This window comes from Myxococcales bacterium (assembly GCA_022563535.1).
Taxonomy (GTDB): domain Bacteria; phylum Myxococcota_A; class UBA9160; order UBA9160; family UBA4427; genus DUBZ01.
In genome coordinates this window covers 1-57,671 of the sequence record JADFNE010000026.1, presented here as the reverse complement: position 1 = coordinate 57,671, position 57,671 = coordinate 1, and the positions used below count along the sequence as shown (strand labels likewise).

Genomic DNA, 57,671 nt, shown 5'->3' with positions numbered 1-57,671 from the left:
GGCGAAAATCGTTGCCATGGTCGCGGGGGCTGGTGGGGTCGGCAAGGGGCGGCTGTGCCTGGCCATGGCTGTTTCCGGTGCAACGGGTACTGAGTTTGGACCATTCAAGCCGATAGGCCCTGGAACCTGGATCATCATCGGGAAAGAAGACGATCGAGAGGAGCTGCAGCGGCGACTCGACGAGACAGTGCGCAACTGGCCGGGAGAGAAGTTCAATGACGAGCAAATCCGCCTTCTCAAGCAGAATCTAATAATCCCTGAGATTCGACCGGGCCTGAAATTCGGGACCGAACTGGTAGAAGAACTCGAAGAGTTCTGCGACCGCCGCGACACCAAGACTGACGGCATCATATTCGACCCGTACTCTCGATTCTGCGACACCGCGTCCGGCTTCTCGATGAACAGTCAGGAAGGCGCTGCCGAGAGCCACAACTGGCTCGGACAGATCCAGCAGGCAACGAACTCAACTGTCGTAGCCGTGCATCACCTCAATCAGTCTGGACACCAAGACCTGCAAATCGGGCGTCAAATGAATCCGACCCAAATTACCGGAAACATGCAGATCACGGATTTTTCCAGACTCGTAATTCAGCTTGGCATCGACTCCAAATCCAATGCATCAAATGCTCGTGGGGGACGCATTATCAACGTCCAGGTAACAAAGTCCAACTACACGATGCTGCCTGATGAGCCTTGGAAGTTTGAGATTCTAGAAGGAGGAGCAATTGTACCGGCCACACTCGATAGAGAATCAGGTGCTGTTCGTGCGGTCGTGGAGATCATCGCTGCAAGCGAGGGCAAGGGGATTACCCGTGGCGATTTGATAGATGCAGCGAAATCTCAGCTTGGACTCTCCAGGCAATTTACTCAGCGTGCGATCACTGCTGCGCAGGCCGACGGTTCCATCGAGTACCGCGGGAACCGCAAAACAAAGGGCGATTTCAGGCTGTTCCTAGCTGAGTCAGGACCAAAGTCAGCGGTCGGGTCTGAAAAAGACTCAGGACCGGGCGGGATTAACCATGTGGAATAGAAGAGAAAATCGCGAATTCATTCACGACCGTAGGCTCTTACGACTGGTTCTATATAACGCCATGATTTCACTGAAGAATCATTGCCGACTATCAGGCCCCCTAAAGGGGAGACCTACCGGCGGTCCTGAATACCGCCTTGGTCTCCTGTCTCTCTGGAAACCCAAACTGACTCCGATCTTTGCGGGAGGTGGCGACAGCCGCACTACCTCCTGCCAAGCACAATCAACAAATCCCGCCGAAGTTCAGTCTTCTTCGGCCAGTTCCCTCCCAGCACAGCAAGCAGCAGCCCGTATCAACGGGAGCCCCAACCCGTACTGGCATATCAAGCGGTGAGGTAAATAAATGAACAATGGATTCGCAAAGGCTGTCTCAATTGCAGTTGGCATCGCGAAGCAAAAGCGTGTAAAGCTGGCAGAACTTCAGACCGCCGTTGACTCGGGTGATCTTGAGCGATTGATGTTGGCAGCGAAGAACTGCCTAAGGACAGAAGATGATCGAGAAGAATGTGATCGCATTGCTCCGAGTGAGCAGTGCCAGTCAAGCAGCTGAGGGCAAAGAGGGACTCCCTGTCCAACGAGATGACTGTCGGCGACTAGCCGAATTGCACGGCCTTACGATTGTCCAGACGGTGGAACTTGATGGCGTTTCGGGAACGGCAGTCCTCGCCGATCCACGATTCACAGCCCTTCTAAGTCGCCTGCGCGAACCTAGTATCGACGGGGTGGTACTCAGCGCCTTCGATCGCCTGTTTCGCCGGGGTCGATTCGGTGATTACGAGATTCTGGACTCCTTCATCGATTCGAAGACGACTTTATACACGCCCCAAGGCGTCTACAACCTACGCAATGATTCCGACGCACTTCTCAGCGTCATCAACACAGAAATCTCTGCTGCCGAGCGCAAGAACATCATCCGCCGAACAAGCGCAGGCCGAGAGCGAAAACGTAGAGAAAAAGGCTGGAAGGCTGAGGCCGGGAATGTGGGAGTGCCCCGCGGCGTCGAATTTGACCATAAAGAGAAGCAGTGGAAGTACATCTACCCGGAAGCCGACCGAGTCCGAAGGATATTTGAGATCTTCCTCTCTGGTGAAACCAACTTTGCAGAGATTGCTCGGCAGGTGGGCCTCAAGGGCTCCGATTCGGTCGCAAGTGTTCTTCGCCAGCCCCTCTATATGGGTGTCTACCGCGTAGATCGGCGTTGGCTGGGAGGCGGACGCTCGGTCCCCCGGGACCCCGAAGATTGCTATGAGCACACGGCTTTCGAGACACCTCTAGTCACCCCAGATGATTTTGAAAAGGTCCAGCAACGGCTGACTGAGATCCGGGGGGCTCGCCCGAAACTTCCTAAACTTGCAGACCGCCCCCTCGCTTACCAAGGGTTCCTGGACTGCGCAGAATGCGGAAAGCCAATCAATTCACAGTTCGACCATCGCCAAAACACTTGGGTCTATCGATGTAATTACCGTGACCTGGTGAACGGCAAACGGGAATATTGCTCGACTGGACAGATGACAAGGGACAAAGTCGAGGCCGCAGTTGGCGCAGTTTTGGAGCGTTGTCTCGGTGATCCAGAGACGCTCCTTCAACTGATCGAACAGGGACAACGATCCGAGAGCCAAGTAGCGAGCCCAGATGCTCGTGAGACCGAGCGTCAAATTGCTGAGCTTTCAAACCAGAGACGACGGGTCATGGACGCCTATCAAGCCGGTGCAATCGAGATCGCCGATCTCACGAAGCGAGTCTCTGGAATCGACGGTGAGATTGCAGCACTGAGATCCCTTCAGAATCGAACGGAGAGGCCACTAGAAATCGACACAGACGCAATCGAAGCTCTTGCGGATGTCTTTGTCTCATGGACAGAACTAAGCCGTAAGACGCAGCATGAGCTTCTGTCGAGCATGCAGATCCGAATCCGGTACACGAAGATCGGAACCACCCGAACTTCCACACCTGCAGTGAAATCAGTCACTCTTGGATTACTCGGCAATGCAGTCATCTACAAGAAGATGAAGAGGTTGGGGATCCAGTAGCGCGGGTCGAGAGGGCATCGGTCTATCCCCAACAAGCAGTCAAGTTGCAGGTGTGCGGCAATATCTCAGCACCATGGGAATGCTCCAGCGCCGTATTCGACAATTCGCGTGCCCGATTCGCGATCTGACCGCGCGAAACTGAAATTCAAGGCTCGGGTGGTCGATATAAAAGCTCGGCACGAGTCGAACGACGGGGAGCTGTATGGCGAAGCTGCAAAAAGCGCTTCCGAAAGAGGATTCACTACCGCTGTTGAGCGCAGGCATCGCGACGATTTGGCTCGTCGTGGGTCTGGTGGTTCAGTTCAACTACGGGCCCCTGCTGCGCGAATCTCGCGAAGCCCACTTCCAGGCCGCACGCATGGTCGCGCGCGACCCGACCATCGCGGTCAGCGATGACCAGATGAGGGTGGTGCGCGCCGTCAATCCCCATTTCGAGAACGACTCCCTGCTCGAATTCATGCGGAAGAAGTCGGATCGCAGCCAAGTCGAACTGGCGCAGTCTACCTTTGACGGCATTGTAGAAACCGCAATCTCTACCTTGAACCAGCATCCCTTTCGTCGGCTCGGGCTGATTCCCGCGGATGGAACCGCAGTTGGACTGACAGCGCACGTTCTCATTCACGATGGAATCTTGCACCTGATCGCCAGCGTGATCCTACTGATGCTGGTGGCCCCTTTGCTCGAGAAGCGCTGGGGACCCCTGCTTCTGGCCGTGAACACCTCGCTCATCGTGCTCGCGAGCGCGGGTGCCTACATGCTCTGCCATCCCGACAGCAATCGGGCGCTCGCCGGGGGATCGGCGCTGATCGCCGGGCTCGTGGCGGCAGTGTTGATTCGTCAAAAAGATGAACCCGTCGTTTTTCTGCAATGGCTCTCACCCTGGGTCAAGACGAATCTGAGCGCACCCGCGTGGGCACTCGGCGGCGTCTGGCTGGTGTACGAAGCTTCGCTCTGGGTGATCGGCCAGGGCGCGCTACCGCGTGGAATAGACAATGCAGTCGGATATTCAGCACACGCGGCCGGTGCAGTCATCGGTGGCGGGCTGGCACTGCTGATCGCTGCGCTGGGTCTCGAAAAGAGCGACGCGCCCGCTACCCAGGGCGCCTCCGGAAGCATGCCGCGCAAGGCCGCACACTTCGATCTCAAACGTGCCCTCGCGCTCAGGGCAAGCGGTGACACAGACCGCGCCTTCTTCATGCTCGAAGCTGAAGTAGAGCGCAGCGCCCGAAACCGAGACGTCGTGATGGCGTACTGGGACGTGGCGATCGAACTCCAGCAAACCAAGAAGGCGGCACCCGCCGTGGTGCGTCTGATCGAAGAGGAAATGCGCCGGGGTGCCGACGCGGTTGCGAGCCGGATCTGGGGACGGCTGAGGGAGCACGCGCCCGATGTTCTACTCGATGCCCCGACACTGATCCGCCTGATTCCGAGTCTCGGACGCGAGCAGGGTGAAGAGGCTGTCACCATCGCGCTGCGTCAGGCACTCAACGAAAATAATCGCGGCCTCACCCCGTCCCTCGCGGCCAAGGCCGCGCGGATTGCAGTTGAAGTCAACACGCTACTTGCCGCGGAGGCGGCCAAGCGCGCACTCTCTGCGAAGAATCTCGACGACAAGACGCGCGCGGAGATGAAGATGCTGGCCGAGGCCCTGGCGCCCAACCGGCCCGAAAGTGCCTACTCCCAAACCAGTGGTACGAAACCTCAGGCCAGTGCTTTCTTCGAAGAGACCGACAGAAGTGCTTTCGGCGAGGCCACTGATTTGAGTGAGATGGCCCGCGAAGATTTTCCCGATGGCGCAATCACCCAGGCCGTTCCGGACAGCGTTACCGCCGAAGGATTCGCGGTCGTGATCGAAGGCGTGGGGCGGAGCGTCATCGCGTTTTCGCGCATGCGTGCACTTGCCGTCGTCGCGGTACACGGTCTCGGCCCCAAGCCGGTCGTGTTGTTGGACATCCTGATTGACGGCGGTGGCGACGACCATCCCCTCACGCTGCTCCGAATGCGCTGTGATCGCTTCGATCCCCGCATCCTGGCCCCGGAAGCCACGTCCCAACAACTCGCGATGCGATCGATCGTGCAGAATCTCGCGGAGCAGGGGGTGCAAGTGCTCGCGGATATCACCGCGCAGACAACTGACGCCAAGCCGCTCTTCGAATCCATCGACGCTTACCACGACAAAGTGATCCGGCCGACCGCGCAACGGTTCGCCTGAGGCCCAGAGCATCGCGAATCCGCCTGAGCCAGAGCCGCGATTTGCGCATATACTCGCATCCAACTCGACGGACTAGCGTGCGGACCTCCGCACCGGACATGGAAGCGGACCCACGAAAATGAAGGTGATGGTTACAGGGGCGGCGGGCTTCATTGGCTCCAATCTCTGCGAGGCGCTGATCGCCCGTGGCGATGAAATCATCGCGGTCGACAACTTCAACGACTTCTACGATCCCGCGCGCAAGCGATCCAACGTTTCGGGATTTCAGGATCATTCGCAGTGCGTGTTTGCCGAGGCTGACATCACCGATGCCAAGGCGATGTCAAATCTGGTCGAAACCCACCGCCCGGATGCCATCGCGCATCTCGCGGCCTACGGCAATGTCCGCTACTCGATCGGACGCGCACCGCTCTATACCGCGGTCAATATCGTGGGGTCCGTCAATCTGCTCGAGGCGGCGCGCGAATTCGGCTGCAACCGCTTTGTGTTCGCCTCCACTTCGTCGGCCTACGGCAAAACCGAGCAGCTCCCGTTCATCGAAACGGATCCCTGCAACCACCCGCTCGCGCCCTACCCCGCTTCGAAGAAAGCGGTCGAGATTCTCGGTTACACCTACTACAACCTGCACGAAATGAACTTCACCGCAGTGCGTTTTTTCAGCGTCTACGGTCCGCGCGGTCGGCCGGACATGATGCCCTTCACGATCACAGACCGGGTTTATCGAGGCAAAGAAATCACCCTGTTCGATGCCGGCGAGATGAAGCGCGACTGGACCTACATCGACGACATCGTCGCGGGCGTCATTGGCGCCCTCGACACCCCCCTCGGATTCGAGATCATCAACCTGGGTCGCGGTGAACCGGTGCTGATGTCCGACTTCGTCACCATCGTTGAATCGCTGATCGGCAAGACGGCAATGTTGACAACCCCCGACGCTCCGGCAAGCGAACCCAAGATTACCTTTGCCAGCATCGAAAAGGCACAGCGACTGCTCGGCTATGCGCCTGCCACTCGGGTCGAAGACGGACTCGAAAAACTCTGGAAGTGGTATCGCGACGAGGTCGCGGACTAGGCGTTCAGGTATGAACTCAGCCGAGAGCGGGTGCGGGAGAACCAGTTCCGAACTCGACCGCGGCCCGTGAAGCGATCTCGGCGGTTCGCCCGGTGGATCAGCATGTCGGCGACCGAACGCCGGTCGAGTTGGGCCAGCAGGGTCATTGCCTCGCTGCACGGCGGGCAACCGTCCAGGTGGCGCATCGTGGCCACGTATTGGGAGTACGCGAGCCCCTCTCCGTCCCGGTGCAGGGCAATCAGGTCTTCGGCCTCCGGGTGACGATGCGATCCACCACAGGCTTCGCGCATCATCGCTTCCACGTTGGACCAATTGGCCACGACGATCGAGCAATCCTGACAAACTGGATAGTGCGCGCGAAAGTCACGCCATTCGTCGAGATGGGGCTCTACCAAAAACGCGGGCAGGTCGAGCTCGAGAGACTTGAGGCAACTCTTGACCCGCTCGTCGTCGTTTTCTCGCAAGCTGCGACCATGCTTGGTGCAGCGTTCCCTGAGATCCCAAATGCTCTCCCGCAGAAACCTCTTTACCATGCGCAACGGGATCTTCCGCTGGGCCGCAATTTGGTCAAAGCTGCGCCCCTCTCCAAATACATCGAATACGACTTGTGATCGCTGTTCCGGGAGTCGTTCGACCTCGATCCTGAACTGCTCGACCAGCGACGCCGTATCCGGGGCACTCTGCTCGTTCATCCGACTGCTCTCGCACCAGGGCAATTGACCGTCTTCAGTCCAGTCCGTCGTCGCGCGCAAGTGCTGACTCAGGGCGGCGAGGGTGGTACGCCGCAGTCGGAATTCGATTTCGTCGCTGGCAAACCACGGTGACTTGAGCAGCCGACCCAGTACGTCTTGCACGAAGTCACCCCAGCGATCGGCGAAGTCGTAGGCCCGATACTCGACCAACAATTGTGTCACCATGCGAGTGGTTTTGACCAATGCGATGGGCGAACCCGCTCGCAGGTCTTGAATCAAGTGATTGGCGAGAGGAATTGAGCCTCGGGAATGGGTCTGCACAGGCACAGGATATCAGTTTCGGCGCCCTTGATCTGTGAACTTCTCGATTGACGGCAAGATTCGCGGCCGAGGCAAAAGCCCGACAAGCAAAAACCTGAGAAGACCCGGTCCAACCTGCATTTGAGGGGAAAATCGCGCCACTTTCGTGATGTCTTGTTTCGTAAGTGTCGCTCGCGATCAAACGGGCAATTCCCTCAAATTCGCAGCTATCCTGTGCGAGCCGCTTGCTCGCGCGCTTGCCACGCAGGCTGCTTGGGGAAATCTCGTATTGAGGCGCTGGCTCAGATCGCGGAACAAAAAAACCTCTCCGACCCCGGGGATGCAGCCTGGCATCGAGCTTTTGGTGCTCGAGGGCACGGACACCGGGCAAAAGTTTACAGTGGACGCCAACGAGGTGATGATCGGTCGTCGGCTCGGCGATTCGGAGCTGCCCGGCGCAATCCTCTTGCACGACTCGAGCGTCTCGACCCGCCAGGCGGTCATCCGCCAGACAAACGGAAGTTTTGTCATCGAACATCTGAGCGAGGCCAGCAATCCGACCCTGGTCAACGGCTCTTCGATCCAATCGGCAATCCTTGTCGCTGGCTCGCAGATCCAGATTGGACGCATCTTGATGGACGTCCGCAATCGCGAAGGAACCGCACTCGCAGACTTCACTGAACGCTACGCCCCCGCCGTGCCCCTGAATCAACCCGGGAGCCATTTCGGCAGCGAGGCCGTGGAAATTCCGGCCAGCGAGATCCAGCTCGGCGGCGAGTTCTCGGTCGAAGGCAGCTTCATGGACATCGACATCGTGAATTCGATCGGCATGAAGGAAGACATCAGTGAACCCGAGCGAATCATCGTGAGCTTCGAGCGGTTTCGTTGCTTCATCACAAGAATCGTGAACGAATTCCAGGGCCACGTACTCAACAGCAATGGCGATGAACTCATCTGCTTCTTCGCGTCGAGTCTCGATGCAATTCGGGCAGGAAGTGCCGTTTCCTCACGCCTCGATCTCTTCAACCAAAATGAGAACACCCTCGACGCAGCGTTCCGCCTCCGCATCGGCGTGCACTCTGGCAAATCTCTGGTCGATCTCAAACGCGGCATCGCCTACAACGCGGTGCTCGACGTTGCGGGGCAGCTGCAGAGAGTGGCGAAGCCCGAGCGCATGACAATTTCCGAACAAACAATGGCGGCTCTACCCAGGGGACTGCCTTTCAAATTCATGGGTAGATTCGATCCCGAAGACCTGGACTACTACACGCTCGATGGCGTGATCGACTGACGGCGGGCCGTGGGACTGGGAGTAGGAACAGAAGGCTGCGCGGTGCCCTGCCCGCTCAGTCGTCCACTCGCTCGATGGAAGCGCCCAGAGCCGTGAGTTTTCCCACGATGTTCTCGTAGCCGCGATCGATGATTTCGGCGTTCTGCACCACGCTCGGACGTTGCGTCGCACAAAGCGCGGCGATAATCAGCGCCATGCCGGCGCGGATGTCCGGACTCCGGACCGTCTGCCCCACCAACGGAGTCTTGCCCGATATCACCACCCGGTGTGGATCGCAGACAATGATATTGGCGCCCATCTGAATCAGCGGATCGACGAAGTACATGCGACTTTCGAAGAGTTTTTCAAAGAACAGCACCGAACCGTGGGTCTGGGTGGCCAGCACGAGCATGCTGCTCATCAGGTCCGATGGAAATTGCGGCCAGGGACCATCGTCCACTCGGGGTGTCTTGCCGCCAACGTCCTGGCGAATCCGCGGCACCTGATCGCCGGCGAGATAAATCGAATCCGAGCCGATCTCCAATTCGATCCCGAAGCGCTCGAACAGCCGGTGGATCATCCAGTAGTGACTCCCGCGAATCCCCTCGACGACGATGTCGCCGCCCAACGCTGCGGCCAGGGCGAGGAAGCTCCCGGCTTCGATGTGGTCTCCCTCGATCCGATGGGTCGTGCCGTGCAATTTCGTAACCCCGGTCACGACCAGGGTGTTGGTACCGATGCCCGAGATTTCTGCCCCCATCTCGACCAGGAGCGCGGCCAGATCCTGCACATGAGGTTCGCTGGCGGCGTTGCGAATTTCGCTCACACCCTCGGCGAGCACCGCAGCCATCAGGATGTGTTCGGTCGCCGTGACGCTGGCTTCGTCGAAAAACATCACGCTGCCGCGCATCCCACGAGGCGCGACCAGCTTGTAGGATTCTGGGTCGACTCGACAACCCAATTTTTCGAAGCCATAGAAGTGCGCGTCGAGTCTTCGCCGCCCGATCATGTCCCCGCCAGGCGGGTGCACCTGGGCTTCGGCGACACGATGTAGCAGCGGAGCAACAAACAAAAAACTCGTACGGTTCTTCTCGCACAGCTCCCAGGGAATCTCATGGGTCACGATTTCGCGCGCGCGGATGCGAACTGTCGATTGCTCGCGAGTCACTTCTGCGCCCAGATACTTCGCGATCTCGAGCATGGATTCGACATCTCGGATCGCGGGCACATTTTCCAATACGACTTCTTCGTCGGTGAGGAGCGCAGCCGCGATCATCGGCAGCGTGGCGTTCTTGTTCCCGCTGACCCGGACGTGCCCCTTGATGGGGCGCCCGCCATGGATTACAAAGTTGCTCATCTTGCTCCCCCCCCCCCTCTTGCACAACGTCGCGCCAACGCGTTCGGGCGGCGCACGGGCGGATGATGCGGGGCGAAGCACGATCGAGCAAGTTTTATCGCTCCCCAAACGATGTGTCCGCGCTACCCTCGTACCGCGTGCAGCCCCCCGCACGGTTCCCCAGAAACTCAATGCATGACGTTTGAACCCGCGAACACGCGAAAACAGGCGCACGTCGGACCCCGCCCATGACAACTGCAGTGCTGGCCGAGAAGCCATCAGTGGCCCGGGATATCGCCAAGGTTCTGGGCGCGACCCATCGGCGCGACGGGGCCCTCGAGGGCAATGGCTACGTGGTCACCTGGGCGATCGGCCATCTGGCCTCTCCGGCGCAACCTCATGAGATCGATGCCCAATGGAAGCGATGGAGTCTCGCCAGCCTGCCGATGATTCCCAAGCACTGGCCTCTGCGGGTCTACGAAAAAACCCGGCACCAGTTCGAAATCATCAAGCAAATCCTGTGTGACCGAGACATCGACGAAGTCGTGTGTGCCACTGACGCCGGTCGCGAAGGTGAGCTGATCTTTCGTTTTATCTACGAAGCGGCGGGCGCAACCAAACCCGTGCGCAGGCTCTGGATCTCGTCACTGACCGACGACGCCATTCGCCGGGGCTTTGCCGACCTGCGCCCGGCCCAGGAGTTTGACGGCCTGGCCGACGCGGCCCGGGGAAGAAGCCGCGCCGATTGGTTGGTAGGGATGAATCTCACGCGGGCCTACACGCTTCGCCAGGGCGGGCCGCGAGAGATGCTGTCGGTCGGTCGCGTCCAGACACCCACCCTGGCCATGGTGGTGGACCGCGAACTGGCGATCCGCCGATTCGTTTCCGAAGACTACAAGGAAGTGCGCGCGGTCTTTCGGCCGACGGAGAATGCGGATCAGGGCGTCTCCTCGTCGACCTCGTACGAGGGCGTCTACATCCGGCCGGAGACCCATGACCTGGCGCCAGCCCCTGCAACTGCAGCCGATCACGAGAGCAAGCCCCCGGAGCAGGACTCGAGCCAGCGGGGGTGTCGCCTGCCGGTCGACGGGAGCGAAGCCCAGCGCATTGCCGATCGCGCGCGCGCAGGCACTGCACAGGTTCGTTCGGTCAGCGGACGTCAACGTCGGTTACCCCCTCCGTTGTTCTATGACCTGACTGAGCTACAGCGCCACGCAAATCGACTCTACGGTTTCTCCGCCAAGAAGACCCTGGATCTCGCACAGGCGCTCTATGAGAAGAAGCTGCTGAGCTACCCGCGAACCGACAGCCGAGTGCTCACACGAGATGACGCCAAAACGCTTCCCCGGATCGTCGCAGCCATCTCCCCGGGTTACACCGAACTCCTCGCGGAGGGCTGCGGCAGCCGCCCACTGGGTGCGAGGTTCGTCGACGACGCGAAGGTTCGCGATCACCACGCTCTGATCCCAACGGACACTGCGCGTGGGTCCAGTCGCCTCGGTCGCGACGAGCAGCGTATCTACGATCTCGTGTGTCGTCGGTTGCTCGCCGCCTGGCATGAAGATCATCTCTATTCCACAACCACGGTCATCACCGCGATCACACAATCGGAGAACGATGAATCCGTAGCGGCGGACGTGGATCTGTATCGCAGCACCGGAACCAAGCTGGACCAGGTCGGTTGGCGGGTGCTCGACCCACCCCTCCCGAGCGCACCGCGCAAGACCGAAGTTCGCAAGCCGAGAAGCGCCGCAGCCGCCTCGCTTGCCAACCGTGACCCGGAACTCCCCCCACAACTTCGGCCGAATCTGCCAGTTGAGATGCTCGAGGTTCATGTCGACGACAAGGCAACCCGGCCGCCCCGTCGCTTCACGGAAGCAACGCTGCTGACCGCGATGGAAACTGCCGGCAAAACCCTGGATGACAAAGATCTGTCGGAAGCCATGCGCGAGTGTGGGCTCGGAACACCCGCAACCCGGGCCGGAATCATCGAGATCCTGATCACCCGGGCGTATCTCAAGCGTGAGAAGAAGACATTGCTGGCGAGCGACAAGGGCATTCGCCTGATTGGACTGGTCCATCCCCACAGCAAGAGCCCTGCGATGACCGGCCACTGGGAGGCGAAGCTCCAACAGATTCAAGACGGCAGCGTCAGCCTCGAACGATTTATCTCCGAAATCGAACAGTACGTGCGCGACGTCGTGGCGAGTGTCAAACACGACGACGCTGCGAAGGCCAGATCGACCGCAGGGGCACCACCCCGCGCCAAAGCTCGGACGCAACCCTCCCGCGCGAAACCATCCGGTGCGGCAGCCCGTAGCGCTCCCCCCGCGGCACCAACACTCCAAGACACATCGGCCAATGCCCCACCCAAGGTTCCGACTCCCTCGAACCGCTTGCATGGGCTGCTGCGCGATCGTTTTGGCTTCGAACGATTCCGGCCGCATCAAGAAGAGGTGTGTCGCACCCTCACCGAGGGAAGCGATGTCTTGCTCGTGATGCCCACCGGGGCCGGCAAGTCCCTCTGCTATCAGCTTCCGGGCATCGCCCGGGCGGGAACCACGCTGGTCGTCAGCCCCTTGATCGCATTGATGGAGGATCAAGTCATTGCGTTGAAACAGCGCGGGTTCATCGCCGAGCGCATTCATTCGGGGCGCAGCCGCGAAGATTCGCGCCAGGTTTGTTTCGATTATCTGGCCGGGCGACTCGACTTCTTGTTCATCGCTCCCGAACGATTGAGCGTTCCGGGATTCCCCGAGATGCTCGCACGCCGCAAACCCGCGTTGATCGCGATCGACGAGGCCCACTGCATTTCCCAATGGGGCCATGACTTCAGACCCGACTACCGAATGTTGAAGGAGCGCCTGCCCTTGTTGCGACCGGCTCCCATCGTCGCACTGACCGCGACCGCGACCATGCGGGTTCAGCACGATATCGTCGAGCAACTGGCGGTCCCGGGCGCACAACACTTCATCCACGGGTTTCGCCGGGACAACATTGCAATCGAGGTGGTCGAACTCAAACCCTCCCTGCGCAACGACACCGCTGCGCGGCTGCTCAGCCCGAGCGACCGTCGACCCGCGATCGTCTATGCCCCGACGCGAAAGAAGGCAGAAGCCCTCGCCGACGAACTCGGCGAGGACTATCCCACCGCGGCCTATCACGCCGGCATGGATCCCGAGCGAAGAGACAAGGTTCACGCCGCCTTCCTGGCCGGATCCCTCGAGGTCGTCGTTGCGACGGTGGCCTTCGGCATGGGAATCGACAAACCCGATGTTCGCAGCGTGATCCATCTCGCCCTGCCCGGCAGTGTCGAGAGCTACTATCAAGAAATCGGTCGCGCGGGGCGCGACGGTCTGCCCTCGCGCGCATTTCTCCTGCACGGCTATATCGACCGCCGCACCCACGAATGGTTCCTGAACCGCGATTATCCCGACACGAAGGTCCTGGCCAAGATCTTCGCAGCGCTCGGAGATCAGCCGATCGACAAGACCCGGCTACAGCAATCGCTCAAGCTGGACCCTGAGGAATTTGAACGGGCGCTCGAAAAGCTCCGGATTCACGGCGGCGCAGTGGCGGGTCCCGGAGAAGCGACGACCCGAGGACACGATCGCTGGCGCGAGCCCTACCGCGCCCAGCTCGAGCATCGCAAAGCACAACTCGACGAAATCGCGCGATTCGCAGACAGCCGCGGCTGCCGGATGCTGAGACTCGTCCGTCATTTTGGCGACCAGGCCGATTCCGAAGACTCTTGTGGGCACTGCGACTTCTGCGCACCCGCAGCCACCCTGGTCGCAGACTACGGTGAAGCAACCCCGGCGCAGCAGAGCGCAATGGAGCGCATCCTCAAATCCCTGAATCGCGAGAGCGCCCCGAGCAGCGGAAGACTATTCAACGAACTGTTCGGACAAGACTACGACCGGGGGCTCTTCGAGGTCCTGCTCGCGGCGCTTCACCGCGCGGGCTACATCCACATCGAAGAAGAGAGCTTCGAAAGCGAAGGCCGACTGATCGAGTTTCAACGTCCAGTCATCACGCCATCCGGTGGACGAGCCGGTGCTGCGGAGATCGCGAATGTGCGCATCGCGGCAGAGGGGCTGCCGCGCAAGAAAAATCGTCGCCCTGCAAAATCGAAGCGCTCCACGCGATCCGTAGCAAGGAAGAAATCGTCTGCGCGGAAGAAATCGCGCACAACCAGGAAGCCCCGGCGTAGATCCTAGGAACCGGACTGCCAGTCATGACTCCCGGTCCTCCTTTTTCCCCCAGTTCTATCGAATCTACGTGCGTTCTTCTCATATCGGAATTCTCAATTTCCTTGCCGCTCAAGCCGAAATATGAGATTGCACAATCGCGTAAACACAGGTTCAATTCCCCGCGTCACGATCATCGCCAACCCCAGCGCGAGATCTCTCGGCGCTGGATTGGAGTCAAGCATGCCTTCCTATTTTCACGACGGAATCACTCTCTATCTCGATCGTCTGGCCGACTGGGAGTCGTACTTCACCTTGGCCAAAGGCGACGACGCAGATGTCGAAAGTGAAACCGAAGCACTTCGCAGTGTGCTCGAAACCTGTGCTTCAATTTGCGAGAAGATCGAAGCCGATTGTCGTGAGACCTGGGACGTTCCGGCCGAGTTGATCGACGGCGAGGTGATACTTCCCGAGGCCACGCAAAAGGCCTACGACCTGCTGAAAGAAGCGGGGCTCGTCAGCCTGAACGTTCGCGAAGAATTCGGAGGGTTCGATCTATCCGGGTTCGTAAGCAACGTGGTCATCCAGATGATCTCACGTGCCAATCCCGGTTTGATGACGATCCTTGGCCTGCAGTCGGGCACGGCCGAGGACATTCAACGCTACGCCTCACCCGAACTGTGCCGGGAGTTCCTGCCCCGCTTTGCCAGTGGTGAAGTAATGGGGTCGATGGATCTTACCGAGCCTCAAGCCGGATCCGATCTGGGGGCGATTCAAACTCGCGCCAGCGACCACGGCGAAATCTCGAAGCTCAACGGCCAGAAGATCTTCATCACCAACGGCGGCGCCGAGGTGCATCTCGTGCTCGCTCGCGACGACGACCACTACGAGGAATCGAAGGGCAGCACCAAGGGTCTTTCGCTTTTCATCTGCCCGCGCACCCGACGCGATGGCAGCCCCAATGGCGTCATCGTCGAGCGACTCGAACACAAAATGGGCATCCACTGTTCGCCCACCGCGGCAATTCGCTACGACGACGCCGACGCGTACCGCATTGGCGTCAAGGGCGAGGGATTCAAGGCAATGCTCGACTTGATGAACAACGCTCGAGTCGGCGTGGCGGCCCAGGGAATCGGCATCGCAGAAGCCGCTGTTCACGAAGCCATCCAATACTCCAAGCAGCGCAAACAGTTCGGCATCCCCATCGGCCAACAACCCCTGATGAAAAACCTGCTTGCGAGAATGGTGCGCGACCTCGAAGGCAGCCGCGCCCTGCTCTATCGCTGCCTGCTGCTGCTAGATCGCAATAACGCCATCGAACGACACATGGCTCGAAACCCGGATATGTCCGAGAGCGAGCTCAGCGAGTTGAAACGCATCCACGAAAGAAACTCAGTGCGAACGCGTCTGCTGACGCCTCTCGCAAAGTACCAGGCGACCGAATCTGCGGACTGGATCACCCGCGCAGCCATTCAAGTACACGGTGGAATCGGATTCATGGCCGAATCCACGGTCGGCAAGCTGCACAATGATGCGATCATCACCACGATCTACGAGGGCACGTCGGAAATTCAGGTGAGCTTTGCACTCAAAGAGATCGGCAAGGGCGCGCTGACGATCGTCTTCGACGAGCTCCACAAAGAACTCGATTCCCTGGCTCGGCCCGAACTCAGCGAACTCGCCAAAAAAGTGCGAGTTGGGATCAGCCAGATCGAGGACGCCTCGATGGCCCTGGCCCAGGATTTTTCCTACGCCCTGCTCTGTTCGAAGCCTCTGGCCGACATGGTGATCGCCGTGATCGTAGGCTCGGAACTCCTGCTTCAGGCGGACGTGGCGCCCGAGCGAGAAGATCTCGCGGCGAGCTGGGTCAATCGCAAGATGCTCGACCTCGCAACCGAGGCCAGTCGCATCCAGTCAGGCGGCATCGAGCGGCTCGAACGCTGTGAGCGGATCGTCTCGCTTCTCGACTGATCTCGCCCAGGTTCTCGCCCAGGTTCTCGCTTAGACGCTCAGTCGAGATTTCGGCACTCTCGATAGAAGTCGTGGCAGTTGTCCCGCAATGCTTTGTCAGCCCGCTGACGCATCGCCGCGCGCGGATGCTGGTTCAGGCAACCGCTGATGCCATAGATGTCGTTGTAGCCCCACTCGATCTCGTTGCGCAGCGGCACAAAGTGCTCCTGAATGACCTCGTAGATGGGCTCGACCTTGAACTTTGGATTCTGGAGAAAGTTCAACAGCAGTTCGATGTTGCAGTTCCCTGCCCCGCGCCCAATCCCGTTGACCGTCGCATCCAGCAAATTGACGCCGCGGATGATTGCCTCCTGGGTGTTCGCGAAGGCGAGTTGCTGATTGTTGTGGGCGTGGAACCCGAGTTCTTTGCTCGGCGCGTGTGTGCGGTAGAGATCGATGTAGTGCGCGACCTGCTCGGAATAGAAAGCACCGTAGCTATCGACCAGGTACAAATAGTCGGTCTCGTCGCATTCGTTTACCGCTTGCAGCCCTTCGATCAACTCCGTTTCAATGGCCACCGACGGCGCCATGATGTTGAGCGTGGTCAGGTAACCCAGATCTTTGCAACGTTTGACGAGTTCGAGTCCCTTGTCGACGTCCTTCACGTAACACGCGGTCCGAATCATGTCGAGATCCGTCTGATCGCGCGGCTTGAGCGCAGCGACATCGACTCTTCCGACGTCGAACATCACCGCAAGCAGCGGGCGAGAATCGGTTTCATACGAATTGACGACGCGCTTGATGTCATCGTCGTCGCAGAAGTTCCAGGCACCATACTGGTCGCGGGGAAAGTCCTCGCTCTCGCAGAGTCTCTTGCCAATTTCGAAGAAGTCGACCGCGGCGTCGCACGCTGCGCGATAAGTCGCCTTGACCAGGTCATCCTTGAACTGGTAATTGTTGATCAGGCCCCCATCTCGAATCGTACAATCCAGAACCTTGATCTCGTCTCGAAACATCTTCGACCTCCTGCTGACCCTCTGGGCATTTTCACTCAACAACCGAACGACCCACCTGACTGTGTGGAGTCGAACCCGGACTGCTCCGGCGTATTTCTCAAAATACCGTCTCGGAATCGGTCGGACCGGCTCGCGGTGCGGGCGCAAACGACGCCTGGCCACAGCGGGCCGAGCCGGAATTGCCTCGTTTCGTCGGTAGGTTAGCGAAGTTTGCCCCCGATCGCGGGAGGCCGACGGGCGGCGGCACCTTCGAGTCCTGATCCCCGGGGGAATGGTATGCTAGGCTCGCACTTTCTTCGCAGCGGCGACGCAACCGCCGGACTCGGAGCGCGACCACCAGGCTGGAGCAACCGAGTCTGATGGGCTGCGATCGATCACCTGAACGCTTGAAAGGGAATGCATGAAGATCGTGATCGAATACTGCGGCAAGTGAAACTACTTGCCTCAAGCCACCAGTTTGGCGGCCTCGATACTTGCCACTACGGGCAACGACTGCACGTTAGTTGCCGGCGAGCGAGGCATATTCGATGTGAGTTGCGATGGCAACCTGGTGTTTTCGAAGCACGCTGAGGGTCGTTTCCCCAGCGACGATGAAATCCTGAAAAAATTGCCTTGAAGCAAGCTCTCAAGTCATTCCGGTCTCTGCAAGCCTGTACAGAATGCCCGGGTCTGCCGATGAAGGCATTGGGCAGCAGTGATTTTGTTTTGGCGCACCGAGCGATGGCTTGAAAATGTTTTAAGCTCACGGCCCACTGATGGAGCAGACCCTTTGAAGCGCCACTTGAAAATACTGATTACCGGCTCGGCGTTCGCCGCATTCTGCCTGGCGAGTTCGGGATGCACGCTGGCTGGATCGACGGTTTCCATGCGAACCGGTGACGCGGCTAATGGTGGCGACTCGGAGCTGTCGACGGATTCGAGCCGCCGGAGAGACGTCTACAGCGACGCCGAGACTGACACCGCGGAACCGCAGCAGTGGAGCCGCCTGGTCAAGGAAGGACGGCAGCATTTGCTCCTGGGTCGCCACGCCGCCGCCGAGCACAGTCTGCTGGCCGCATTCAAGCTCTCGAATCGCTATCGGTCGAGCGATGTACGGCGCCGGGTGAGCTTCAAAAACCTCGAACGCCTGGCTACGAGTTATCGGCGGGATCAAAATGATGCGGCCGCAACTCGAGTGCTCCAGATCATCACCTACGAAACTCGAGACGAAACTGAGTTCTCGTATCCGGGCCTCAGCGATCTAGCGCTGGAACTCGGCGGACTTCAACTGCTCGCGGGCGCGACCGCAGAAGCCAGTGTTTCCTTTCAGCGCGCCCTCGATCTGAGAGTGCAGAAAAGCGGTGCAAATTCGTCGACGTTGATCGAGCCCTACCAGAGACTCTCGCAAGCGGAGATCAGTATCGAGCAGTTCGATCTCGCGGTCGAGCACGCTGAAAAAAGCCTCACCCTCTCTGAAAATCTACTGGGACCGAAATCAGCGGAACTGGTGAAGGCCAGACTCTTCACAGCCACGGCGTATTTCGAGGTCGGGCGATACGAGGATTCGGAAAAACTGTATCTGGCCGCGCTCGAGACCTTGCGCGAGATCAATCCTGTGAGTGTGATTGAGACCATCGCGCTCAACGGAGTCGCGCTTGTCTATCTCGAATCGAACCGCCTCGACGAAGCGCTCACAAACGTTGACCTCGCACTGAAGAACCTCGAAGAGTTGAAGATCGGTGGCATCAACCGCGCCATGGTTCTCGATACCAAAGCCCGGATCCTGGCCGCCGACGGCGAGACCGAATCCGCCTCCCGCCTGTTCGCCGAGGTGATGGCCGGATTAAAAGCCGCCAAGCCCACGGATCAAAAGGTACTGTTCGAGTCGTTTGAGAGCTTCCTGAGGGACCAGAACCGCATCGACGAGGCGCAGGAGATTCGCCGGCAGATCGATGAGTTGGGCGGCCTGGGCCCAGATCACGAATCGGCGACCCCGGATCCAACCGGCGAGAGCGACATCGCAGAGGAGACTTCGAGCCCCTCTGTCGAGGCCCAGAGTGCCCCTGAACCGGCTGAGGTGAGCACCTCGATCTGGGACCTGCCATCCGCGCCCTGATCGACCCGATTAAAGAAAACCTGTAGTTGCTCCGATTTTACTGGAGTGGGGACGCCGCCGTTCACCACGAGCGAGGATCCCCGATGCCACTGGCAGAAGAGCCCCCGAGCGATCGAGGTCCGGTCCCCGGATCCAACGAGACGCTGCGCGTCTTGCTCGTTGAAGACAATGCGGATTACAGCGACTTGATTCGCACGACTTTGAACAACCACGGATTCGAAGTCACTCACTCTCAATATCTCGACGCCGCCATAGAGCGACTCGAACAGAATCACTTTGACGCCCTGGTGCTCGATCTCGGTCTGCCCGACGGCTCCGGCATCTTCACGCTGGTGAGCGCCTGTCGATTCTCGGAGGATCTGCCGATCATTGTCCTCACCGGCAATAGCGACCGCAGCCTCGCCATGGCAGCGAGCGAAGGTGGGGTACAGGAGTACGTGATCAAAGATCGGGTCGAACGCAAGAGCATGCCCGGTTTGATCCGACGCGCCATCGAACGGCATCATCGCAGGCAGTCGCTCAACCCCGTCAATCTTCCCGAACGCCAGAGAATCCACGATGCCGTGAGAGATCAAACCACCGGTCTCGCCAACGACATCTTGTTCGAAGATCGCCTGCGACAGTCCCTCACACGCGCCCAGCATCAGCAGCGCAACTTCGCCTTGATGATGATTCAACTCGACGGATTCAATGCCGCTTGTGAATGTTGCAGCGCAGAACCTTGCGACCGGGTGTTGCGTCTCGTCGCCGACGCGCTCGGGAGACTCTTTGGCGCCGAAGACACCGTCGCTCGAATGGGTGTAGATACCTTTGGAATCATTTTGGGTGAAGTGGGATCCCAGAGCGACATCTACCAGGCAGCCGGCCCGGTGATGACGGCCCTGGCAGACCTCGAACTCCCCGATGGCGTTCACCCATCGCTCACCCAGCTCACGGCTCGACTCGGCGCGGCACTCTTCCCCGATCAGGGACGGCGCCCCGAAGAATTGCTCAGTTGTGCGCTCGGCCAGCCACTGGCTTCAGCGATCCTGGGAGCTGGCGAATACCAGTTCACTCCGCCGTCACGGATGGGCTGATCCCAGTTTCGGCACCAGCGGGCAGGCGTTCGGTCAGGAGACTCTCGAACAGACACGGGCCTTCGATTCCCAGCCCATGGCGCCACAGTGGCTGTGGACTGCGCGCAATCAGGCGCAGACCCGTGACATCGAGGTAGTCCGAGTAGTCGTAGATGGGATGCAACGCGCACAGGCGCAGCGCCCAGGCGAGCCAATTGATCGGGCGGTAGTAGGCCGCGTACAACAAGCGTCGAGCCGGGTTGCGACCGGGAGGCGTGAAGTCGGCGATCAGAAGTCTTCCTCCGGGTGCCAATAGCGATGCAAGGTGTCGCATCACCACGACCAGGGTCTCTTCCGAAAACACGTTGAGGACAAAATTGGCCACCACCGCGTCATAGGGCGCGGAGATCGTGTGGTCGAGGATATCGTCGTGTACGAGTTCGGCTTTGAGGCCCGCGTTGTCCAGGCGCTTGGCCACGCGACGCAGCATCGGCCGCGACAGATCGAGACAGGTGACATCGACTCCGCGCCGGGCGGCCAGCAGCGCGTCTTCGCCAGCGCCGACCCCTACGTAGAGCACCCGCTGCCCCGGCTCGAGTGCAACCACTTGTGACGCCTTGACTCGCGGGATCGCGCCCAGTGAAATCACGGAAGCAATCCACTCGTAACACCATGCGAAGCGATCGTACGAATAGCGAGTCCGGATCATCTCGGCGCCGCGGCGAAACTCAGGGGGCCGCAGGTGGCATCGGCGGGAGCGGATTTGGGATAAATGGGAAATCTGGCGAGCAGGCAGCACCCGCCGTGCAAGGCGCTAACGATGGCGCAGCGACCGGCGCTGCCGGTGGCGCCAGGCCGGGCGGTCCGGCAGCCACCGCGGGCAGCAGGCCCGCGAGGTCCCCCGGAGCGAAGCGGTTGGCCAGCCCCACCTGAACCTCGAGCGGAGTACACTGCGCTCGCGCGAGCAGCTCGAGGGGAGCGTGACTGGCGACGGCGGTATACAGCCGTTCTTTCGGCTTGCTGATCGTGCACTGGCCCGGGTTCGAGACCATGCGCTCACTCGAGTTGCCAACGCGTTCGACACCGAGCGCATCATCTCGGCTGCAGATCATCGACACCGTCCAGACCTTCTCGGTGAACACAAGCGCTTCACTGTTCGAACGGGCGTCGGCGACTAGAAGTCCCGGGGTCGAGATGCTTCCGGTGCGACTTCCGTTCCCCATGTCGATCATTCGCACCTGGCCCTTCTGGAGATCGAGAGCGGGTGGCCCCATTTGCTGAATCCCGAAGCGCATCGTGCTGTTCCCGGCGAGACGCACATAGGCATCCCCGGACATGATCGCGAGCCCGGGGTCTTCCATCGTGGTGATCAAGTCGTCGCGATAGATCGGGGAATCGCACTCGAGTCGCCGCGCTTCCTCGCCGGGGGCCTGGGCATAGGCTTCGCCTTCGACGCTGACGACGTGACCGACGCTGGTCGCTGCCGAGGCCGCAAGTGGCGCAAACATCAGCGCAACGACGAACATGAACACATGGATGGGGGGAATTGTTTGCAATGGCATCTCTCTTTCCTCTTCTTTTGCTTCTCTTTACTTCTACTTCTACTTCTATTATCGCTCAGGGAAACTTCAGTTCGACATACGCTCCGACGACGTGGCGCTTGTATTTGAACACCGGGGTATTGGAATCGTTGAACGTGTACTGGTAACGACCGGAAATTTCGATCCGGTTCTTGAATTCTCGTGCCAGTTCGAGGTTCAGCTGGAAGCTGTCTTCGTTGCGATCGGATCCCGTCCGGGGTGGATTCGCATAATACGACGCCTCGAGAAAATCTCTGCGCGTATAGGATCCACTCGCATCGAGATCGACCTTCAAGGGCAGTTTTGCGCGCACGCCAAACTTGATCTCGTGGGCATCCTGATCCCACTCTCCCCCATCCGCAAAGTACTTCGCGAAGTGGTAACCGGCATAGATCGTAGGTTCGACCCGTATGAGCAGAGTTACGGGGAGCTCGTGATCGCAGCCCAGGCGAAGACCGATGCCGTCCTGATTGAGCAACTTTTTGTATATCGATGGCACGGTGATTTCGTAGCGATAGTCGGCAGCATGCAACCCGAGAGTGCAGCGCGTCGTGCCCCACCTCCCCCATCGCTCTTCGACGAGCCCGGTGAGATCACCACTGACCACAAAGGGGTCTCCGCCGAACCAGCTATAACCCACATTCATGCGCAGACGACCGAGGGTCGTGGGGCGAAATTCGCGATCGACCCAAGCGGACGCGGCGATGTAGTGCTGATCAAAGGCGACGAGGTCATCGTGGGCATTTCCCGAGTAACTGACCATCGCGCCTACGGTATTGCCTTTCACTTCGAACAACTCGGCACCCAGCACCAGAGCCCAGACGCCGCGCACATCGTCGTCGCCCGAGATATTGCTCGGCAGCTGCTGCGACTGCCCACGCAACACGACGTTGCTGTCGTGCTCCACGCCGACCTTCAGGCTCGCCCAACGCTGTAAATCAGTCTGTCCACCGCGATGGCGTTCTGCCTGCAGTGCCAGCAAGCTCTTGGCTTCGCGAGCCCAGGCCCCGTCGGGCTCTTCGTTCATCACGCGGTCCGCTGCGCTCTGAAGTGGCTCGTTCTCGTCCAGGCTCTGCCATGCCAGTGCGGCATAGTAGGACGCCACCGGCTCCACGAGATTGGGGCCGCGGGTCGCGGCGCGTTCGAAGGCGAGTGCCGATTCTCTCGGTCGGTCGTCACGCATCAGCAGCAGCCCCGAGTAGAAGTCGACCAGAGCCTGCTCTTCGCCGACCACTCGCGCATTGTCGAGCGCCGTCCTGGCGCCTGCGTAGTCCTGTAGATGGTAGAGGGCAACGGCGCTGTACAGGCTCACCCCGACCAGAGAGGAGTCCAGCTCAGTGGCACGCTTCAGTGAGAACAGCGCCTTGGTGTACTGCTGCGCCTGGATCGCACATTTGCCGATCAGCCGCTCCATTGCGGCGTCGCGCACGGGGGATGCCTCGGCGATCGACATGGCTTCGGCGCACTGCCCGGTCGCCGCGAGATGAGAGGCGCGTATCAGTTGGAGTGCAGCTCGCTCGTCGGCCTGATCGGCCCTGGCGTCGCTAACTCCGAGTACAAAAAAAGAAGCGAGGAGCGCACATGCAACTGTGAGCCCCTCGCAAAAATGTCTCTTTCCCAAATGATCCCCTGTCACTTTGAACGTTAGGCCCGTTTGCGAATCAGCGCGAGGGCTGTCAGACCGAGGCCCAGCATGCTTGCAGTGCCCGGCTCGGGGATTACGGTGACATAGGCTCCCGGGACGAGCTGCGGGAACAGGAACCCGGGCTGGCTAGGGTCCGCCAAGGGAAGACTGCCGAGGACTCGGTAAGTAACGCCGACATACACGACTTCGTCGTCCAACATGGTTCCGAGTGCCAGGTCGACGAAGTAGAGATCGTTCAGCTTTGCGGTCTGGAGGGTGAGGGACTGAAGATCCGACGGGCTCGTCCCCAACGAACCCGATCCGTAGTCGACGGATACGATGTTGCTGACGAACAACGCAGAGGGGTCCGAATCGACGAGAATCAAATGCACGTCATAAGGCAGGGCGGGATCATCGGTTTGTTCGGTCTGGAAGGTGACTTTCCAAACGACATCGAACACATTATAGGTATCGCTGCAGTTATCTTCCGTAAACGGGCATCCCTGGAAGCTCTCCAGGTCCACATGAAGCAAAGACGAATCCGCAAATTCGGAGTCAGACGTGGTCGCCTGTTCGAACGTCGAAAATTCGTTGAAGGTCGAAATCGTCGGATAGGTCTCAGCGTCCCAGTCATATCCGTAGCTATAGAGACCACCGAATTCGGGGCCGTCGAATGGAATGTACGTGACTGCCTGAGCGCTCGTCGCAGCGAACAGCGTGAACACCATGAGAGCAACGCCGCCCAATACGGAACTCGCAAATCGCTCTCTCACTTGGTTCCAGTTGAAATCAGCACAACCAAACGCCATCGAACAAAGCCTCCAATTACGATCGCTGCTGCGGGCGGGGCCCCGAAATTGGGGCGCACGCCATTCCCAGTGCAGATCGCAGAATCTCTTCAGGCTTCAGTGGTTGGAGATGCCGAAATGTGGCGAGATCGATTCGTTTTTTATCGGGACAGAGACCCAAGCACGAAAAGATCGAGATAAATCAGTGGATTTGCCCGGGCGCTGCCTGTGCGAAATTTCGCGGACGCGGACCAGGCGCTCAGCGCACGACCAGCTCGATCGTGCGCCGAAAGCGTCGGTGGATTTCTCCGTTGCGCACTTGTCGCGCAGACGCCAGAGCGTCGCGACGGTCGAGCCACGCGACGATGCGCAGCAGATCGGAGTCTGTAGCCCGTACACAGCCCGCTGAGATCGGTTTGCCGAGGACCCGGCGATCCGAGCCACCGTGCAGCGCGATGGCGCCGTCCGCTGCGAAGGGGATCTTGACGGCGCCCATGGGCGTGTGGAGCGATGCCGGTTGGGCCACTGCGCCCGACCGCTCAGCCACCGGCCCGGGGCGCCAGGAGGGACTCAGGATGATCCTGTCGAGGGGAAACCGGCCAATCGGGGTGGGCTGTGCAGGAGAGCCGAGTGCCACCCGTATGGTTGGCCCGCGTTCTCCACTGTGCGCATCGCGCACGCTGAGCCGAAAGGTCGACAATTCGATCTCCATGACCAGCGCTGCCTGGACGTCGATCTGGGCGACCGGGGCGACCTGGGCGACCTGGGCGTAGACATCGACGTCGGAATTCGCGCGGGCGGCGTGGAAGGCCGACAGGGTCGCGCACAGTATTGCCGTGGACGTCGCAGTCGTAAGGACCCGCAGGCGGGCTCGGCGAGCTGCCACCGGGTTCGCAAGGCCGGCGGGAAAATATCGAGAATCTCGGGAGGGATTCCGAATCACCTGCCGATCATATCAGAGGGATCGGGTCCCAGGCCCCTATTGGCTCAAGCAAACGTATCGATTTTTTGGCCCCGAGTTGGATCGGTCTTTGCCGCTTCCCTGCGCTGGTTCACGGCATTCTGCTCGGCGACGCGCGCGGCATCTCGGGCTTCCGCCCGACGCTCGGTTGCCCGGGCCTTGGTAATTTCAGGCCCAGATCGCTGACTTGAAGATTGGATCGAATCGGATTCCAAGATCACCTACCCCACTTCCCTCCGAGCAAGCCCTTCCTTCCTTCCTTTCTATCGGCCAATCGTCAGAAAATCGTCGAAAACTTTCCATAAATTCCGGACGAATTGCGCACGAACACTTACCCTTCTACGCACTTCATCTCCATTTACGCGCAAACCCAGCATTCCTCACCACGGAGACCCGCAACGGCGGAGCCACTGGGGAGACATGCTCGTCAACATGCAGCAGATCTCAAAACACACCATGCAGACCTACGCACCCGCGGATACTGAGAAACCCACCACCGTCCCCCCGGCGATCCAAGACTGGTTTCGATGCTTGTCAGACGCAGGACACACGTCTCACCTCGTGGGCGAGTGTGTGCTTCAGATCGCGCTCGGACGGCGGCCCAATCACTACCGCGCCCACAGCCCAATATCGCGCAACACGCTGCTTTCCCTGGCCCTCCGGTCGATCCCCACTGGCCGCGACTCTGCAACCGTCACCATTCCGACCGCCGCGGGTCCCCTCGATGTACTCACGAACCGACGCTTGTCCCAGACCGTCCTCGACTTGCAATCGACTCCCTTCGCAATCCTCGCCCTGGCACTCGACCCGCTGACTGGGGAGCTGATCGCGCAGGATCGGGCCCCGGGCGACATCGCCTCACGCACGCTTTCCCCGGCCGACGATGTTTCAGCCCGTGCCGATGACGGATTTGCCCTCGAAGCGGCTCGGCTGATTGCGGTCTACGGACTCCGTCCCAGCAAAGCTTTGTTCGAAGCTGCGCGAAAGATTCCGGTGGAAGTGGCACCCGCTCGACCCACCGGGCTGCGACGTCAGTTGCGCGAATTGCTGTTGGCGCCGGACGTTCGGGCGGGTCTCGAGTTTCTGCGAGATTGCGGAGCCGAGGCAACACTGGTGCCTGGCGCTCGCGCCGATGCCGCGGCAATCGTGGCCAACCTCCCGGCTGAGCTCCGGGTGCGATTCTGCGCGTGGTTCCAGGGCGCTGACCCCAAGGATCTGCTGCGAGGCCTGCGATTCGGGGGCGAGTTCTCGTCCACCCTGTACCGGATGCTCGATCATCACCCGATCGACGAATGGGTACAACCAAACCAGGACCCAAGCTTGCGCCGCCTGCTCAAGCACCTGCCGCCGTCCGAAATCGCGGACTTGCTGGCCCTGCGCGGCGCCGAAGCTCGCGTCTTGCGTGAACTCGGGCGTCCCGCAGAGGCCGCTCAACTGCTGGGCCGGCTCGAAGCACTCGAGCAGCGAATCGACCGGATGCGCGAAGCACAACGCAAACGTCGGGAACGCACCCGACTCGTGATTTCGAGCGCACAAATCATGCAGACACTCGATTGCACTCCCGGACCCGAAGTAGGCCGAGCGATCGAATATCTCGAAGACATCGTCGCTGCCGACCCCGGCGCCAACAACCTCGAAGCACTGTTGAGCGCGCTCGAACAACGGCGGACCGATCGATGAAAGCGTTCATGGATTGCGTTCGCGAGGCGTGTTCAAGGCCGGTCTGGTCCCGGGGAGTCGAGTTGACCCGCGCCGACGCGGTTCACGGCATTTCCGAGCACGACAGTGACATCACCCTGCAAGTCACCAAGCGCGGCGGGTTGGTGACCCATACCCAGATCCTCTATCTCGACGATCTCGAGTGGGAATGCGATTGCCGCAGCAGTGACGATCCGTGTGAACACGTTGCCGCCGCATGCATCGCGCTGCATCGGGCTCGCAAATCCGGTGCGCGCCTTCCCACGACCCGTGAGCCGATGGGGACCCTGCGCTATCGCCTGCGGCGAGGCACCCCGAGCCTTTCGATCGAGCGCGAGATCGTTCACAGCCGCGGGATCCATCTGCTCGAAACCACCCTCGACGCCCTGGCGAGCGGACGAATTCCGGGACCCAAGTTTGTCGCCACCCAGGCCGATCTGGCCGTCGAACGCGCATTGGGAACCCGGCGTCGCGGGGTCGTGCCCCCCGGACTGCTGCCGGCGCTGTTCTCGGCCCTCGAAGACTGTCCCGACATCACCCTGGACGGGCGCGCGGTCGAGGTGTCGAGCGATCCCCTGGTTCCCCACTGCCGGCTGGTCAATGCTCCGGGGGGCTTTCGGCTGATCCTCTCTGTCGGTACGGACGTGACGGAAATGCTCGGCGACGGGGTCGCACTCTGCGGAGAAACCCTGCGCTTGCGAGGAAACACGCACCTCAGCGGTCGCGAAATTCACGAACTCGTGCGGGGTCGCTTCTTTTCTCACGCCCAGGTCGCGGAATTGGTCACGGAAGTGCTTCCGGAACTGCGCGAGCGCATCCCGGTGGATGTCGAAGCCGACACCCTGCCCGACACCAGCACGACGGAATTGCCGCGCATCTCCATTCAGGTCGAGCGCCGGGGCGACACGCTGAGCGTTTTGCCCCTGCTGGTCTACGGCAATCCGGCGATCGCCCGGGTCGACGGTGAACATCTGGTGCACATTCGCGGCCGGATCCCCATGCGGGACAAGCGCGCCGAGTCGCTGCGGATTCAACATCTTCGCGACGCGCTCGGCCTCAGTCCCGGTTATCGAGTCGACTTCCGCCAGGGCCAGGCCCTCGAATTCGCCGCGCGTCTCGCACGCTGGAAGGGGGAAATCGAAGGCGACGACCACCTCGCGTTCTATCTCACCGAGGACCTCGAGCCCGATCTCGAAGTTGCCGGCGACCGAATCCGGATTGCCTTTCACTCGCCCAGTCCAGCGGGTACAAGCGACCCGGCGAGGGCAGAAATTGCGGACGGCGAGCAGCGGGTCGCCGCGACCAGCGATGTTCTGCGCGCCTGGCAACAGGGAGACTCCCTGGTACCGCTCCATGGAGGTGGCTTTGCAGCGCTTCCGGAGGATTGGCTGGAGCGCTACGGAGATCGGATCGCAGATCTCCTGGCAGCCCAGCCCGAAGACGGTCCGTTGCCGACGAGCGCAATGCCCGATTTGTTTCGTCTATGCGAAGACCTCGATCATCCGCCGCCGGCTTCCTTTGAACGCCTGCGCCCCTTGCTCGAAGATTTCGATGGCATCCCCCGCGCCACCCTGCCCGGGGACTTCAACGGGACCTTGCGCGGCTATCAAGTCCGCGGGGTCGACTGGCTGATCCTGCTGCGCGAACTCGAACTCGGCGCCCTGCTGGCCGATGACATGGGGCTCGGCAAGACGGTTCAGGCCCTGTGCGCCATCCAGGGGCCGACTCTCATCGTGTGTCCGACCAGCGTACTCTTCAACTGGGCGGAGGAGATGCAACGCTTTCGGCCGGGTCTTTCGTTCTCTCTCTACCACGGCGCCGGTCGCGAATTGGATGGGAAGGCCGAGGTCACCCTCACCAGCTACGCCATCTTGCGCCTCGACATCGATATCCTGAGTGAACGTTCGTGGCAGACGGTGGTTCTCGACGAAGCGCAGAACATCAAAAACTCCGACAGCCAGGTCGCCCGAGCGGCGTACCGACTGAACGCGAAGTTTCGCGTCGCCCTGACCGGAACCCCGGTCGAGAATCGCCTCGAGGAGTTGTGGAGTCAGTTCCATTTCCTCAACCCCGGCTTGCTCGGAGGCCGCACCCACTTTCGCAACCGCTACGCGCGACCCATCGCCGAGGGAGACCCAAACAGCGCCGCGCTCTTGCGCGAACGCATCCGGCCCTTCTTGATGCGTCGCAAAAAGCAGGAAGTCGCGCCGGAACTACCGCGCCTCACCGAACTGGTGCTCCACTGCGAACTCAGCGACGAGGAGCGTGCGGTCTACGATGCCGTGCGCGCCGCGACTGTCGAACAAGTCGTCGCCCAACTTTCCGAAGGGGGCAACGTACTGGCCGCGCTCGAAGCACTGCTGCGGCTGCGTCAGGCCGCTTGCCATGTTTCACTGGTTCCGGGACAGCAAGCGACGGGCTCTTCCAAACTCGAACTACTGCTGACGCGCCTCGAGCAAGCCATGGCCGATGGACACAAGGCCCTCGTCTTTTCCCAGTGGACGTCGCTGCTCGATCTGGTCGAGCCACAGCTGAATCAGGGCGAAATTCCGTTTGTTCGGCTCGACGGTTCGACCCGGGATCGCGGTTCGGTCGTGAAACAGTTTCAGTCCGAAGACGGTCCTCCGGTCATGCTGGTCTCCCTCAAGGCCGGTGGCACGGGACTGAACCTCACCGCCGCCGACCACGTATTCCTGCTCGATCCATGGTGGAACCCCGCGGTCGAGGACCAGGCGGCGGCGCGAAGTCATCGCATCGGACAGACGCGGCCGGTCGTGGTTCATCGACTGGTGGCCCGGGATACCGTCGAAGAGGGCATCCTCGAACTTCACGCGCGCAAACGCGCCCTGTCCGAAGTGGTGCTGGGCTCGACCGACGAGGCCCAGGGTCTTACCCGGGAAGACTTGCTCGCGCTGCTCTCCTGAATCTCTTCGTTCCCCAGGGGCACAAGCGGGCACATCACGCCCTCAGCTGAGTTTCGGCTCCCGAACCCACGAAGTCAGATTCTCACCCCTAAAGTCGGGTGTAATTACACCCGAAAGACCTCTCATCACTCGGGAACGTGCTCAAATTGGCGGGCGTTCCCCACAAAGTTGGTGTGAGTCCTTGCTGCTGGGGAACCCCGGTTTTCCGCTGTGAGGGCAGCGCCTGAAAGCGACAGACGCAAGCCCCCGGAGTTACGACAGCCATGCCCCCCCATCCCCTTTGTGCCGCGGCCCCCGTGCGCGTTCGACGCCCGTTGTCTCTCAGGCACAAGATCGCCGCGATCGGGATCGCGACTCTGTTCGCATGCTCGATCGTTGCAGGCAGCGCCGCAGCCGACGCCTCGGATGAATCTGTGAAATCTCAGCGGGTGGTTCGCTACCGTCCCTCTCTCGTCCCCCCCAAGGTCCGTCAACGCCCCGCCCTTTTGCCCCAGACGCGCTATACGGTGCGCAAGCAAATCGAAAGCATCGAGCCTATCAGCTGGCTCAAACGCTACGGCGAAGTTCAGGTGCGAAAAATCAAGCGCTAGCCGGCCCTAAGAAGCTTCGCGACGGCGTTTCACAGCACACGGACCTTGATCATCACATCCCGCGCTCGAGGGAGGCTGTTCGTACGATGGCCGGTGCACAGACAGATCCCTATGCGATCTTGGGTGTCCCTCGCGATGCCGACCCCAAGACCATCAAGAGCGCCTATCGCCGGCTCGCTCAAGCCCATCACCCCGATCTCAACCGGGACAATTCGATCGCCGAGGAACGTTTCAAGCAGATCTCCGGCGCCTATGCCGTGCTCTCGGACCCGAAGCGACGCCAGGCCTACGACGAGTTCGGAAGCATCGCGATGGATCCGAACTTCAACGCCGACGGCGCCCGCGCTTCCCGCCGCAATCCCTTCGGGACGGCCTTTGAAGGCAGCGGCGGCTTCGGGAACATTTTTGACGAATTCTTCTCGAACAGTGCCGGGGGATTCTCGCGCCAGCGCGGCCCGCGAAAAACCAAGGGACGCGATCGCGAAGTCGCCCTGCAACTCGATCTGCGCGAGGCCTCCGAAGGCTGCGAGCGCAGCGTCTCGCTCGGGCGTGCGGGGACCCCGCGCGGCGGTGAAATCCTCCGGGTTCAGATTCCGCCCGGAACGCGAAACGACGGGCGCATCCGGCTCGCCGGAAAGGGCGATCCCGGTGCCCACGGTGGACCTCCGGGTGACCTCTACTGTCGCATCAAGCTGCGGCCTCACGCGTTTTTCCGGGTCGACGATTTCGATCTGCTGCTCGATGTCCCGATCAGCCTGAAGGAAGCCATGCTGGGCGCCGAGATCGAAATTCCCACGCTGACGGGACGCGTGACCCTCAACGTTCCGGCCGGGACCGACGAGGGCTCTCGCTTGCGGCTGCGCGGCAAAGGCATGACTCGACCCGGTGACAAACCCGCAGGCGATCTCTACGTCACGCTCTTGATCCGCGTCCCGAAAGATCTCGACCAAGAGGCCCGGGAGCACGTCATCGAACTCGACAAATTCGGCCCCGACGATTTGCGCAAACACCTGCTGGACTGACCGGGCGCGCAGCGAAACGCAAGCTGGAGTAGACGAACCGTGAACACCGCAATTCTGACTCTGATCCGACACGGCGAAACCTCTGCCAACACTGGAGGTGTATGGCACGGCTCAACCGACACCCCACTTTCGGAACGCGGCCGGCGACAAGCGCGACGCGTCGCTGAGCATCTGGCCATGGCAAGCGAGCGCTACCACCACATTTATTGCAGTCCGCTCGAGCGCGCGCGCCATACGGCCGAGGCGATCGATGTCGGCCTCGGGTTGGGCGTTGCACAGGATCCAGGGCTCAGGGAATACGACCTGGGGAGTTGGGAGGGCAAGACCTACAAGGACTTGCACGACAACTACCACCTGTGGGACAAGATGAAAGAGGACCCCGACTTCGCCCCCCACGGCGGGGAGAGTCCCCGGCAAGTGGTCGAACGGTACGTTGCGGCTCTACAGCGTATCGCGGGTGCGCATCCGGGCGAACGGGTGATCGTGGTGGGCCATGGCGGTGCATTCAGCATGGCGCTCGCCCATCTGATCGAGGGCAGTTATACGAGTTGGGGGCGCGTGATGGATAACTGTGCGGTGAGTGAACTATGGCTGGAGCCCGAAGCGGTGCTCAAGCAATTCAACTTCACAGACCATCTGCAGGGGATTTAGCTCTGCTCTGGCGCCGAGGGTTCGAGAGAGAAGCGGCCGACCTCTTCGTCCAGGGCGCCGGCGCGCTCGGAGAGCACATCGACGGTCGACTGCATTTCTTCGGCCCGCAGCGCGTTCTCGACGGTGACTTCGCGGAAGACCTTCAGCGCTTCGAGCAATTGTTCGCTCTGTTTCTTCTGCTCGACAGTCGCAGTCAAAATCTGGTTGGTGCGGGAAGCCACAACCTCGACCGACTGCGCGATGTGACGGCTTTCGGTGCGCTGTACATGAGTCGATCGTTTGACTTCCTGTCCCAGCTGTCGCATGCGCTCGACACCCTTGGTGATTTCCACGCTGGCGCTGTCTTGCTCGCTGGTTCCCCTGCTCAGTTGCTGGGCGACCTGACGCATCTCCACCATTGCGAGATTGACGCGCTTTAGACCGGTCGCCTGCTCACCGGTGGCCACGACGATTTCTTGTGCGGTGCGGTTTGAACGGCGAGCACTATCGGCCATGGTACTCAGAACTTCCCCGGCTTCGAGAGACAGCGCGACGCCGCGATTGACGCGTTCACCGCCATCCGATACCGACTGCACTGCGTTTGCAATCTCCGCCTGCACTTCTCGGATCAGCAGCCCGATTTCCTTGGTCGAACCCGCGGTACGATCCGACAGGTTCTTGACTTCTTCGGCAACGACCGCGAAAGCGCGGCCGTGTTCCCCCGCATGGGACGAGATGATCGCCGCGTTCAAAGCCAGCAGGTTCGTCTGCTCGACCACGCCTTCGATCACACTCAAGACGTCGCCAATACTCTGGGACTGCACGTCGAGTCGCGAAATCACCTGCTCGAGTCCGACAAAGCTATCCTGAATCTGTTTCATCCCGTGAACGGTTTCTTGCACACTGCGTATGCCGCGTTCGGCATTCTCGGTTGCCTCTGCGGAAATGTCTTGGGTGGCCCGAGCGTTTTCCTCGACCTCTCCAACCGACACAGTCAGCTGCTGGAGTGAACTGAAGGTGGTCTCGGTCGCATTCTTTAGCGTGTCGGCAAACTGAGCAATCTCGCGGATGCCCGCGGTCATCTCGACGATTGACGACGCCGCGGAATCGATGGTGTGGGAGAGCTCATCCATGTGAGAGGCGATCTCTACGATCGACCCGTCCATTTCCACGGCCGCAGTCGACGTGTCCTGCGCTTCTTCAGCCAGGGTCGAGACCGCTTCGTTCACCGAATCAATGTGGGCGGTCAAATTCTCAATCGACGCTGCACTGCCTTCGACAGCCGCTTCCTGCCGCGCTGCGAGCGAGCGTATTCCCTCACTTGCACCGCGCAAAACCACCGTTGCTTCGCTCACCGCCCGGGAATTCTCGCCCACCTGGGATACCAGACCCCGCAAACTCGTCACCATCGTATTGAAGGTGTCGGCCAGGGTTCCAATTTCATCGTCGCGCGAGATATCGACTCGGGTCGAGAGATCTCCGCGCGACATGGCCTCCGAACTCTCGGCCAGCGCCGCCAGCGGCGTGGCGATGCTCTCCTGCATCTCTGCGGCGCCAAACCATGCCACCAGACTCGCGAGCAACATGACGCCGATTGCGACGGTTGCGAGCTTCGACATCAGCTCACGCATTTCCCGGGTATCCGAGCGGATGAATACTGTCCCCAGTTCGTCCCCGTCGATCTGGATGACCTGATACAGGTCGAGGCGATCTCCGAACCAGTCGAATTCTATTTGGTCGCGCCGCGGGGGTGGAGCCTCGAAGCCCGCCATGTCGAATCGATTGTAGCGGGCGAACACTTCGCCGTTCGCGTCGTAGACAACCGCGGCCCGGACGTGCACATTGGCCGTGAAGGCCGAAAGAGTTTCTTCTGCCGCTGTGGGATCATCGAATACGAGCGCCGGGGCTGCGTTCATGCCAATCACGCTGGAGAGAATCGACAGATTCCGCGTCATCGCATCCTTCGAACGCGCGAATTCCATCCAGAAGAATAGAATCATCACGATGGACAGCGACACGCCGGTAGTCTTGAGAAACCCGAGACTCAGGCGAGTGCGAATCGATTGACCCTTTGACGACGCCATTCCTATTTCCTCACTCCACAAGCACAGCAAGGCGCAGTAGCTTCGAACTCACCCTGAGACTGGGCCATTCGACGTAGCGTGCAAAATTATACAGGTAGGCGGCCTTGAGCTGATTCTCGTCGAGGCTCGCAGAGCCAACAGAGGCGGCACCCGTCATGCACATGAAGCTCACAACGAAGCCTGCGACCAAAAGTGTCGCCCTGTTTGATCGAGTCAATACCCGACAACGAGATGCCCCGCGCACCCGACTCCCTCCGGCCGTATGGATCGGCAACTTTGCCAACTTCAACAATGAACTCGAGCTTCGCCGCGCAATTCGCGCGTTCCAGCCATTCTCCGAGCACCGCTCTGAGTGAATCGGCCGCCGAAGCACGGTCTTGAGAACAGTCGTTCGTGGCCTGAGCATTCTGATAGGAATGGCGTAAGGCATTACAGATTCCGCTCGCACTCGATTTTGCTCTATCTAGACCTCGATGAAACCCTCATCCAATCTCAGGGACATATCGAATCCATCACTCGGCGAACCCGAAGAATCTGCACCGGCATGCAGGAGAAGAACATCGAGGGGCGCTTGCCCGGGGGACGTGCACCCGATGTGCAACTACCGTGTCGTTGCATTCGCACATTCGGGGACGCAAGACTCAACTGGAATCCCGCATTTTCCGATGCACTGGGGTAGCCATGCCCCAGATGTTTTTCGGACAATTTCTCATAGACGAACAGGTGATCAGCGATGCCGCGCTGCATCAGGCGATCGAGCTGGCGACCGAGGAGAATTCTCGCATCGGCGCGCTCGGCGTTGAACGGGGCTACCTGAGCGAAGCTCAAGTTGAAGTCATTCAACTCGAACAACGCCGTACCGACATGCCCTTTGCCGATCTCGCGGTCCAGCTGGAAATGCTCACCCGGGATCAATCCGTCGCCCTGCTGCAGGAACAGAAGCGCCGGCACAAGCCCATTGGCGAGGCGCTGGTCCAACTTGGCTTCCTCGATACCGCAGAACTCGACGATTTGCTCGATCGCTACCACCTGTGTCAACTCGATCTCGATGCGGCCCACATCGGCCTGCCCTTCGAACTCTGCGACGAAGATTTGTTCCCCTATCTCGTCGAATACTTCCCGGTGCTGTTTCGGCGCATCACTCAGATTCCCATGAAGCTTCAAGCGGGAAGAAATTTTCCCGGACGCAGCAATCTCCCGTTCCGTGTCTCGGTGACGATCGAGGGCGATTGCCCGGTCACGATTGGTATCGCCGCTTGCCCTGAACTCGCGGCTCGCCTTGCGACGGGTCTCGGAGGCAGCTCTGGGCCCGATCTCGATCGCGAAGCCGTCGGGGAATATGTTCGAGAGTTTGCCGAAATCCTCTGCGATGCTGGCTGCCGTTCCGTGCGGCGAGACGGCCTCAGCGCCAGGGCGAGCCAGGGCGAATGCGGCCAATTGCCCAAACAAGGGTTTTGGTTCCCGGCCACCACGCCCTTCGGACGCGGCATCCTCGTGCTCGATCCCGCAGAGGACTGAGCCACCCGTTCCATCACGCGCACTTGCTTGCTATTTTGATCCCTCGACCCGAGTTCGGGATCGACCGCCCCGCGTCCGGTTTCGGCGCCGCCACCCTGGAATTTCACGCCATGTCCGATCCGGGCTTTCAGCCCCTCAAAGGCAAAGCCGCCACCCAGGAACGCATTCTCGAAGCCGCAATGCAGCTGTTCCTGGATACGGGTTTCGAGAAGACGACCATGACCCAGGTCGCCGAGACGGCGGGCGTCAGCCGCGCCACCGTGTTCTGGCACTTCAGCGACAAGAAGAGTTTGTTTCGCGAAGCATTCAGTCGATTATTGGATCCCTTCAGGCGTTCGCTGGAGCGAGATCTCGGCGACGTTCCCCCCGCCAAGCGACTTCGCGAACAAATCGCCATCTACCGCGACTTCGTGACTGCCCGGCAGCGCTCGATCGACGCCTTCGTGCGCTGGGCCATCGACGGACACGAACTGGGCGAGATGGTGATCACCACCCTGCTGGATCTGCACCAGCGCGTGACGGGCGCGATCATCCAGACCGTCAGTGAACTGGTTCCCCCAGAGGTCGAGCCCGAACCCTTAGCGGTCGGACTCATCACTTTGCTCGACGGCAACGTGCTGCTTTCGATTTTCGACTCGTCTGCTGAGCGCGCCGAAGTTCGTAATCGCGCAGTAGACGCCTTCGCAGATTTAATTCCGACGCGGGAAGACGGCGTTCGCTGAAGTCGCGCTGTCGAAAGTCGCGCTCCCAAAACCCTGGTCGAACCTCACCTTCACCACTAAGCTTGTGCTCATGGAACATCCAAAAGCGATTCGCCCCGCAGAACTTGCCAAGTGGTCGAGTGAAAAAATGGGCAAGAGCACGATCTTTCGCTCGGACCGGGTGATGGTCGGCCTCAACGCCTTCGAGCCCGGACAAGAACACGCCCTGCACGCCCACGAAGGGATGGACAAGATCTACCAGGTGCTGGAGGGCCACGGCACCTTCCTGCTCGAGGATCGCGAAGAACCCATGGAGCCCGGCATTTTGCTGGTGGCGCCGGAAGGGGTTCCCCACGGCATTCGCAACTCGAGTGATGAACGCCTGCTGGTGTTGGCGATTCTCACCCCCGCGCCGGGTTAATCCGCCGCCCTGCGCGCCACGCTCCACTCGCCATCCGCTCCCCGCTTGCTCCCTTCGAGCGCACCCCAGATGACGCGATCGATCCGCGATTCGCGAAGCAGTACACGAGCGATCGCGGCGGCGTCGGCCTGCTGCTCTTCCGACTCCACTTTGTTGATCACGACACGCACCCGAACCGCTTCGGATACGTCTTTCAATCCGCCCCGGTCGTCGCGGATCAGGCGGGCCAGGTCTTCGATTCCCAGACAGGCATCGGGCTCGAGATTGAGCAGCGCGCACACGAGTTCGGGGCGGTGGGTAGCCTGGGCAATGGGAGCCGCGAGTGCGTCGATCCCGACCACGACAACCACGTGAGTCGAAGCATCGGCGATCACCGGTTCGTGTTCCGCAGGTGCCTTGGCCGGCCGCATGCGCGAGCCGTCCGCTTCGACGACGACATGCTGCACGTCATGGCGCTTCAGCCATTCGGCCGGAAGCGAAGGCGACACACCGATGGCTTTGTCGCCGATGATCCGGTCGATCACGAGAAGACCCGACGGCCCGTCGGCCAGCGCCTCTTCGAAACCCTCGACGCCGAGTTCGCAGGCTGCGACCGCCCGTTTAATCTGTGTGGTGAAGATGCGCGTGGTCGTTGTGAGCAGAACGCGTCCGGGCAGCAGTCTGCCCAGGGCGAAAAGCAGCGCGCTCTTGCCCCCGCCGCCGACGATCGAAATCAGCGACGACGCTGGGGGCAGACCCAATGCTTCGACAAGCGGTGCTCGCGAAACCTGCAACGGCTAGTATCCTCCCTCACCCAGCGGGAAGAGACTGAGTCGAGATTGGCCCTGTCGAGCCAGTAAAGCGCTCGGGAGCGACCCCGAACGGTTGCCACGAAATTTACGTTTCGTTAATCTTCCCGAACACTTACGATCGTGCTGGCCTCCATTTTGGCCACGCCCAGGCGACTACCGGAGACTCGAATGCCCGCCCAGAAAAAAGATCGCCCGTGGGTGATACGCACGTATTCGGGCCACTCCTCTGCGGCCAAGAGCAACGAACTCTACCGAACGAACCTCGCCAAAGGGCAGACCGGTTTGTCGGTGGCCTTCGATCTCCCGACCCAGACAGGTTACGACTCCGACCACCCCCTCGCCCGGGGTGAGGTCGGGAAGGTCGGGGTGCCGATCTGTCACATCGATGACATGAGCACCCTGTTCAGCGAACTCCCGCTGGATCAGATGAATACCTCGATGACCATCAACGCGACTTCCAACTGGCTGCTCGCCTTGCTCATCGCCGTCGCGGAGCGCCAGGGAGTGGCGCCGAGTTCGCTCAAGGGCACGACCCAGAACGACATCATCAAGGAATACCTCTCCCGGGGAACCTACATATTTCCGCCGGAGGCGTCGGTGCGCATGACGGCGGACATGATCGCCTACACGGTGGAGGCGATCCCCGGCTGGAACCCGGTCAACGTCTGCTCCTACCATCTGCAGGAAGCGGGGGCGACGCCGGTCCAGGAGATCGCGTACGCGATGGCTACCGCGCTGGCCCTGTTGGACGCTGTGGTCGCCCGAGACGATGTGCCGTCGGAGGCGATTCCGCGCGTCTTTGGCCGCATTTCCTTCTTCTTGAACTCGAGCATTCGCTTTGTGGAAGAAACCTGCAAGTGCCGCGCGATGACCCAACTTTGGGAGGAAATCGGTCGCAAACGCTACGGCATTACCGACGCGAAGCTCCTGCGATTTCGCTACGGCGTTCAGGTCAACAGCCTGGGGCTGACCGAAGCCCAACCCGAAAACAACGCCATTCGCATCACCCTCGAAGCCCTGGGGGTGACGCTTTCGAAAAACGCTCGAGCCCGGGCGATGCAGTTGCCCGCGTGGAACGAAGCGCTCGGGTTGCCGCGACCCTGGGATCAGCAATGGTCCCTGCGCATCCAACAGATCCTCGCCTACGAAACGGATCTGCTCGAGTATCCCGATATCTTCGAGGGATCGGTCGTGATCGAGGAGCGCACGGCTCAATTGGTGGAAGAGTCCCGCGCCGAACTTCAGAAGGTGCTCGACATGGGGGGCGCGGTCGCGGCGGTCGAGAACGCCTATATGAAGCAACGGCTGGTCGAATCCCACACGATACGGATACGAAACATCGAATCTGGCGAACAGATGCTGGTGGGCGTCAACGCGTTCACCGAGGGTGAGGAGTCACCGCTCACGGCGGGAGGAAGCCAGGCTTCCATTCTCTCGATCGATGAGAATGCCGAATACGAGCAGATCGAACGTCTGAATGCATTCCGCGCCACGCGAAGCGAAAGCGAGGTCAAGAGCGCGCTCCAGCATCTACACGATGTCGCAACAAGCGCCGACAATGTACTGCCTGCTTCGATTCGCGCCGCCAAAGCCGGTGTGACGACCGGCGAATGGACCGACGTGCTTCGAGCGATCTTTGGCGAATATCGGGCACCCACAGGCATCGTGATCCGCGACACCGGGGAGGCAACCGGCATGACCAGCGATGTGCGCAAACGCGTCGATGAAGTTTCCAAGGCGCTCGGACGCAGGATCAAATTGTTGGTCGGCAAACCCGGGCTCGATGGACACAGCAATGGTGCAGAGCAGATTGCCGTAAAGGCCCGGGACGTCGGCATGGAAGTCGTTTACGACGGCATTCGCCTGACCCCCGCCGAAGTCGTCGCCTCTGCTCACGATGAAGGCGTCCACGCGATCGGCCTGTCGATTCTCTCGGGCTCTCACTGCGTGCTGGTAATCGATGTGCTCGAGGGGCTCAAACAGGCTGGCATTGGCCACCTGCCGGTAATCGTCGGTGGAATCATCCCTGAAGACGACGCCGACACGTTGCGCGCCGCAGGCGTGCGACACGTCTACACCCCGCGCGACTACGACCTGACCCGCATCATGGCTGAGATCGTGGAAACCATCGCCGAAGCCCACTTGTCCGAAGCTGCAAATGCCGATTGAACTAGCGCGCAGGCTCAGATCGGGAGACCGCGCCGCGGTCGCCGAGGCGATGAATCTCGTCGAAGACGAGCGCCCCGCCCAGCGCGAAATGGCGGACGTGCTGCTCGCAGAACTCGAAGGCCACGACGAAAGTCACGACGCGGGCGCGATGCGGGTCGGGTTCACCGGCGCACCGGGCGTGGGCAAGTCGAGTTTGATCGACGCATTGGTGCGGGAATTGCGCCGCTCGGATCACAGCGTCGGCATTATCGCCGTCGATCCATCCAGCAAGAAGAGCGGAGGAGCCCTGCTCGGAGACCGCTTGCGGGTCCGCTCTGCCTCGGGAGACCCGGGCGTCTATTTGCGCTCGATGGCCGCGCGAAATCGCCTGGGTGGGTTGTCGGGGTCGACCCGGGCCGGGATCGAGATCCTCGCCGCCGCATTTGACGTGGTCATTGTCGAAACCGTCGGGGTCGGACAATCCGAAGCGGAGGTCGTGAACCTGGTCCACACCCTCACCTTCGTGACCCAACCCGGTACCGGCGACAGCGTCCAGTTCATGAAAGCGGGTTTGATTGAAATGCCCGACATCTTCGTCGTGAACAAAGCGGACATGGGGCCCGCGGCCGAACGCACGCAGAGCGAACTTCTGGGTGGCCTGGGCCTGATCGATGCAAAGCCTGGCGCCTGGACGCCTCCGGCACTGCTCGCGAGTGCGCGGGATTCCGTCGGGATCGACGCAATTGTCCAGGCGCTCTTCGCCCACCGTAAATACCTCGAGGTTAGCGACACCCTCGCGGCGCGTCTGGCCGAGGGCCGAACCGATTGGCTGTTGAACGCAGTGATGGAACGCTACGGAAGCCACGGCATCGAGGCGCTCGGGGGGCGGGACGCGGTGATCCAGACACTTCGCGCCGAAGCGAAGCAAGCCGTTCCTGCAATTTTGCGCCAGCTATCCAGCGCGATCGAAGACAAGCTCCGAGGGGCCTGAGCCCGCAGGCTGCTAACGCTCTCGCCCGATCCAAGGCACGTCCGGCAAACCCGCCCGGGCGTTCGCAACCCGGGCCATCGTGAACAACAAGTCGGAAAGCCGGTTCAGGTACTGAATGATCGCGGGATCCAGCGGTTCCGCTCGATCGAGCGCCACGCTGCTCCGCTCCGCGCGCCGGCACACGGTGCGGGCGTGATGGAATGCCGCCGCCGCGGGGGAGCCTCCTGGCAAAATGAAACTGGTCAGGGGTTCGAGTTCTTCTTCGAGTCGGTCAATTTCGCGCTCGAGTTCTTCGATTTGAGCCGGGTCGACGGTGGGCGCTTTGTTTTTTTGATCCTTCACGGGTTTTGCCCGGGGCGTGGCGAGCTGCGACCCCAGATCGAAAAGCGAACTCTGAATTTCCTGCGCGAACGCGCGCAGATCTTTGTCATCGGTCGCAGCCGCAGCCACGCCGACGCAGGCATTGAGTTCGTCCACATCGCCGTACGCGCTGACGCGAATATCGTCCTTTGCAACCCGCCCGCCACCGAACAAGTCGGTCTCTCCGCGGTCGCCCCGCCGGGTGTAGATTTTCACCGTCGAATCTCCTTCACTCATCCCTCGAATGGGGAGACTAGCAGCCCTCCTTGCTGCTAACCTCGGGCCGTGAATTTACAAATCGAGTGCATTCCGACCTTCAGCGACAACTACACCTATCTCGCGATCTGCGAGAAAACCCGGGAAGCCGCCATCATCGACGCCCCCGAGGCCGACCCGGTAATCCGCCGAGTCGAACAGCTCGGGGTTACGGTCAGCAAGATCCTTTCGACCCATCACCATCCCGACCACGCGATGGCCAACCCCGAACTCGCCAAGCGCTACGACGTGCCGGTATACGGGCATCACAGCGATTCCGGGCGCCTGGCGGGTTTTACGCACGGCGTGGATGAGGGCGATACGGTCGAAATTGGCCAGCAGACCGCGCGGGTGCTCTTCATCCCGTCCCATACGATGGGACACGTCGCCTATGTGTTCGATGAAGCCAAGGCGCTGTTCAGTGGCGACATGCTGTTCGCCGGCGGTTGCGGTCGCTTGTTCGAGGGCGATGCCCAGATGATGTACACCGCTCTGTGCGAAAAACTCGCCGCCCTTCCCGACGATATGCGCGTCTTCTGCGGGCATGAATACACTGAGGCAAACCTTCGCTTCGCCGCACATGTGGAACCCGACAATGCTGCGATTGCCGAAAAGCTCGCCAGGGTGAGCGAAATTCGAAAGAACGCCGCTGCCGATTGGCACGATGCGACCCCGGCAGAAATGACCATCCCATCGACGATCGGCGAAGAAAAGGCGACCAACCCGTTCATGCGTTCGAGCGACGCGCAGGAGTTGGGTCGCCGGCGGACGTTGAAGGACAACTTCTAGTCCGCAAAACAATTCCGTACAAGACCCACACACAAGAACACGCACACGAGGCCAGCCGATGAGCGAAACATCCGATCTCTACTTTCGCCAGATTCAACTGGGCGAGATGGCCAACTTCGTATACCTGATTGGCAGCCGGTCGGCGCGCGAGGCCATGGTCGTCGACCCCGCCTGGGATATCCCGGGGCTGCTCGACATCGCCAAAAACGACGACATGACGATCGTGGGCTCCCTCGTGACCCACTACCACCAGGATCACATCGGTGGCAGCTTGTTTGGACACACGATCCCCGGCTTGAACGAACTTCTCGAACTCAATCCCGGGCCGGTCCACGTCAACAAGCACGAGGCCCCTGGAGTTGCTCAGGTGTCGGGCATTCCCGAAAGTGAACTGGTGACACACGACGGAGGCGATGTCATTCAACTGGGCGGCATCGGCATCAGGTTGATCCACACTCCGGGCCATACACCGGGTTCCCAGTGCTTTCTGATCGAGGAAACCAATCAAGCCGGCCAGCTGGTTTCCGGCGACACCCTCTTCCTCGGCAGCTGCGGCCGGGTCGATCTACCGGGAAGCGATCCCGAAGCGATGTACCACAGCCTGAACCACACGTTGAAGAAGCTTCCGGACGAGACCCTGCTGTTTCCCGGACATCTCTACTCCTCCGAAGGCCAATCCACGATGGGAGAGCAAAAAGCGACCAACCCCATGTTGCGGGTCACGTCGCTCGAAGTGTTCCTGAACTTCATGGGGCAATAGTTCGCGGGGTCAATGCGCCGCCGTCGCGAAGCTATTCTTGAAATCGAGTCACCCGCGCAAGTTCCCGTTCCGCTCCGATCTCCGTCAGAAATTCGTTGAGTTCGTCGCGACGGGCGCCCTTCCACTCGAGATCCGACAGCGTTTCGTCCAAAGGCACATCTCGCCGCAAGATCGCGAGTTTCTTGTAGAGGGCTGCCTCCTCGCGCTGGGCGTTGAGATTTTCCGAAAGAGCCTTGGCTCCGCGAACCGTCAGGTTCCATGCTTCGACGTCTTCGGGAATATTCTCGATGCTGCCGTACACGCTCAGGACACTCGCGCACGACTTCTGGCCCCAGCGCGGGATCCCGGGGATCCCGTCGGCGCGATCCCCCATCAGGCCCAAAAGATCGGGGATGGACTGCGGCCCCACACCCCACTTTTCCCAGACGCCCTTTTCGTCGATGATGCGGTCCCGCATGCGATCGAAGAGCACGACTCGCTCGCCCTCCACACATTGGGCGAGATCTTTGTCCGGCGAACAGATGTAGATCCGTTCGACCCCAGCGACTTTCTTGAAGCGCTCGATCGCGGTGGCGATCGCATCGTCTGCCTCGAATTCGACCATAGGCCACACCACCATCCCGAGGGTTTCCGCAGCGCGCTCCGCCAATGAGAATTGCGCCCACAGTTCGGGCTCGATCCCCTCCCCCGTCTTGTAACCGTCGAACATTTGGTTGCGAAAGGACTCGATCACGTGATCAAAGGCGATCGCAACATGGCTGACGTCGTCGCTGCGCAACAGCGCCATCATCGAGCGCAGCAGCCCTCGCACCGCACCGACCTCGTTTCCCTTTGGCCCGCGGGCCTTGGGTGCGCCGTAGTACGAGCGATACAATTCGTAGGTGCCGTCGATCAGATGAAGATTCACGGTCGCCATTCCTCTGGGTTTCGAGTGACCCGGCTCCCAGTGTAGCCCCATAGACGCAATCAAAATTGCACAATTCCGGCAGGAGTCGGTATGCTCGCGCGCGGAGGAAACAACATGATCACGAGAAAAGGCAACCCAATTTCAGTACCAGCCGCCTCGCCCCGGGCCGCGAGATCTCGAGCTTCAACGATGATCTCGATTCTGGCCCTCGCGCTCGGTTTCCCCAATCTACTCGGAGCCAATGAGCCGATGAAGGGCGACGTGACGCCTTCTGCCAAGGGCGCCAACCTGGAAATCATCTCACCGAAGGACGGGGACATGGTGACGAGCCCTGTGATCGTAAAATTCGGTCTGGCCGGCATGGGCGTCGCACCAGCCGGTGTAGACAGGGAAAAAACCGGGCATCACCATTTGATCGTCGACGTACCGCTACCGAATCTCGAGTTTGCGATTCCGAAGGACGCCAACCATCGACACTTCGGCGGCGGACAGACCCAGGTGAGTCTCGAACTCAAGCCGGGCAAGCACACCTTGCAACTACTGCTCGGTGACTATCGACACATTCCCCACAACCCACCGCTGTCTTCAAAGGTCATCAACATCACGGTGCACTAAGTTGGAGTGCACTGGGAGTCTGCGCTCCGGGATCAGTTGGCCTGGGAATCGACTTCGTAGCGACCGTCGCGAAAGCGGGAAAAATACTGGATGAGGAGCGGATGTCGGATCGGCTCCATCGACGTTTCTCCTTGCAGATGGCGCTCTGCAACGTAGGTCGTGGTGTCGGATTCGTCGACCAGCACGTGATACCAGGGTTGATCTTTCGGAGGTCGAGAGCGCGCGATCTGATCGTACCACTCGTTGGTCAACTGGAAGGTCGCGTCCACGTCGACCACCACCCCGCGATAACCGAAACGCTTGTGACGGATCAGCTGGCCCAGCGAAAAGAGCGCGACTGATTCGCCCTGCTGCGGGATATGGAAGATTGGTCGCGGATCTGACTGTCGGGGGGGCATTGCAATCCTCGTTTGCCGGCGAGCATATCGGATTGTGAACCCGCGCGCCGAATCTCGGGACAAGTCGTGCTATATCCCGAAACGAATACGCGCTGTAAAAATCATGGACGGCCAATGAAATTGCCTAATCGCAAGTTCGTCGCGGGGATGATGTTTCTCGTGATCTTTCTCTCGGTGCTGGGCGGCGCGCACTATTACATTGTGAAACGCATCGCACTCGATCCCTCCTGGCCCCCTGGTGTTGCGGGAGTCGCGGTTGCGACGATGGCCCTGGGTCTGGGCGCATTGATCGCTCAGGGCTTCTTGAGACGGCGTCTGGGGGTGATCTCCAAGGGACTGTCCTGGACCGCGTACGTGTGGCTGGGCGTGCTCTTCTACCTGTTCCTCACGACCGCCTTCTTCGATCTCGCAACCGGCGTGCTGACGCTTTTCGCAACCGAGTCAAGAGATCTCTTCACATCACTCCCCTTCCTTCGCGGACGCGCTCTGCTCGTTGTCGGGGTCACCCTGGTGGCTTCGCTGGCCGCCCTGCGAATCGGCCTCGAACCCCCGATCACAAAACGAATCGAGATCGCCCTCGAACGATTTCCCGAGTCGCTCGAAGGCTTTCGCATCGTCCAGATCTCAGACGTTCACATCGGGCCGTTGCTCGACGAACGGTTTTCGGCTCTGGTGACCGAACGCGTAAACGCGCTCGAGCCAGACCTGATCGTCGTCACTGGGGATCTGGTCGACGGCAGAGTCAAGCGCATTGCGAGCCAGGTCGAACCGTTCCGCGGGCTGCGCGCAGACCACGGCATCTATTTCGTCACCGGAAACCACGATTTCTATTCCGGCGCGGACGACTGGGTATCGCTGCTCACTTCGTACGGATGGCACACGTTGCGCAATCGATCGGTCAGCATCGGCAGCGATGGAGCGCAATTCGAACTGGTCGGCGTCGATGATCCCCATGGCGCCATGCTGGATGGCGGCGGCGGCGAAGACCTCAGCCTCGCCCTGAGCAAAGTTGACCCCGATCGGGCCGTCGTATTGCTCGCCCACGATCCATCGACTTTCAAACGCGCCAGCAAAGAACGCGTCGGCCTCCAGCTCTCCGGTCACACTCACGGCGGACAAATCTGGCCGTTTCGCTGGGTCGTGCGAGCGTCGGTGCCCTGGGTGGCGGGTCACTACCGCGCCGGTGCAAGCCAGCTGTACGTAAGCTGTGGCACGGGCTTCTGGGGTCCCCCGATGCGCCTCGGCACCCGATCCGAGATCACGGAGCTCACGCTTCGATCCACCCGATCGGATTCATCGGCACCATCCGCGTAGGTATTCGGCGCACCATTCTCGTTGCAGGAACCGTCGGAACCGTGTCTAGTGAATGTGCGCGGTGCGATCTTGCAGTTCCTCGAGAACGTTGCGCAGCCCCACCTCCCCCGCCGCGTCGGGAGCGAGCGCGACGAAGCGCTCGAGATCTTCTCGCGCCGAAGTCCAGCACTCGAGCGCGCGGTGCAGCAGCCCGCGATCCCGCAGCTCGCTCGCTTGATCGGGCTCCAACATGAGGATGCGATCGATACAAGTGATCGCCTGCCGAAAGTCTGAAGCCTGAATGTGAATCTGCTTCAGATTGCGCAACACCCGCGAGAGAATCTGGCGCGGGCTCGTCGCCGCGAGCATGCTGGGTTCGAAGCGAATCTCACCGTCCGACATATCGTGCAGACGCGCCCGACAGTCGTCGGAGCTCAATAACGTTCCGGAGAATGCGTCCACGAAGATCGGCGAATCCCCGGGCGTCTCGCCCGTAACCCCGACCAGGAAGTGCCCAGGAAAGCCCACTCCATAGGCTGGAATTTCGAGTCGCTGCGCCACGGCCAGCCAGAGAATCGAGAGCGTGATGGGGATACCGGTACGACGATCGAGCACGCAGTCCAGATAGCTGTTGCCCGGATCGTAGAAGTCGCCGCGGTTGCCGCGAAACTTTTCTTCGGCAAAAAGATACTGGGTGAGCAGCGCGACTCTTTCTTCGAGTGGGTTCGAAGCCAGCAGCCGCGAACGCACTCCGTCGGCCAGATCGAGGAGCCTGGCTTGATAGCGCTCCACGTCGAGCGCCGGGTTCGCTTCGGCAGAAATCCAGAAGCAGGCTTCCGCCAGATCAATCGCAGCATCGCGGCGTTGAATCAGGGCGAAAAATTGCTCGCGCGCGTGTTTCGCAGTCATTCCCTAGAGGATTGCACCGCGAGCCCATTCTCGCATCTCGCGGCACGACTATTCGGCGCTACCCTCTGCGCCATGGTTACTATCGGAATGAACTACGACGTCATCAGCGGCAAAGAAGAAGTATTCGAGAGCGCCTGCAAGAAAGTTCTCGACATCATGAACGGAGCCGAGGGCCACGACAACTCGCAGATCTTCCGGCGAGTGGACATCAAGGAGAGCGCTCAGTACTTGATCGTGTCCCGCTGGCAGGACGAATCGGCCTTCAATGATTTCATCGCCTCGGAATCCTTCAAGAAGGTCACGAGTTGGGGCCTTGCGAACGTGCTCGCCGGCCGACCCAGCCACACCACCTATCACGAGGGCTGATCGGCTAGAAGCCTGGCGGCCTGCGCTCGTCGAATAGAAATTGTCAACAAGACTGAATGGGCGCCGCAGCTCAGAGCAACGCGTCCGCCTTGGCGGCCCAGATGAAGTCAGACTCGGTCAACCCACCGGCGTCGTGACTCCAGATCGTGAGTTTGACGCGCCCCCAACCCAACTCGACATCCGGGTGGTGATTCATGCTCTCGGCGAGTTCGCCCACACGATTGGTGAACGCCAACGCATCGCGAAAATTTGTGAACCCGTAGCGTTTCTCGAGATGATGGTCCTCGATCACCGCCCAGTCATTGCCCAGTTGCTTCGCGAGGGAGCTGAGGGGTTCGCCTTTCAGCGTCGGCGTTTTGCTCGTAAACGGCACGAAATCCCGCGAGGCGAGATCCGTCATGGTTCGGTTTTCTCCGACTCTACGTTCCCGGGGCATGGCCATGACGCGCGCCAGTTTGAGCAGGAAGCGAGATTGATCCGCGAGACATTCCTTGGAAAGCGGATCTCGTCCGAGGACTTCCTTCAACAGCGGCGCCATCGAGAAATGACCGAAGACGAGGTGCAACCAGGCGGTGATCACCAGCGAGGCCTCGTCGGGCGTCCACGGCGAATGACCGGCTGCCCACTCGCTCTCGATCGCCGCCTTGCCTCGCTCGATCATCGGGCGAATCCAATCCCTGGCGAGTTCGCTCAGATGCTCACCCCCGGTGGCGGCTTCGAGTGCGATCAAGCGCGGAAGATGCGAATGCGCGGCGAGATGTTCCATCACGCCTTCAATGATGTGGGGTGCGGTCTCGCGCAGATCCTGGCTTTCGGAGAGTTGACCGAGTCGCTCGATCAGGGGTTCTACACCTCGCGCTAGCACGGCCCGGTACAGCGCGTCCTTGTTCGAAAAATGGTTGTAGAGACTGGCCGGCGTCAAACCCGCGGCGGTGGCGATATCGCGCACGCTGGTGCCGGCGAACCCACTGTTCGCGAACAGTACCTCGGCCTCATCGAGTATCCGCTCCCGCGTCGCGTTCGACGACCTCGGTGAGGTTGCAGCGGTGCTGGCGTGCGGGCTGGACATCGGTCCCCCGGGCAGTGAGAAAAGCGTCGGCCAGAGTCTATCGAACGATCTGTCTGGGTGTGGGGCGTCCCAGGGGGACGGCGCGAAGGCGTGGGCTAGCGATCGCCGGCGGCTTTGACCGCGACGAACCCCGAAGCGAGCCGGCTGTCGCGAGAATGGTCTTCGATGCTGGCCGCGCGAGCCCGCTCATGACCGGCTTCGATCTCTTTCAGGCGGTCGCGCAGCCACCAGAAAACCCCGCCCGCCAACACGAACGGGATCACGGTCATGAAGGCCGTCATGAGTTCGAATGCGATGCGGGTCTCGTCCTCGCGACCCGTCATGCACACCGAACAGGCAGCACTGATGCCGGGCGCGATCAGCACGCCGGCAGCGCAGGCTCCCGAGATCCCGTTGAGAGTCGAAGTTCTTTGCATCGCAATCTTCATCGCGCTCTTCATCGCGCTCTTCATCGCAAATAAACCACACCGTATAGCACTGGCCAGACCGCAACCACGAAGAACCAAAAAACTTCTGTGGCGCCGAACAAGCTCGGCGTGAGCCAACCGCGGCGCAAGTGAACGGTCGCGTATCCGAGCAGTCCAATGGCCCCGATGGCGTGCAGGGCATGCATCCCCACTATGAGATAAAAGAAACCGCCGAGACTGCTCGACGAAAGCGTCAATCCCTCACTGATGAGCTGGATCCATTCGAACCCCTGAAAGAGCACGAAAAAGACGCCGAGCCCCAGCGCAATGGTCATCGGGCGCAGCATATTGCCACGATCGCCGCGGTGGAAGGCCCGATGGGCCCGGAACAGAAAAAAGCCACTCGTCAGTAGCACCAGACTGTTGAACGCGGTGGCTTCCACCGGGAGCCGGGGTTGATCCGGCGGTGGCCAGACTATGGCGGCAGAATGCATGATTTCAAAGGCGCTGATCAGACCGGCGAATAACATCCCCTCGGCCAATACGAACAGCACCATGCCGAACAGACCGTTGGGAATCAGCTCGCGATCACTCCCCGGCGTCTCCGGAGGTTGAGCACCTCGCACCGTCATCACGCCCTCCATGGCTTAGTGCGCCCCGCCGTGATGATCACCATGATCTTCGCCATGACCTTCGCCATGGCCTTCACCAAGATCAGCAGCCGCTTCACCGTGATGGTCCATTCCCACCGTCACCCAGTCGTTTTCAGTCCCTGCGATCCAGGTGGGCTTCACCCAATTGCTGCCTCTGTCGTTCATGATGTCTGGAGCGGTCGCGGCGAAAAACAGCAACATGAAAACCAGACACGTGACGACGATGTAATTCACGAACTTGGGCATCTGGTTGATGTGCATGAATTTATCAGCGACCAAATAGGCCTTTACACAGGCAATCCCAAATGCCGTGACCAGTGTAAGCCAGCGGATCTCCGCCATCGGCCCGACGACGCTGATCCCCAGCAGGACAACCAGGATTGCCCAGATCTTGACATAATTTGTGTGGTGTCCGTCTTCAGACATTGTTCACCCTTTGGCTTGGCTTTGCTCGCAGCTTACTTGGCAATGTAAAGCAGCGGAAACAGGAAGATCCAGACGAGATCGACAAAGTGCCAGTAGATCCCGATCAATTCGACCCGATGAAGTTCCATGTTCTTCTTGGCCTTGTGAGCCACGATGAGCATGATGATGCCCCCGCCGATCACATGTAGAGCATGGACTCCCCCGGCGAGGTAGTAGAACGACCAAAACGGGCTCGCCGTAATCGTAAAACCGTGGCTGATCTCCATGTTCCATTCGAATGATTTGATGCAGACAAAGGTGAGCGCGCCACCCACGGTCATGTAGAGCCGCTGGGCCGCCAGCTTTCCGTTGCCCTCTTCTGCCGCCTTGTGCGCGAGCACGGCCGTCAAACTCGAGGTCAGGAGCACCAGGGTATTTGTCGCGCCGATCCAGGTATTGGTGTTGGCGGATTGAATGGCCCAGGCATCGTGGGCCAGGCGTCCCATGATGTAGGACGCGAGGATGCCGCCGAAGATTACGATTTCGGACCCGACAATCCACCAGACCGCCAGTAGTCCGGTGGGAATCCCTGAACCGCTACGAGTATTGGCAATCGGTCTCATGCGTGATTCACATTCCTATTCGAACCCCTGATCCTTGCGGCATCGAGGGCTCGACAAGCATTCCCGTCTAGTTGGGAACGTTTTGGGGCCAGAAGTCTTCTTCGCGACCCGGTGTGCTGTATTCGTAAGGACCGCGATAGACCGTGGGAAGTTCCTTCCAGTTTCCATGACCTGGGGGTGAGCTGGTGGTCCATTCCAGGGTATTTGAATTCCACGGGTTGTTGCCGGCCTTCTTGCCACTGCGCCAGCTGATGAGGCAGTTGTAGAAGAACACCAACTGGAACGCGAGCATGACCAGCAAGGCCATCGTCGCGAACACCCGAACATCCTGGTACTTGGCCAACTCCGGGAAGCCGGTGTAGTCGTAGATCCGCCGGTGCTGCCCCGCCGCTCCGAGCACGAACAGAGGGATGAAGATCAAGTTGAACGGAATGATCGTGCCCCAGAAGTGAATCTTGCCCAGGGTTTCGTTCATCATTTTGCCGAACATCTTTGGAAACCAGAAGGTAAATCCCGCAAAGGTCCCGATGATGGCAATCGGATAGAACGTGTAGTGGAAGTGGGCGAGCACAAAGTAGGTGTCGTGGAAGTAGATATCTGCGCCACTCGCTCCGAGGAAAATCCCCGTGACGCCACCGATCAAGAACTCCGCAATGAACGCCAGGGCCCATAACATGGGTGTGGTCAGGGTAATGGCCCCGCCGTAGAGCGTAGCGATGTAGACGAACATCATTTCTGCAATCGGGATCGAGATGAGCAAGGTCGTCACGGTAAAGACGTTGGCCATACGGGGGTCGATCCCCGAAATGAACTGGTGATGGGCCCAGACGGTAAAGCTCAACACGCCGGTACCAAACGCCGTATGGAGCACGGTCTTGTAGGCGAACAGCTTCTTGCGCGCGAACACCGTAATGATCTCCGCTGTGATCCCAATTGCGGGCATCAGGACAACGTAGACCTCGGGATGTCCGAAGAACCAGAACAGGTGCTGCCACAAAACGGGATCTCCGCCCTTGTCCGGGTCAAAGAACGCTGTCCCCAGTGTTTGGTCGAACACCAGCATGATGGCACCGGCAATCAGCGGACCCACGGAGAGCATGAACAAGATGCTCGCGATCACGATCATCCAGATCACGATCGGAATGTCATAGAGTTTCATGCCCGGAGCACGAGCATTCATGGTGGTGGTGATGAAGTTGATCCCACCGAGCAGGAAGGCGATGAACTCCAAGCCTACGGCGATGACCCAGAGGGTGCAGCCCAAAGGCGTGAGGTTGTAGATGGGCTTCCCGGACAGCGGCGGATAGGCGGTCCAGCCGCCACCAAAGCCTCCGCCCTCCACGAAGAAGGAGGCGATCAACACGATCGTACTGAGCAAGAAGATCTGATACGAAAGGCGATTGATCTTGGGAAAGACCATGTCATCGCAGCCGATCATCAGCGGGATCAAGAAGTTGGCGAAAGCCGCGAGCAACACCGGCATTGCGACCCAAAAGATCATGATCGTGCCGTGATTGGTAACGAGCGCGTTGTAGTTGGCGGGGGTCACGAGGCCGAAACCCGGAACCAGATCCCCGGGAAACGCCAACTGCATGCGGAACGTATAGGCCATGAAGGCACCGACCAAGCCCATGGCCATGCCGGTGAACATGTACTGCATGGCGATCATCTTGTGATCGGTCGAGAAAATGTACTTCTGCCAGAACGACTGCTGATGATGATCACCGTGATCGTCATGAGCCGCGTCTACACCATGGGGAATCGACTCCGCCATCTCTACTCCTTCACCGACTGTGACGGCGTAAGGGCCGCGTACTCGACGGACGACTGCTCCGCCAGCCAGGCCGCATGCCGCTCGGGTGTTTCGATGAAGATCCGAGCCCCCATCAGCGCATGGCCGATGCCACAGAGCTCCGCGCACTGGATCGAAAATTCACCGGTTCCCGTGGCCTCCCACCAACCGGTGATCACACGACCGGGAATCGCGTCTTGCTTGAGTCGAAAGACCGGCACCGAGAAGCTGTGCAGCACGTCGGTGGCCGACAACTTGTAGTGGTAGAGCTTGTCCACCTCGATATGAAGCTCGTTCATCTCGGTGATGTCGTCTGCAGTATCGAACTTTCCGTCCGGGCCTTCATGCACGAAGGTCCACGCCCATTGCTGGCCAATCACTCGGACTGTGGCCTGGGGTTCGGGCAAGTTTTGCTTCACCTCATACCAGGCGGCAATTGCGTAGTACAAAATGAAGATGTCGCAGAATAGAACCAGAAAGTGGGGGATCGTGATCCAGCGCTTCTGTTCCGGCGTTTCACCCGTGATGTACTCGGCCGGAACCCCTTCCTTCTTGCGGTAACGGACGATCAGCCAGAAAAAAACTCCTTCGCTGAGGAGGAACCAGAAGCCCACCAGCCAGAAGATCAAATCGATGATGAAATCGATATCCCCTGCGTAGGTCGAAAGAGCCGGTATGAAGTAAGAGACCATGCGATTTCGCCCCTAGAGAATGAAAATGAAGACGACGGCGATGAAGGATCCAAGGGCCGCCATCGAGAGGTAGAAGATTCGTTTGGCCAGTTCTTCGGGCGAATACGTTTTTGCCATGGAGTCTCTGACCTTTTTCTATTTCAGCGTCATGATGTGGGCGATGACATCTTTCATCGCCTGTTCGTCGGTCAGGCTCATCGCCATACCGCGCATCATCATTTCGGTTGGATTCTCGGCGTTGCTGCCCCGCACTCCGTCCTTGAACTTCTGCAGGGTCGTCATCAGGTACCAGTCACTCATGCCGCGCAGGGGAGGTGAATTCATCACCTTGTTGCCCTCGCCCGCCTTGCCATGGCATGCGGCACACAGGGCGTACGCAGCCTCACCCTTGTGAGCGTCGCCGCCCTCGATGGTCGGCACCGGCGGTGCCGTGGTCAGGCCAGCAACGAATCCCGCGACCGCACTGATGTCCGCTTCGTTCGCCAACCATTGCGACATTGGATACATGCGCAGGCCGCCGAGATCCTGAGGGTGCAGTCCCCGAGTACCGGCCTTGAATTTGCTGAGTTGGGATTCGATGTACCACTGGTCCAGGCCAGCGATCGCGGGCGCGAGGAAAGGTTGTTTTCCTTCACCCTCTTGCCCATGACACTGCCTGCAGAGTTCGAACAGAACCTCTCCGCGCGCGTTGGCTTCGGAGTTGGAATCGGCATCGGCGAGAGCAACCCCTGCCACAGCTAGCGTCAGCACGCTCCAGGCCACGGTTGCGAGCGTGGCTGCGAATTTCTTGTTCAATGCCGTCCCCTGTGTTGCGAAATCGCGGGGTTCAAATTTTACGTTCGCGTGTGCTGTTCGAACGCGCGGATCGTGCGTCGATTGCGGCGAGCAAAGTACCATTCTTGTCCCGACGAAACCTCGGGTGCAACGCATCGTTGCACATTCGCTGCGCTGCAAACCCCCTTCGCCGCCGGGGATTTGCCTCATCGGCAAGGTTCCCGCCAATCGTGAGCCGTAGCCTTTGCGAGTGATCTGAGAATCAAGTTCCGAAGAAGGCGAGATCAACCAACATTGCCCCCAGCAAGGCGAACAGGTAGCCGAGTGAAACGCGAAACATGGCGCGCGCACTATCGAGAGTCTTTAGGCGAACTACCTGAATGGCGTGCCAGATAAACCATGCATTCGCGATCAGAGATAGGACCAGATAAACCGACCCAATCAGACCGAACGCAACCGGCGCGAGGGCGACCGGCACCAGGAACAAGGTGGAGAGCAACATCCACCAGCGTGTGGGCCCATCTCCCACCACATTGGGAAGCATCGGAATCCCCGCGGCCTGATAGTCGCTTTTGCGATACAGGGCGATCGCCCAGACGTGGGGTGGTTGCCAGAAGAACACCAGGGCGAACAGACTCAGTCCTGCAGGTCCCACAGTGCCGTTGAGCGCTGCGTCTGCAATCAGCGGCGAAACCGCGCCGGCCGCACCACCCACGACCACGTTCCAAGACGAACGCGGTTTTACCCAGATGGTATAGACGAAAACGTAGAAAAGGATGCTCGCGACGCCCAGGCCCGCAGCGATGGCGCCCCCCACCCAATACAAGAAGAACGTGGAAAGCACAGCGAGAACGATGCCGAACACCAGGGCGTTCTGCGGGGCAATTCGCCCGGCCGGCAACGGACGATTGCGGGTCCGCTCCATCAGCGAATCTTTGTCGATCTCGAGATAGGCGTTGAGGGTGTTGGCACTGGCGGCAGCCAGGCTGATTCCGATCAGAATCCAGCACATCAAAGGAATTGGAGCCCAGCCACTGGCGCTCATCCCCATCACCGGAAGTCCACTGAACAGGACCAACGGGAGGAGACGCGGCTTGGTGAGATCGATGTAGTTGCGAACCGTTTCGGCTACCAAAGCCGACATGACGTACCTCAATTCGGGGATAAAACTAAGACCGGTGACCCGGACAACACCGTCCAGTCCTGGTTCAGTGGCGCGGAATAATAGCTTCCGAACGGTCGAACACCAGAGTCATGTGCAGTCCAAGGCCGTCGCGGGCAGAGTCTTCTATTCATATCGTTGAAACTCGGTAGACCACTTCTAGCTCGCTACTTCGAATCGGGGAGGTTTCCATCGAGCCACACGCAATAAAAACCCCCAGGAACGAGAACCCCACAGGGGGGGAGGCTGGAAGATTTTTTAGTCGATCGTCGACTCGCTAGATGTCGCGGATCAATTCAAGGGCCGAAATCGCCATACCGTCGACCTGTTTTCGGAACACATCCGTATCGGCCTCGTTCGCCATCACCCCCTTGAGGTAGCGGGACAGAACCCCCTCGACGATCGCGGCGAGTCGCCAGTACTGAAATGCCCGGTAGTAGTTGATCGACGACACTTCGCGCCCGGACAGTTCGGAGTAGCGGGCCACGAACTCTTCGCGCGTCGAAAAGCAGCCGATCGACGTCGGTCCAAACGCCGCGGCGCCATCGGTCGACGGCTCGTCGGGCTGGAACCAGTTGTTCATCAGGTACCCGACATCGGCGAGGGTATCGCCGAGGGTGCAGAGTTCCCAATCGAGCAGCGCCAGAATGCGCCCCTTTTCGCTGACCAGCATGTTGCCCAGCCGATAGTCCCCGTGGACGATTCCCGAACCCGATTGTTTTGGAATGTTTGACGACAGCCCCGCGAAGACTTCGTCCATCTCCGGCAGTTCCCGGGTCTTGCTCTTCTCCCACTGCCCCTTCCAGCGCTTGAGTTGTCGCGCGATGTAGTCCTCGCGCTTCGCGAGGTCGCCGAGATCGATCGTGTCGGGGTCGATCGCATGCAAATCGGCGAGCACCTCGGCGGTGTGTTCGCTCAATCTGCGCCGAGCAGACTCGTCGAGCAGTGCCTCGGTGGTCTGTGCATCGTTCAACACGGTCCCTTCGACATAGTCCATCACGTAGAAGGGGGCATCGTTGACTTCGACGTCTTCGCACAGGGCGTAGGTCGTCGGAACCGGCACGCTACTGCGTCCGATCGCCGTGACGATTCGGTATTCGCGCGCCATGTCGTGTGCGGTCGCGAGCACGGAGCCGGTTGGAGGCCTGCGCAATACGGCGCGACGACCGGATGCGTCGCTGATCTTGTAAGTCAGGTTGGAGTGGCCCCCTATGATGCGTTCAAACCTGAAGGGCGGCCGAAGCCCGTCGACGTTGCGCTCGAGCCAGTCGCTTACCGAGTCGGGTCGCAGGCCTTTGATCGCCGGGTCACTCGTCATGCTCGCTTTCGCTCCTCACGTTCGAGGCGAAAGAATAGCGATCCGGGCCACTCGGGACACCGGAGCTCGGGGCCTCAGCTTTCAGGCTCTTCGTTGCCCTCGCGCAGGTTGATCAGCAGCGTCGAGAGGGCGGACCAGTTGATCGGCTTGGAGAGGTAGTCCGTCATCCCCGCCCGCATGCAGGTTTCCCGATCTCCCTTCATCGCGTTTGCGGTCAACGCAATGATCGGGAGATGTTCCCCCGCTGCCGTTTCCCGAATGACCCTCGTTGCCTCGAGTCCGTCCATGTTGGGCATGCGCCAATCCATCAGGATCACATCGAAGTCGTGGTTGGACGCCGCTTCTACCGCCTCCAGCCCATCCGACACGAGGTGTACCTCACACCCGATCCGCCGAAGGGCCCGCTCCGCGACCTTTTGATTGATTATGTTGTCTTCCGCGAGAAGAACTCGCATCCCCTGGAGTTTCTCGATGATCTCCGGCGTAGAGAGTGCGTTCTGTCCTGTCTTTGCGGAATCGCTCGAGGGTTCTTCGGCCGCTTGGGCGAGCGGAAAAGAAACTTCGAACACCGTCCCTTCCCCCAGGTTGCTCCGGACATCGATCGTCCCTCGCATGATGTCGATGATCGAATTCGTGAGGCTCAGGCCCAACCCTGCCCCGTTGTACTTGCGTGTGGGCGACGAATCAACCTGCACAAAGCTCTCGAAAATATGCGGAATGGCAGTCTCGTCGATCCCGATTCCGGTGTCTTCGAATCGAATCTGGGCAGCTACCCAGCCGTCGCGAGTGGTCGCGACATCGACTGCAATCGAGACCGTTGCATCCGCACTGTACTTGATTGCGTTGGATGCCATATTCAAGACGACTTTCTTGACCCGCAACGGGTCTCCGAACAGTCCGGCCGGAATATCGTCGGATACCTCGACACTGAAATCGACAGACAACTCGTCGGCGCGAGGTTGCAGAAGCGCGCCGACGCCCTTGACGATCTTGGCCAGGTCGAGGGGAACCGAGTCGAGTCCGGAGTATCCCGCTTCCACTTTCGCAAAATCCAGCACTTCGTCGATCAGCCCCACCAGATCACGGGCGGAAGCGATGACACTGCTCGCGGAATCTTGATGCGGATCCGAAAGTCCATCGGCAAGCATGTTTTCTGTGAGTCCGATGATGCCGTGGAGAGGAGTCCTGAGTTCGTGGCTCATGTTGGCGAGGAAATTCGCCTTGGCTTGTTCGGCCACGGTCGCGGCTGTGAGCGCCACTTCGAGTTCGGCGGTACGCTGGGCCACGCGTAACTCCGCCTGAGTACGCTGGAACAAAATCCGCTTCTTGTCTTTGTGAAGCTCGAGAAATCTTTCGGCCTTTTTTTTCAGGATCTCGGGATCGAAGGGCTTTTGAATGTAATCGA

At 60.2% G+C, this 57,671-nt stretch carries 52 protein-coding genes (1 of these 52 running past the window's edge); 25 read left to right on the top strand and 27 right to left on the bottom strand.

All coding sequences use genetic code 11. The annotated features are described in order from the left end of the window. The 4 genes from IH881_10270 to IH881_10255 form a co-directional block, all read left to right on the top strand. Window positions 1–1,030 carry part of the coding region annotated (locus IH881_10270) for an AAA family ATPase (protein ID MCH7868069.1) on the top strand (this coding region is incomplete at its 5' end). The annotated region extends 315 nt beyond the left edge of the window, so 1,030 of the 1,345 annotated nt are shown. A gap of 491 nt (window positions 1,031–1,521) precedes the next feature. Further along, the gene (locus IH881_10265) at window positions 1,522–3,060 is read left to right on the top strand and encodes a recombinase family protein (GenBank protein ID MCH7868068.1); all 1,539 of its coding nucleotides are present in this window, start codon (window positions 1,522–1,524) and stop codon (window positions 3,058–3,060) included. 202 nt (window positions 3,061–3,262) lie between these two features. After that, the gene (locus IH881_10260) at window positions 3,263–5,272 is read left to right on the top strand and encodes a rhomboid family intramembrane serine protease (protein MCH7868067.1); all 2,010 of its coding nucleotides are present in this window, start codon (window positions 3,263–3,265) and stop codon (window positions 5,270–5,272) included. Window positions 5,273–5,390: 118 nt separating this feature from the next. Next, on the top strand, window positions 5,391–6,344 hold the full coding sequence (locus IH881_10255) for an NAD-dependent epimerase/dehydratase family protein (GenBank protein MCH7868066.1): 954 nt from the start codon (window positions 5,391–5,393) through the stop codon (window positions 6,342–6,344). On the opposite strand, the gene IH881_10250 is transcribed toward IH881_10255, so the two are convergent. Further along, window positions 6,341–7,357 (bottom strand): hypothetical protein, encoded by a 1,017-nt coding sequence (locus tag IH881_10250; GenBank protein MCH7868065.1) that lies wholly within the window; start codon window positions 7,355–7,357, stop codon window positions 6,341–6,343. The genes IH881_10255 and IH881_10250 overlap by 4 nt on opposite strands. Window positions 7,358–7,676: 319 nt before the next feature. On the opposite strand from IH881_10250, the gene IH881_10245 reads away from it, so the two are divergent. Continuing rightward, complete coding sequence (locus tag IH881_10245; GenBank protein MCH7868064.1) at window positions 7,677–8,627, top strand: FHA domain-containing protein; 951 nt, start codon at window positions 7,677–7,679, stop codon at window positions 8,625–8,627. Window positions 8,628–8,682: 55 nt separating this feature from the next. On the opposite strand, the gene murA is transcribed toward IH881_10245, so the two are convergent. Continuing rightward, window positions 8,683–9,963 (bottom strand): UDP-N-acetylglucosamine 1-carboxyvinyltransferase, encoded by a 1,281-nt coding sequence (gene murA, locus IH881_10240; GenBank protein MCH7868063.1) that lies wholly within the window; start codon window positions 9,961–9,963, stop codon window positions 8,683–8,685. A gap of 227 nt (window positions 9,964–10,190) precedes the next feature. On the opposite strand from murA, the gene IH881_10235 reads away from it, so the two are divergent. Continuing rightward, window positions 10,191–14,162, top strand: a complete 3,972-nt coding sequence (locus IH881_10235; GenBank protein ID MCH7868062.1) for a DNA topoisomerase 3 — start codon at window positions 10,191–10,193, stop codon at window positions 14,160–14,162. A 213-nt stretch (window positions 14,163–14,375) separates the two neighbouring features. Then, the gene (locus IH881_10230; protein MCH7868061.1) at window positions 14,376–16,103 is read left to right on the top strand and encodes an acyl-CoA dehydrogenase family protein; all 1,728 of its coding nucleotides are present in this window, start codon (window positions 14,376–14,378) and stop codon (window positions 16,101–16,103) included. Between the two features lie 38 nt (window positions 16,104–16,141). Here the strand turns inward: IH881_10230 and IH881_10225 are convergent, their stop codons facing one another. Further along, window positions 16,142–17,098, bottom strand: coding sequence for an aldolase catalytic domain-containing protein (locus tag IH881_10225; GenBank protein ID MCH7868060.1), 957 nt, complete (start codon window positions 17,096–17,098; stop codon window positions 16,142–16,144). A 439-nt stretch (window positions 17,099–17,537) separates the two neighbouring features. Here IH881_10225 and IH881_10220 point away from each other — a divergent pair, with 439 nt between their 5' ends. The 3 genes from IH881_10220 (at window position 17,538) to IH881_10210 (ending at window position 20,269) form a co-directional block, all read left to right on the top strand. Next, window positions 17,538–17,714: an Rdx family protein gene (locus tag IH881_10220; protein ID MCH7868059.1), complete on the top strand. Its 177-nt coding sequence runs from the start codon at window positions 17,538–17,540 to the stop codon at window positions 17,712–17,714. A gap of 153 nt (window positions 17,715–17,867) precedes the next feature. Continuing rightward, window positions 17,868–19,193: a tetratricopeptide repeat protein gene (locus IH881_10215; GenBank protein ID MCH7868058.1), complete on the top strand. Its 1,326-nt coding sequence runs from the start codon at window positions 17,868–17,870 to the stop codon at window positions 19,191–19,193. 83 nt (window positions 19,194–19,276) lie between these two features. Further along, window positions 19,277–20,269, top strand: a complete 993-nt coding sequence (locus tag IH881_10210; protein MCH7868057.1) for a diguanylate cyclase — start codon at window positions 19,277–19,279, stop codon at window positions 20,267–20,269. On the opposite strand, the gene IH881_10205 is transcribed toward IH881_10210, so the two are convergent. The 6 genes from IH881_10205 to IH881_10180 form a co-directional block, all read right to left on the bottom strand. Continuing rightward, on the bottom strand, window positions 20,244–20,897 hold the full coding sequence (locus IH881_10205; protein ID MCH7868056.1) for a class I SAM-dependent methyltransferase: 654 nt from the start codon (window positions 20,895–20,897) through the stop codon (window positions 20,244–20,246). The genes IH881_10210 and IH881_10205 overlap by 26 nt on opposite strands. A gap of 79 nt (window positions 20,898–20,976) precedes the next feature. After that, the gene (locus IH881_10200) at window positions 20,977–21,810 is read right to left on the bottom strand and encodes a hypothetical protein (protein ID MCH7868055.1); all 834 of its coding nucleotides are present in this window, start codon (window positions 21,808–21,810) and stop codon (window positions 20,977–20,979) included. A 55-nt stretch (window positions 21,811–21,865) separates the two neighbouring features. After that, on the bottom strand, window positions 21,866–23,449 hold the full coding sequence (locus tag IH881_10195; protein MCH7868054.1) for a hypothetical protein: 1,584 nt from the start codon (window positions 23,447–23,449) through the stop codon (window positions 21,866–21,868). A gap of 23 nt (window positions 23,450–23,472) precedes the next feature. Next, the gene (locus tag IH881_10190) at window positions 23,473–24,261 is read right to left on the bottom strand and encodes a PEP-CTERM sorting domain-containing protein (GenBank protein ID MCH7868053.1); all 789 of its coding nucleotides are present in this window, start codon (window positions 24,259–24,261) and stop codon (window positions 23,473–23,475) included. Between the two features lie 238 nt (window positions 24,262–24,499). Then, complete coding sequence (locus tag IH881_10185) at window positions 24,500–25,126, bottom strand: L,D-transpeptidase (protein ID MCH7868052.1); 627 nt, start codon at window positions 25,124–25,126, stop codon at window positions 24,500–24,502. 101 nt (window positions 25,127–25,227) lie between these two features. Beyond that, entirely contained in the window at window positions 25,228–25,422 is a 195-nt protein-coding gene (locus tag IH881_10180) for a hypothetical protein (GenBank protein MCH7868051.1), read from the bottom strand. Window positions 25,423–25,633: 211 nt separating this feature from the next. Here IH881_10180 and IH881_10175 point away from each other — a divergent pair, with 211 nt between their 5' ends. From IH881_10175 to IH881_10155, 5 genes are all read left to right on the top strand, one after another. Then, on the top strand, window positions 25,634–26,881 hold the full coding sequence (locus tag IH881_10175; GenBank protein ID MCH7868050.1) for a hypothetical protein: 1,248 nt from the start codon (window positions 25,634–25,636) through the stop codon (window positions 26,879–26,881). Then, window positions 26,878–29,823 carry a DEAD/DEAH box helicase gene (locus tag IH881_10170; protein ID MCH7868049.1) on the top strand — a complete coding sequence of 982 codons (2,946 nt, stop codon included), beginning with the start codon at window positions 26,878–26,880 and terminating at the stop codon, window positions 29,821–29,823. The genes IH881_10175 and IH881_10170 overlap by 4 nt, the downstream gene beginning before the upstream one ends. A 263-nt stretch (window positions 29,824–30,086) precedes the next feature. Beyond that, window positions 30,087–30,413: a hypothetical protein gene (locus IH881_10165; protein ID MCH7868048.1), complete on the top strand. Its 327-nt coding sequence runs from the start codon at window positions 30,087–30,089 to the stop codon at window positions 30,411–30,413. Window positions 30,414–30,499: 86 nt separating this feature from the next. Next, window positions 30,500–31,435, top strand: coding sequence for a DnaJ domain-containing protein (locus IH881_10160; GenBank protein ID MCH7868047.1), 936 nt, complete (start codon window positions 30,500–30,502; stop codon window positions 31,433–31,435). 39 nt (window positions 31,436–31,474) lie between these two features. Then, window positions 31,475–32,086, top strand: coding sequence for a histidine phosphatase family protein (locus IH881_10155; GenBank protein MCH7868046.1), 612 nt, complete (start codon window positions 31,475–31,477; stop codon window positions 32,084–32,086). On the opposite strand, the gene IH881_10150 is transcribed toward IH881_10155, so the two are convergent. Together IH881_10150 and IH881_10145 are read right to left on the bottom strand one after the other, a co-directional pair. Beyond that, window positions 32,083–34,149: a HAMP domain-containing protein gene (locus IH881_10150; GenBank protein MCH7868045.1), complete on the bottom strand. Its 2,067-nt coding sequence runs from the start codon at window positions 34,147–34,149 to the stop codon at window positions 32,083–32,085. The genes IH881_10155 and IH881_10150 overlap by 4 nt on opposite strands. A gap of 10 nt (window positions 34,150–34,159) precedes the next feature. Next, window positions 34,160–34,306: a DUF4154 domain-containing protein gene (locus tag IH881_10145; GenBank protein MCH7868044.1), complete on the bottom strand. Its 147-nt coding sequence runs from the start codon at window positions 34,304–34,306 to the stop codon at window positions 34,160–34,162. Between the two features lie 524 nt (window positions 34,307–34,830). On the opposite strand from IH881_10145, the gene IH881_10140 reads away from it, so the two are divergent. The 3 genes from IH881_10140 (at window position 34,831) to IH881_10130 (ending at window position 36,789) form a co-directional block, all read left to right on the top strand. Then, the gene (locus tag IH881_10140; GenBank protein MCH7868043.1) at window positions 34,831–35,667 is read left to right on the top strand and encodes a hypothetical protein; all 837 of its coding nucleotides are present in this window, start codon (window positions 34,831–34,833) and stop codon (window positions 35,665–35,667) included. Between the two features lie 110 nt (window positions 35,668–35,777). Continuing rightward, entirely contained in the window at window positions 35,778–36,389 is a 612-nt protein-coding gene (locus IH881_10135) for a TetR/AcrR family transcriptional regulator (protein ID MCH7868042.1), read from the top strand. A 70-nt stretch (window positions 36,390–36,459) separates the two neighbouring features. Then, window positions 36,460–36,789 carry a cupin domain-containing protein gene (locus tag IH881_10130; GenBank protein ID MCH7868041.1) on the top strand — a complete coding sequence of 110 codons (330 nt, stop codon included), beginning with the start codon at window positions 36,460–36,462 and terminating at the stop codon, window positions 36,787–36,789. Here IH881_10130 and yqeC read toward each other — a convergent pair. After that, window positions 36,786–37,562, bottom strand: a complete 777-nt coding sequence (gene yqeC, locus IH881_10125; protein ID MCH7868040.1) for a putative selenium-dependent hydroxylase accessory protein YqeC — start codon at window positions 37,560–37,562, stop codon at window positions 36,786–36,788. The two genes, IH881_10130 and yqeC, sit on opposite strands and share 4 nt — an antisense overlap. A 186-nt stretch (window positions 37,563–37,748) precedes the next feature. On the opposite strand from yqeC, the gene IH881_10120 reads away from it, so the two are divergent. Both IH881_10120 and meaB read left to right on the top strand, forming a co-directional pair. Continuing rightward, window positions 37,749–39,749 carry a protein meaA gene (locus tag IH881_10120; protein MCH7868039.1) on the top strand — a complete coding sequence of 667 codons (2,001 nt, stop codon included), beginning with the start codon at window positions 37,749–37,751 and terminating at the stop codon, window positions 39,747–39,749. Next, on the top strand, window positions 39,739–40,719 hold the full coding sequence (gene meaB, locus IH881_10115) for a methylmalonyl Co-A mutase-associated GTPase MeaB (protein ID MCH7868038.1): 981 nt from the start codon (window positions 39,739–39,741) through the stop codon (window positions 40,717–40,719). The genes IH881_10120 and meaB overlap by 11 nt, the downstream gene beginning before the upstream one ends. A gap of 12 nt (window positions 40,720–40,731) precedes the next feature. Here the strand turns inward: meaB and IH881_10110 are convergent, their stop codons facing one another. Beyond that, window positions 40,732–41,295, bottom strand: a complete 564-nt coding sequence (locus IH881_10110) for a cob(I)yrinic acid a,c-diamide adenosyltransferase (GenBank protein MCH7868037.1) — start codon at window positions 41,293–41,295, stop codon at window positions 40,732–40,734. A 69-nt stretch (window positions 41,296–41,364) separates the two neighbouring features. On the opposite strand from IH881_10110, the gene gloB reads away from it, so the two are divergent. Together gloB and IH881_10100 are read left to right on the top strand one after the other, a co-directional pair. Next, window positions 41,365–42,123, top strand: coding sequence for a hydroxyacylglutathione hydrolase (gloB, locus tag IH881_10105; GenBank protein MCH7868036.1), 759 nt, complete (start codon window positions 41,365–41,367; stop codon window positions 42,121–42,123). Between the two features lie 58 nt (window positions 42,124–42,181). Next, window positions 42,182–42,883, top strand: coding sequence for an MBL fold metallo-hydrolase (locus IH881_10100; protein ID MCH7868035.1), 702 nt, complete (start codon window positions 42,182–42,184; stop codon window positions 42,881–42,883). A 31-nt stretch (window positions 42,884–42,914) separates the two neighbouring features. Here IH881_10100 and IH881_10095 read toward each other — a convergent pair whose 3' ends face one another. Continuing rightward, entirely contained in the window at window positions 42,915–43,790 is an 876-nt protein-coding gene (locus IH881_10095) for a flap endonuclease (GenBank protein MCH7868034.1), read from the bottom strand. Between the two features lie 189 nt (window positions 43,791–43,979). Here IH881_10095 and IH881_10090 point away from each other — a divergent pair, with 189 nt between their 5' ends. Next, window positions 43,980–44,405, top strand: coding sequence for a DUF4399 domain-containing protein (locus IH881_10090; GenBank protein MCH7868033.1), 426 nt, complete (start codon window positions 43,980–43,982; stop codon window positions 44,403–44,405). A gap of 32 nt (window positions 44,406–44,437) precedes the next feature. Here IH881_10090 and hspQ read toward each other — a convergent pair whose 3' ends face one another. Further along, a complete protein-coding gene (hspQ, locus tag IH881_10085; GenBank protein ID MCH7868032.1) occupies window positions 44,438–44,803 on the bottom strand; it encodes a heat shock protein HspQ in 366 nt (121 codons plus the stop codon). Between the two features lie 114 nt (window positions 44,804–44,917). On the opposite strand from hspQ, the gene IH881_10080 reads away from it, so the two are divergent. Then, window positions 44,918–46,117 carry a metallophosphoesterase gene (locus IH881_10080; GenBank protein MCH7868031.1) on the top strand — a complete coding sequence of 400 codons (1,200 nt, stop codon included), beginning with the start codon at window positions 44,918–44,920 and terminating at the stop codon, window positions 46,115–46,117. 45 nt (window positions 46,118–46,162) lie between these two features. Here IH881_10080 and IH881_10075 read toward each other — a convergent pair whose 3' ends face one another. Beyond that, complete coding sequence (locus IH881_10075) at window positions 46,163–47,005, bottom strand: tetratricopeptide repeat protein (protein ID MCH7868030.1); 843 nt, start codon at window positions 47,003–47,005, stop codon at window positions 46,163–46,165. 72 nt (window positions 47,006–47,077) lie between these two features. Here IH881_10075 and IH881_10070 point away from each other — a divergent pair, with 72 nt between their 5' ends. After that, window positions 47,078–47,371 carry an antibiotic biosynthesis monooxygenase gene (locus IH881_10070; protein ID MCH7868029.1) on the top strand — a complete coding sequence of 98 codons (294 nt, stop codon included), beginning with the start codon at window positions 47,078–47,080 and terminating at the stop codon, window positions 47,369–47,371. Between the two features lie 70 nt (window positions 47,372–47,441). Here the strand turns inward: IH881_10070 and IH881_10065 are convergent, their stop codons facing one another. The 11 genes from IH881_10065 to IH881_10015 all read right to left on the bottom strand — a co-directional run bounded on the left by IH881_10065 (window position 47,442) and on the right by IH881_10015 (window position 57,552). Further along, entirely contained in the window at window positions 47,442–48,440 is a 999-nt protein-coding gene (locus tag IH881_10065; protein MCH7868028.1) for a 4a-hydroxytetrahydrobiopterin dehydratase, read from the bottom strand. 95 nt (window positions 48,441–48,535) lie between these two features. Continuing rightward, complete coding sequence (locus IH881_10060) at window positions 48,536–48,880, bottom strand: hypothetical protein (GenBank protein ID MCH7868027.1); 345 nt, start codon at window positions 48,878–48,880, stop codon at window positions 48,536–48,538. An 8-nt stretch (window positions 48,881–48,888) separates the two neighbouring features. Beyond that, window positions 48,889–49,479 (bottom strand): heme-copper oxidase subunit III, encoded by a 591-nt coding sequence (locus tag IH881_10055; GenBank protein ID MCH7868026.1) that lies wholly within the window; start codon window positions 49,477–49,479, stop codon window positions 48,889–48,891. A gap of 15 nt (window positions 49,480–49,494) precedes the next feature. Continuing rightward, window positions 49,495–49,926 carry a cytochrome C oxidase subunit IV family protein gene (locus IH881_10050; GenBank protein ID MCH7868025.1) on the bottom strand — a complete coding sequence of 144 codons (432 nt, stop codon included), beginning with the start codon at window positions 49,924–49,926 and terminating at the stop codon, window positions 49,495–49,497. A 32-nt stretch (window positions 49,927–49,958) separates the two neighbouring features. Further along, a complete protein-coding gene (locus tag IH881_10045) occupies window positions 49,959–50,528 on the bottom strand; it encodes a cytochrome c oxidase subunit 3 (GenBank protein ID MCH7868024.1) in 570 nt (189 codons plus the stop codon). Between the two features lie 67 nt (window positions 50,529–50,595). Next, window positions 50,596–52,302, bottom strand: coding sequence for a cbb3-type cytochrome c oxidase subunit I (locus IH881_10040; GenBank protein MCH7868023.1), 1,707 nt, complete (start codon window positions 52,300–52,302; stop codon window positions 50,596–50,598). A 2-nt stretch (window positions 52,303–52,304) separates the two neighbouring features. Then, the gene (locus IH881_10035; GenBank protein ID MCH7868022.1) at window positions 52,305–53,012 is read right to left on the bottom strand and encodes a cytochrome C oxidase subunit II; all 708 of its coding nucleotides are present in this window, start codon (window positions 53,010–53,012) and stop codon (window positions 52,305–52,307) included. 135 nt (window positions 53,013–53,147) lie between these two features. Continuing rightward, on the bottom strand, window positions 53,148–53,807 hold the full coding sequence (locus IH881_10030; GenBank protein ID MCH7868021.1) for a c-type cytochrome: 660 nt from the start codon (window positions 53,805–53,807) through the stop codon (window positions 53,148–53,150). Between the two features lie 241 nt (window positions 53,808–54,048). Beyond that, window positions 54,049–54,930: a protoheme IX farnesyltransferase gene (locus IH881_10025; protein MCH7868020.1), complete on the bottom strand. Its 882-nt coding sequence runs from the start codon at window positions 54,928–54,930 to the stop codon at window positions 54,049–54,051. Between the two features lie 295 nt (window positions 54,931–55,225). Then, window positions 55,226–56,266, bottom strand: a complete 1,041-nt coding sequence (locus IH881_10020) for a phosphotransferase family protein (protein ID MCH7868019.1) — start codon at window positions 56,264–56,266, stop codon at window positions 55,226–55,228. 74 nt (window positions 56,267–56,340) lie between these two features. Further along, window positions 56,341–57,552 carry a response regulator gene (locus tag IH881_10015; protein ID MCH7868018.1) on the bottom strand — a complete coding sequence of 404 codons (1,212 nt, stop codon included), beginning with the start codon at window positions 57,550–57,552 and terminating at the stop codon, window positions 56,341–56,343. Window positions 57,553–57,671 lie beyond the last annotated feature (119 nt).

Coding starts and splice junctions, on each gene's coding strand:
- IH881_10265 (MCH7868068.1), top strand. CDS start 1,522: ATGATCGAGAAGAATGTGATCGCATTGCTCCGAGTGAGCAGTGCCAGT.
- IH881_10260 (MCH7868067.1), top strand. CDS start 3,263: ATGGCGAAGCTGCAAAAAGCGCTTCCGAAAGAGGATTCACTACCGCTG.
- IH881_10255 (MCH7868066.1), top strand. CDS start 5,391: ATGAAGGTGATGGTTACAGGGGCGGCGGGCTTCATTGGCTCCAATCTC.
- IH881_10245 (MCH7868064.1), top strand. CDS start 7,677: ATGCAGCCTGGCATCGAGCTTTTGGTGCTCGAGGGCACGGACACCGGG.
- murA (MCH7868063.1), bottom strand. CDS start 9,963: ATGAGCAACTTTGTAATCCATGGCGGGCGCCCCATCAAGGGGCACGTC.
- IH881_10235 (MCH7868062.1), top strand. CDS start 10,191: ATGACAACTGCAGTGCTGGCCGAGAAGCCATCAGTGGCCCGGGATATC.
- IH881_10230 (MCH7868061.1), top strand. CDS start 14,376: ATGCCTTCCTATTTTCACGACGGAATCACTCTCTATCTCGATCGTCTG.
- IH881_10225 (MCH7868060.1), bottom strand. CDS start 17,098: ATGTTTCGAGACGAGATCAAGGTTCTGGATTGTACGATTCGAGATGGG.
- IH881_10210 (MCH7868057.1), top strand. CDS start 19,277: ATGCCACTGGCAGAAGAGCCCCCGAGCGATCGAGGTCCGGTCCCCGGA.
- IH881_10200 (MCH7868055.1), bottom strand. CDS start 21,810: ATGCCATTGCAAACAATTCCCCCCATCCATGTGTTCATGTTCGTCGTT.
- IH881_10190 (MCH7868053.1), bottom strand. CDS start 24,261: ATGGCGTTTGGTTGTGCTGATTTCAACTGGAACCAAGTGAGAGAGCGA.
- IH881_10175 (MCH7868050.1), top strand. CDS start 25,634: ATGCAGCAGATCTCAAAACACACCATGCAGACCTACGCACCCGCGGAT.
- IH881_10170 (MCH7868049.1), top strand. CDS start 26,878: ATGAAAGCGTTCATGGATTGCGTTCGCGAGGCGTGTTCAAGGCCGGTC.
- IH881_10165 (MCH7868048.1), top strand. CDS start 30,087: ATGCCCCCCCATCCCCTTTGTGCCGCGGCCCCCGTGCGCGTTCGACGC.
- IH881_10160 (MCH7868047.1), top strand. CDS start 30,500: ATGGCCGGTGCACAGACAGATCCCTATGCGATCTTGGGTGTCCCTCGC.
- IH881_10150 (MCH7868045.1), bottom strand. CDS start 34,149: ATGGCGTCGTCAAAGGGTCAATCGATTCGCACTCGCCTGAGTCTCGGG.
- IH881_10145 (MCH7868044.1), bottom strand. CDS start 34,306: ATGACGGGTGCCGCCTCTGTTGGCTCTGCGAGCCTCGACGAGAATCAG.
- IH881_10140 (MCH7868043.1), top strand. CDS start 34,831: ATGCCCCAGATGTTTTTCGGACAATTTCTCATAGACGAACAGGTGATC.
- IH881_10135 (MCH7868042.1), top strand. CDS start 35,778: ATGTCCGATCCGGGCTTTCAGCCCCTCAAAGGCAAAGCCGCCACCCAG.
- IH881_10130 (MCH7868041.1), top strand. CDS start 36,460: ATGGAACATCCAAAAGCGATTCGCCCCGCAGAACTTGCCAAGTGGTCG.
- IH881_10120 (MCH7868039.1), top strand. CDS start 37,749: ATGCCCGCCCAGAAAAAAGATCGCCCGTGGGTGATACGCACGTATTCG.
- meaB (MCH7868038.1), top strand. CDS start 39,739: ATGCCGATTGAACTAGCGCGCAGGCTCAGATCGGGAGACCGCGCCGCG.
- IH881_10100 (MCH7868035.1), top strand. CDS start 42,182: ATGAGCGAAACATCCGATCTCTACTTTCGCCAGATTCAACTGGGCGAG.
- IH881_10090 (MCH7868033.1), top strand. CDS start 43,980: ATGATCTCGATTCTGGCCCTCGCGCTCGGTTTCCCCAATCTACTCGGA.
- hspQ (MCH7868032.1), bottom strand. CDS start 44,803: ATGCCCCCCCGACAGTCAGATCCGCGACCAATCTTCCATATCCCGCAG.
- IH881_10080 (MCH7868031.1), top strand. CDS start 44,918: ATGAAATTGCCTAATCGCAAGTTCGTCGCGGGGATGATGTTTCTCGTG.
- IH881_10075 (MCH7868030.1), bottom strand. CDS start 47,005: ATGACTGCGAAACACGCGCGCGAGCAATTTTTCGCCCTGATTCAACGC.
- IH881_10070 (MCH7868029.1), top strand. CDS start 47,078: ATGGTTACTATCGGAATGAACTACGACGTCATCAGCGGCAAAGAAGAA.
- IH881_10065 (MCH7868028.1), bottom strand. CDS start 48,440: ATGTCCAGCCCGCACGCCAGCACCGCTGCAACCTCACCGAGGTCGTCG.
- IH881_10060 (MCH7868027.1), bottom strand. CDS start 48,880: ATGAAGAGCGCGATGAAGATTGCGATGCAAAGAACTTCGACTCTCAAC.
- IH881_10055 (MCH7868026.1), bottom strand. CDS start 49,479: ATGACGGTGCGAGGTGCTCAACCTCCGGAGACGCCGGGGAGTGATCGC.
- IH881_10050 (MCH7868025.1), bottom strand. CDS start 49,926: ATGTCTGAAGACGGACACCACACAAATTATGTCAAGATCTGGGCAATC.
- IH881_10045 (MCH7868024.1), bottom strand. CDS start 50,528: ATGAGACCGATTGCCAATACTCGTAGCGGTTCAGGGATTCCCACCGGA.
- IH881_10040 (MCH7868023.1), bottom strand. CDS start 52,302: ATGGCGGAGTCGATTCCCCATGGTGTAGACGCGGCTCATGACGATCAC.
- IH881_10035 (MCH7868022.1), bottom strand. CDS start 53,012: ATGGTCTCTTACTTCATACCGGCTCTTTCGACCTACGCAGGGGATATC.
- IH881_10025 (MCH7868020.1), bottom strand. CDS start 54,930: ATGTCGGCTTTGGTAGCCGAAACGGTTCGCAACTACATCGATCTCACC.
- IH881_10020 (MCH7868019.1), bottom strand. CDS start 56,266: ATGACGAGTGACCCGGCGATCAAAGGCCTGCGACCCGACTCGGTAAGC.